The organism is Micromonospora sp. NPDC020750 (assembly GCF_044334565.1).
In the GTDB taxonomy this organism is placed as follows: Bacteria; Actinomycetota; Actinomycetes; order Mycobacteriales; family Micromonosporaceae; genus Micromonospora.
The window spans coordinates 508503-564713 of sequence record NZ_JBIRTH010000002.1; the positions used below are offsets into that span (position 1 = coordinate 508503).

53 protein-coding genes, 2 pseudogenes and 1 riboswitch (2 of these 56 running past the window's edge) are annotated in these 56211 nt (G+C 74.7%); of the genes and pseudogenes, 35 read left to right on the forward strand and 20 right to left on the reverse strand.

Annotated elements, in window-relative coordinates; genetic code table 11:
- The 10 genes and pseudogenes from ACH4T9_RS07620 to ACH4T9_RS07665 form a co-directional block, all read left to right on the forward strand.
- Positions 1-924, forward strand: the 3' portion of a protein-coding gene (locus ACH4T9_RS07620) for an ABC-F family ATP-binding cassette domain-containing protein (protein ID WP_396670331.1). Its footprint begins 756 nt before the window's first position; the window shows 924 of its 1680 coding nt (coding positions 757-1680); the start codon falls outside the window, past its left edge; the stop codon is at positions 922-924.
- A complete protein-coding gene (locus ACH4T9_RS07625; protein WP_396670330.1) occupies positions 921-1718 on the forward strand; it encodes a nucleotidyltransferase domain-containing protein in 798 nt (265 codons plus the stop codon). The genes ACH4T9_RS07620 and ACH4T9_RS07625 overlap by 4 nt, the downstream gene beginning before the upstream one ends.
- A gap of 196 nt (positions 1719-1914) precedes the next feature.
- On the forward strand, positions 1915-2877 hold the full coding sequence (locus tag ACH4T9_RS07630; protein WP_396670329.1) for an aldo/keto reductase: 963 nt from the start codon (positions 1915-1917) through the stop codon (positions 2875-2877).
- Between the two features lie 72 nt (positions 2878-2949).
- Positions 2950-3059: riboswitch (TPP riboswitch) on the forward strand.
- Positions 3054-3680 (forward strand): thiamine phosphate synthase, encoded by a 627-nt coding sequence (locus ACH4T9_RS07635; protein WP_396670328.1) that lies wholly within the window; start codon positions 3054-3056, stop codon positions 3678-3680. (Overlaps the previous riboswitch by 6 nt.)
- Positions 3674-4777 (forward strand): glycine oxidase ThiO, encoded by a 1104-nt coding sequence (thiO, locus tag ACH4T9_RS07640; protein ID WP_396670327.1) that lies wholly within the window; start codon positions 3674-3676, stop codon positions 4775-4777. The genes ACH4T9_RS07635 and thiO overlap by 7 nt, the downstream gene beginning before the upstream one ends.
- A gap of 69 nt (positions 4778-4846) precedes the next feature.
- The gene (gene thiS / locus ACH4T9_RS07645) at positions 4847-5047 is read left to right on the forward strand and encodes a sulfur carrier protein ThiS (RefSeq protein ID WP_396670326.1); all 201 of its coding nucleotides are present in this window, start codon (positions 4847-4849) and stop codon (positions 5045-5047) included.
- A 5-nt stretch (positions 5048-5052) separates the two neighbouring features.
- Positions 5053-5868: a thiazole synthase gene (locus ACH4T9_RS07650; protein WP_396670325.1), complete on the forward strand. Its 816-nt coding sequence runs from the start codon at positions 5053-5055 to the stop codon at positions 5866-5868.
- Between the two features lie 62 nt (positions 5869-5930).
- A complete protein-coding gene (locus ACH4T9_RS07655) occupies positions 5931-6659 on the forward strand; it encodes a thiamine phosphate synthase (RefSeq protein ID WP_396670748.1) in 729 nt (242 codons plus the stop codon).
- A gap of 5 nt (positions 6660-6664) precedes the next feature.
- The gene (gene thiD / locus ACH4T9_RS07660) at positions 6665-7453 is read left to right on the forward strand and encodes a bifunctional hydroxymethylpyrimidine kinase/phosphomethylpyrimidine kinase (RefSeq protein WP_396670324.1); all 789 of its coding nucleotides are present in this window, start codon (positions 6665-6667) and stop codon (positions 7451-7453) included.
- Between the two features lie 67 nt (positions 7454-7520).
- A pseudogene (locus ACH4T9_RS07665) lies at positions 7521-7607 on the forward strand (hypothetical protein); the annotation flags it as partial.
- Between the two features lie 52 nt (positions 7608-7659).
- Here the strand turns inward: ACH4T9_RS07665 and ACH4T9_RS07670 are convergent.
- From ACH4T9_RS07670 to ACH4T9_RS07685, 4 genes and pseudogenes are all read right to left on the reverse strand, one after another.
- Complete coding sequence (locus ACH4T9_RS07670) at positions 7660-9942, reverse strand: hypothetical protein (RefSeq protein ID WP_396670323.1); 2283 nt, start codon at positions 9940-9942, stop codon at positions 7660-7662.
- A 76-nt stretch (positions 9943-10018) separates the two neighbouring features.
- Positions 10019-10126 (reverse strand): annotated as a pseudogene (locus ACH4T9_RS07675) (cupin); the annotation flags it as partial.
- Positions 10127-10166: 40 nt separating this feature from the next.
- Positions 10167-11105 carry an LLM class F420-dependent oxidoreductase gene (locus ACH4T9_RS07680; protein WP_396670322.1) on the reverse strand — a complete coding sequence of 313 codons (939 nt, stop codon included), beginning with the start codon at positions 11103-11105 and terminating at the stop codon, positions 10167-10169.
- Positions 11106-11107: 2 nt separating this feature from the next.
- Positions 11108-11944, reverse strand: a complete 837-nt coding sequence (locus tag ACH4T9_RS07685) for an ABC transporter ATP-binding protein (RefSeq protein ID WP_396670321.1) — start codon at positions 11942-11944, stop codon at positions 11108-11110.
- A 266-nt stretch (positions 11945-12210) separates the two neighbouring features.
- Here ACH4T9_RS07685 and ACH4T9_RS07690 point away from each other — a divergent pair, with 266 nt between their 5' ends.
- Both ACH4T9_RS07690 and ACH4T9_RS07695 read left to right on the forward strand, forming a co-directional pair.
- Complete coding sequence (locus ACH4T9_RS07690) at positions 12211-13239, forward strand: ABC transporter substrate-binding protein (RefSeq protein WP_396670320.1); 1029 nt, start codon at positions 12211-12213, stop codon at positions 13237-13239.
- A gap of 98 nt (positions 13240-13337) precedes the next feature.
- Positions 13338-14201 (forward strand): ABC transporter permease, encoded by an 864-nt coding sequence (locus ACH4T9_RS07695; protein ID WP_396670319.1) that lies wholly within the window; start codon positions 13338-13340, stop codon positions 14199-14201.
- Between the two features lie 94 nt (positions 14202-14295).
- Here ACH4T9_RS07695 and ACH4T9_RS07700 read toward each other — a convergent pair whose 3' ends face one another.
- Complete coding sequence (locus tag ACH4T9_RS07700; RefSeq protein WP_396670318.1) at positions 14296-15477, reverse strand: ABC transporter substrate-binding protein; 1182 nt, start codon at positions 15475-15477, stop codon at positions 14296-14298.
- A 448-nt stretch (positions 15478-15925) separates the two neighbouring features.
- Here ACH4T9_RS07700 and ACH4T9_RS07705 point away from each other — a divergent pair, with 448 nt between their 5' ends.
- The 4 genes from ACH4T9_RS07705 (at position 15926) to ACH4T9_RS07720 (ending at position 20476) form a co-directional block, all read left to right on the forward strand.
- Positions 15926-19033 (forward strand): nitrate- and nitrite sensing domain-containing protein, encoded by a 3108-nt coding sequence (locus ACH4T9_RS07705; protein ID WP_396670317.1) that lies wholly within the window; start codon positions 15926-15928, stop codon positions 19031-19033.
- Positions 19030-19437 carry a roadblock/LC7 domain-containing protein gene (locus tag ACH4T9_RS07710; RefSeq protein WP_161685846.1) on the forward strand — a complete coding sequence of 136 codons (408 nt, stop codon included), beginning with the start codon at positions 19030-19032 and terminating at the stop codon, positions 19435-19437. Before ACH4T9_RS07705 ends, ACH4T9_RS07710 begins: the two co-directional genes overlap by 4 nt.
- Positions 19438-19506: 69 nt before the next feature.
- A complete protein-coding gene (locus ACH4T9_RS07715; protein ID WP_387015071.1) occupies positions 19507-19872 on the forward strand; it encodes a DUF742 domain-containing protein in 366 nt (121 codons plus the stop codon).
- Complete coding sequence (locus ACH4T9_RS07720; RefSeq protein WP_387015073.1) at positions 19853-20476, forward strand: ATP/GTP-binding protein; 624 nt, start codon at positions 19853-19855, stop codon at positions 20474-20476. The genes ACH4T9_RS07715 and ACH4T9_RS07720 overlap by 20 nt, the downstream gene beginning before the upstream one ends.
- Before the next feature lie 223 nt (positions 20477-20699).
- On the opposite strand, the gene ACH4T9_RS07725 is transcribed toward ACH4T9_RS07720, so the two are convergent.
- A complete protein-coding gene (locus ACH4T9_RS07725; protein WP_396670316.1) occupies positions 20700-21788 on the reverse strand; it encodes a uroporphyrinogen-III synthase in 1089 nt (362 codons plus the stop codon).
- Positions 21789-22164: 376 nt separating this feature from the next.
- Between ACH4T9_RS07725 and ACH4T9_RS07730 the strand changes: the two genes are divergently transcribed.
- The 5 genes from ACH4T9_RS07730 to glmM all read left to right on the forward strand — a co-directional run bounded on the left by ACH4T9_RS07730 (position 22165) and on the right by glmM (position 25368).
- A complete protein-coding gene (locus tag ACH4T9_RS07730) occupies positions 22165-22422 on the forward strand; it encodes a DUF6364 family protein (RefSeq protein WP_387015078.1) in 258 nt (85 codons plus the stop codon).
- Positions 22412-22705 carry a hypothetical protein gene (locus ACH4T9_RS07735; protein ID WP_396670315.1) on the forward strand — a complete coding sequence of 98 codons (294 nt, stop codon included), beginning with the start codon at positions 22412-22414 and terminating at the stop codon, positions 22703-22705. The genes ACH4T9_RS07730 and ACH4T9_RS07735 overlap by 11 nt, the downstream gene beginning before the upstream one ends.
- 245 nt (positions 22706-22950) lie before the next feature.
- Positions 22951-23394: a 50S ribosomal protein L13 gene (gene rplM, locus ACH4T9_RS07740; protein WP_396670314.1), complete on the forward strand. Its 444-nt coding sequence runs from the start codon at positions 22951-22953 to the stop codon at positions 23392-23394.
- Between the two features lie 20 nt (positions 23395-23414).
- Complete coding sequence (rpsI, locus tag ACH4T9_RS07745; protein ID WP_396670313.1) at positions 23415-23897, forward strand: 30S ribosomal protein S9; 483 nt, start codon at positions 23415-23417, stop codon at positions 23895-23897.
- Between the two features lie 115 nt (positions 23898-24012).
- Positions 24013-25368: a phosphoglucosamine mutase gene (gene glmM / locus ACH4T9_RS07750; RefSeq protein ID WP_396670312.1), complete on the forward strand. Its 1356-nt coding sequence runs from the start codon at positions 24013-24015 to the stop codon at positions 25366-25368.
- 30 nt (positions 25369-25398) lie between these two features.
- On the opposite strand, the gene ACH4T9_RS07755 is transcribed toward glmM, so the two are convergent.
- Positions 25399-26145 (reverse strand): ABC transporter ATP-binding protein, encoded by a 747-nt coding sequence (locus ACH4T9_RS07755; protein ID WP_396670311.1) that lies wholly within the window; start codon positions 26143-26145, stop codon positions 25399-25401.
- Positions 26146-26147: 2 nt separating this feature from the next.
- Entirely contained in the window at positions 26148-28979 is a 2832-nt protein-coding gene (locus ACH4T9_RS07760) for an FtsX-like permease family protein (protein ID WP_396670310.1), read from the reverse strand.
- A 104-nt stretch (positions 28980-29083) separates the two neighbouring features.
- Between ACH4T9_RS07760 and ACH4T9_RS07765 the strand changes: the two genes are divergently transcribed.
- Positions 29084-29710: a PadR family transcriptional regulator gene (locus tag ACH4T9_RS07765; RefSeq protein WP_396670309.1), complete on the forward strand. Its 627-nt coding sequence runs from the start codon at positions 29084-29086 to the stop codon at positions 29708-29710.
- A 120-nt stretch (positions 29711-29830) separates the two neighbouring features.
- Here the strand turns inward: ACH4T9_RS07765 and ACH4T9_RS07770 are convergent, their stop codons facing one another.
- From ACH4T9_RS07770 to ACH4T9_RS07780, 3 genes are read right to left on the reverse strand one after another with little or no spacing between them, the layout of a single operon-like run.
- Positions 29831-30940 (reverse strand): threonine aldolase family protein, encoded by a 1110-nt coding sequence (locus ACH4T9_RS07770; protein ID WP_396670308.1) that lies wholly within the window; start codon positions 30938-30940, stop codon positions 29831-29833.
- A complete protein-coding gene (locus tag ACH4T9_RS07775) occupies positions 30937-32133 on the reverse strand; it encodes a pyridoxal phosphate-dependent aminotransferase (RefSeq protein ID WP_396670307.1) in 1197 nt (398 codons plus the stop codon). The genes ACH4T9_RS07770 and ACH4T9_RS07775 overlap by 4 nt, the downstream gene beginning before the upstream one ends.
- A gap of 39 nt (positions 32134-32172) precedes the next feature.
- Complete coding sequence (locus ACH4T9_RS07780) at positions 32173-32694, reverse strand: MmpS family transport accessory protein (protein WP_396670306.1); 522 nt, start codon at positions 32692-32694, stop codon at positions 32173-32175.
- Positions 32695-33435: 741 nt separating this feature from the next.
- Here ACH4T9_RS07780 and glmS point away from each other — a divergent pair.
- The gene (gene glmS, locus ACH4T9_RS07785; protein WP_396670305.1) at positions 33436-35349 is read left to right on the forward strand and encodes a glutamine--fructose-6-phosphate transaminase (isomerizing); all 1914 of its coding nucleotides are present in this window, start codon (positions 33436-33438) and stop codon (positions 35347-35349) included.
- A gap of 76 nt (positions 35350-35425) precedes the next feature.
- On the opposite strand, the gene ACH4T9_RS07790 is transcribed toward glmS, so the two are convergent.
- Positions 35426-37051, reverse strand: coding sequence for an alpha/beta hydrolase (locus tag ACH4T9_RS07790; protein WP_396670304.1), 1626 nt, complete (start codon positions 37049-37051; stop codon positions 35426-35428).
- Positions 37048-37344 (reverse strand): hypothetical protein, encoded by a 297-nt coding sequence (locus ACH4T9_RS07795; RefSeq protein WP_396670303.1) that lies wholly within the window; start codon positions 37342-37344, stop codon positions 37048-37050. The genes ACH4T9_RS07790 and ACH4T9_RS07795 overlap by 4 nt, the downstream gene beginning before the upstream one ends.
- Before the next feature lie 330 nt (positions 37345-37674).
- On the opposite strand from ACH4T9_RS07795, the gene ACH4T9_RS07800 reads away from it, so the two are divergent.
- The 12 genes from ACH4T9_RS07800 to ACH4T9_RS07855 all read left to right on the forward strand — a co-directional run bounded on the left by ACH4T9_RS07800 (position 37675) and on the right by ACH4T9_RS07855 (position 50180).
- Positions 37675-39144, forward strand: a complete 1470-nt coding sequence (locus tag ACH4T9_RS07800; protein ID WP_396670302.1) for an NAD(P)H-hydrate dehydratase — start codon at positions 37675-37677, stop codon at positions 39142-39144.
- 72 nt (positions 39145-39216) lie between these two features.
- Entirely contained in the window at positions 39217-40335 is a 1119-nt protein-coding gene (gene alr, locus ACH4T9_RS07805; RefSeq protein WP_396670301.1) for an alanine racemase, read from the forward strand.
- Positions 40336-40348: 13 nt separating this feature from the next.
- Complete coding sequence (locus ACH4T9_RS07810) at positions 40349-41437, forward strand: alpha/beta fold hydrolase (protein WP_396670300.1); 1089 nt, start codon at positions 40349-40351, stop codon at positions 41435-41437.
- An 88-nt stretch (positions 41438-41525) separates the two neighbouring features.
- The gene (gene tsaE, locus ACH4T9_RS07815; RefSeq protein WP_396670299.1) at positions 41526-42008 is read left to right on the forward strand and encodes a tRNA (adenosine(37)-N6)-threonylcarbamoyltransferase complex ATPase subunit type 1 TsaE; all 483 of its coding nucleotides are present in this window, start codon (positions 41526-41528) and stop codon (positions 42006-42008) included.
- A gap of 260 nt (positions 42009-42268) precedes the next feature.
- On the forward strand, positions 42269-42970 hold the full coding sequence (gene ung, locus ACH4T9_RS07820; RefSeq protein ID WP_396670298.1) for a uracil-DNA glycosylase: 702 nt from the start codon (positions 42269-42271) through the stop codon (positions 42968-42970).
- Between the two features lie 149 nt (positions 42971-43119).
- The gene (locus tag ACH4T9_RS07825) at positions 43120-43980 is read left to right on the forward strand and encodes a maleylpyruvate isomerase family mycothiol-dependent enzyme (protein ID WP_396670297.1); all 861 of its coding nucleotides are present in this window, start codon (positions 43120-43122) and stop codon (positions 43978-43980) included.
- A gap of 78 nt (positions 43981-44058) precedes the next feature.
- Positions 44059-44736 carry a tRNA (adenosine(37)-N6)-threonylcarbamoyltransferase complex dimerization subunit type 1 TsaB gene (tsaB, locus tag ACH4T9_RS07830; protein WP_396670296.1) on the forward strand — a complete coding sequence of 226 codons (678 nt, stop codon included), beginning with the start codon at positions 44059-44061 and terminating at the stop codon, positions 44734-44736.
- A gap of 55 nt (positions 44737-44791) precedes the next feature.
- On the forward strand, positions 44792-45232 hold the full coding sequence (gene rimI, locus ACH4T9_RS07835) for a ribosomal protein S18-alanine N-acetyltransferase (RefSeq protein ID WP_396670747.1): 441 nt from the start codon (positions 44792-44794) through the stop codon (positions 45230-45232).
- Positions 45233-45238: 6 nt separating this feature from the next.
- A complete protein-coding gene (gene tsaD / locus ACH4T9_RS07840; RefSeq protein ID WP_396670295.1) occupies positions 45239-46285 on the forward strand; it encodes a tRNA (adenosine(37)-N6)-threonylcarbamoyltransferase complex transferase subunit TsaD in 1047 nt (348 codons plus the stop codon).
- A 32-nt stretch (positions 46286-46317) separates the two neighbouring features.
- Positions 46318-46572 carry a hypothetical protein gene (locus tag ACH4T9_RS07845; protein WP_117665155.1) on the forward strand — a complete coding sequence of 85 codons (255 nt, stop codon included), beginning with the start codon at positions 46318-46320 and terminating at the stop codon, positions 46570-46572.
- Between the two features lie 141 nt (positions 46573-46713).
- Complete coding sequence (locus ACH4T9_RS07850; protein ID WP_396670294.1) at positions 46714-48417, forward strand: ABC transporter ATP-binding protein; 1704 nt, start codon at positions 46714-46716, stop codon at positions 48415-48417.
- A complete protein-coding gene (locus ACH4T9_RS07855) occupies positions 48417-50180 on the forward strand; it encodes an ABC transporter ATP-binding protein (RefSeq protein WP_396670293.1) in 1764 nt (587 codons plus the stop codon). The genes ACH4T9_RS07850 and ACH4T9_RS07855 overlap by 1 nt, the downstream gene beginning before the upstream one ends.
- Positions 50181-50201: 21 nt before the next feature.
- Here ACH4T9_RS07855 and ACH4T9_RS07860 read toward each other — a convergent pair whose 3' ends face one another.
- From ACH4T9_RS07860 to ACH4T9_RS07890, 7 genes are all read right to left on the reverse strand, one after another.
- On the reverse strand, positions 50202-50492 hold the full coding sequence (locus ACH4T9_RS07860) for a DUF1707 domain-containing protein (RefSeq protein WP_396670292.1): 291 nt from the start codon (positions 50490-50492) through the stop codon (positions 50202-50204).
- A gap of 58 nt (positions 50493-50550) precedes the next feature.
- Positions 50551-51732 carry an ROK family protein gene (locus tag ACH4T9_RS07865; RefSeq protein WP_396670291.1) on the reverse strand — a complete coding sequence of 394 codons (1182 nt, stop codon included), beginning with the start codon at positions 51730-51732 and terminating at the stop codon, positions 50551-50553.
- Between the two features lie 28 nt (positions 51733-51760).
- The gene (locus ACH4T9_RS07870; RefSeq protein ID WP_396670290.1) at positions 51761-53020 is read right to left on the reverse strand and encodes a sugar ABC transporter permease; all 1260 of its coding nucleotides are present in this window, start codon (positions 53018-53020) and stop codon (positions 51761-51763) included.
- Positions 53017-53826, reverse strand: a complete 810-nt coding sequence (locus tag ACH4T9_RS07875) for an ATP-binding cassette domain-containing protein (RefSeq protein ID WP_396670289.1) — start codon at positions 53824-53826, stop codon at positions 53017-53019. Before ACH4T9_RS07875 ends, ACH4T9_RS07870 begins: the two co-directional genes overlap by 4 nt.
- 33 nt (positions 53827-53859) lie before the next feature.
- Positions 53860-54948, reverse strand: a complete 1089-nt coding sequence (locus ACH4T9_RS07880; protein ID WP_396670288.1) for a sugar ABC transporter substrate-binding protein — start codon at positions 54946-54948, stop codon at positions 53860-53862.
- Positions 54949-55213: 265 nt separating this feature from the next.
- Positions 55214-55693, reverse strand: coding sequence for a Cys-tRNA(Pro) deacylase (gene ybaK, locus ACH4T9_RS07885; RefSeq protein WP_396670287.1), 480 nt, complete (start codon positions 55691-55693; stop codon positions 55214-55216).
- Between the two features lie 163 nt (positions 55694-55856).
- A protein-coding gene (locus ACH4T9_RS07890; RefSeq protein WP_396670286.1) for a methyltransferase domain-containing protein crosses the window boundary here: on the reverse strand, positions 55857-56211 show its 3' end. The gene runs 845 nt beyond the window's last position; only the last 355 of its 1200 coding nucleotides appear in the window; its start codon lies off the right edge, out of view; the stop codon is at positions 55857-55859.

Consider the following 56211-nt stretch of genomic DNA (forward strand, 5'->3'; position numbering starts at 1 on the left):
GCGAGCTGGCACGAGGCCAGGGTGGCCCGGCACGCCCGCCTCGACGAGCTGCGCCGCCGCTGGGACGAGGAACACCAGAAGCTGCGCGAGCTGATGCTGATGTACAAGCAGAAGGCGGCGTACAACGACGGGCTGGCCTCGCGTTACCAGGCCGCGCAGACCCGGCTGCGCAAGTTCGAGGAGGCCGGGCCGCCGCCCGTACCCCCGAAGGACCAGGACATCCGGATGAAGCTGACCGGCGGGCGGACCGGCAAGCGCGCGGTGGTCGCCGAGCAGCTCGAGCTGGACGGCCTGACCTACCCCTTCGACCTGGAGATCTGGTACGGCGACCGGGTCGCGGTCCTCGGCGCGAACGGCACCGGCAAGTCGCACTTCCTGCGGCTGCTGGCGCGGGGCGGCACCGACCCGGAGCCGGCCAACGGCCCGGTCGACGGGGCCGCCGCGCTCGCCCCGGTGGCGCACGGCGGGACGGTCCGGCTCGGCGCCCGGGTCCGCCCCGGCCACTTCTCGCAGACCCACGACCGCCCCGAGCTGGTGGACCGCACGCTCGTCGACATCCTCTGGCGCGGCGACGAGCACCGGGCCGGGATGGACCGGCACGCCGCGATGGCGGCGCTGAGCCGGTACGAGCTGGCCGGGCAGGGCGACCAACGGTTCGGCACCCTCTCCGGCGGCCAGCAGGCCCGCTTCCTGGTGCTGCTGCTGGAGCTGTCCGGGGCGACGCTGCTGCTGCTCGACGAGCCCACCGACAACCTGGACCTGGCCAGCGCGGAGGCGCTGGAGGCGGGCCTGAGCGCGTTCGCCGGGACGGTGGTCGCGGTGACCCACGACAGGTGGTTCACCCGGTCCTTCGACAGGTTCGTGCTGTTCCGGGGCGACGGCGAGGTGGTGCAGACGTCCGAGCCGGTCTGGGACGTCGGGTGATCGGCGACGAGCTGGTCGACCGGCTCTGCGGGGTGGACGGGGTGGTCGCGGTGGCCCTCGGCGGCAGCCGGGCCCGGGGCGAACACCGGCCCGACTCCGACTGGGACGTGGGCCTCTACTACCGGGGTGGCCTGGACGTGCCGGCGCTGCGCGCCATCGCCACCTCGGTGGCCGGGGCGGAGGTGGAACTGACCGCGCCGGGCGGCTGGGGGCCGTGGGTGGACGGCGGCGGCTGGCTGCGCGTCGGCGGGGTGGCGGTGGACTGGATCTACCGCGACCTCGACCGGGTGGGCCGGGTCTGGGCCGAGTGCCGGGCCGGCCGGTACACCGTCGAGGTGCAGGCCGGTCATCCGCTGGGCTTCTACTCGCACGCCTACGCCGGCGAGGTGGCGCTGTGCCGGGTGCTCGGCGACCCGACCGGGGAGCTGACCGCGCTGCGGGCGGAGACCGGGTGCTACCCGTCGGCGCTGGCCACGGCCCTGCTGGCCGGTGGCTGGGAGGCCGGGTTCCTGCTCGACGCAGCCGCCAAGGGCGCGGCGGCGGGGGACGGGGGCTACGTGGCCGGCTGCCTGTTCCGGGCGGTCGGCGTGGTCGTCCAGGCGCTGCACGGCCGGGCCGGGCGGTGGCTGGTGAACGAGAAGGGCATGATCGCCTCGGCCGGCCGGCTGCCGGACGTCCCGGTGGACTTCGCACGCCGGGCACAGGGGCTGCTCGGCGCGGTCGGCCGCACCCCCGCCGAGCTGGCCGCCACCGTCGCCGACGGGCACCGGCTGGTCGCCGAGGCGCTCCGCTGACCCGCCGCTCGGCGGGCCGTGCCCGGGTCGCCTCCGACATGCGCGTTCTTCGGCAGCTCCTCTCTGGTGAGCCCCGTTGAGCCGCCGGGCGGCCGTCTCGGGGCGGTGCCCGCAGCGGGCCGCCGTTGCCGGGGCGGGTGGGCTACGCCGGGGCCGTGGGGCGTCCGGCCGGTGACCGCGTCGGGGCGGGCATAGGGTGGATCTCGTGACTGAGATGACCTATCGACGGCTGGGCGACTCCGGGCTCGTGGTGTCCGTGGTCGGCGTCGGCTGCAACAACTTCGGCCGTAAGCTCGACCTCGACGGCACCCGGGCGGTGGTCGACGCCGCCCTCGGCGCCGGCATCAACCTCTTCGACACCGCCGACATCTACGGCGACGAGCCGGGCGGCTCCGAGGAGCTGCTCGGCCAAGTGCTCAAGGGCCGCCGGGACGACGTGGTGGTGGCCACCAAGTTCGGCATGGACATGCAGGGGCGCAACGGCCCGGACCACGGCGCCCGGGGTGCCCGGCGGTACATCGCCCGGGCGGTGGAGGCGTCGCTGCGCCGGCTCGACACCGACCACATCGACCTGTACCAGATGCACGAGCCGGACCCGGGCACCCCGATCGACGAGACCCTCGCCGCCCTGGACGACCTGGTCCGCGCCGGCAAGGTGCGCTACCTCGGCAACTCCAACTTCGCCGGCTGGCAGATCGCCGACGCCGACTGGGTCGCCTCGTCCAACGGGCGGGCCCGGTTCATCAGCGCGCAGAACCACTACTCGCTGCTGGAGCGGGGCGTCGAGGCCGAGGTCATCGGAGCCTGCGAGCGGTTCGGCCTGGGCATGCTGCCGTTCTTCCCGCTGGCCAACGGGCTGCTCACCGGCAAGTACAAGCGCGGCGAGGCGGCACCCGCAGGCAGCCGGCTCTCCGGGGGCGGCCGGTACGCCGCGCGCCTGGCCGCCGCACGGTGGGACGTCATCGAGGCGCTGGAGGCGTACGCCGCCGAGCGAGGGCTGTCCCTGCTCCAGGTGGCCATCGGCGGGCTGGCCGCCCGGCCGGCGGTGACCTCGGTGATCGCCGGCGCCACCACGCCCGAGCAGGTACGGGCCAACGCGGAGGCCGGCGTCTGGCAGCCCACCGACGACGACCTCGACGCGCTCGACGCCATCCTCTGAGCCGGGCGGCCGTGGTCCAGCCCACTGGCCCACCCCCTTGGCGGTGCAGCCCATCCGTCGTACGGTGACACGCAAGTAACCCACGGGAGCCCGGTGTACCGGGCTGAGAGGGGGGCTCAGAGCCCCCGACCGTCGAACCTGATCCGGGTAATGCCGGCGCAGGGAGGAGAATTGCCGTGCCGTCCCTCGGGCGACTGCATCTGATCACCGACACCCGGCCGGGCCGGGACCCGCTCGCCGTGCTGCACGCCGCCCTCGCGGTGGCCCGCGCCGAGCTGGTCGTCCAGGTCCGCGTCACCGACGACGCCACCGACCGCGCGGCGTACGACCTGGCCCGGCGGGTGGTCGCGGCGTGCGCGCCGTACGGGGCGACGTGCCTGGTCAACGACCGGCTGCACGTGGCGCTCGCGGTCGGCGCGGCCGGTGGGCACGTCGGCGCGGACGACCTGCCCGTGGCGGCGGCCCGCCGGGTCCTCGGCCCGGCCGCGACGCTCGGCGCGACCGCCCGGTCCCCGGACGCCGCCGCCGACGCGGTGGCCGCCGGGGCCAGCTACCTGGGCGTCGGCCCGTGCCACGCCACCGGCACCAAGGCCGGCCTGCCGGACCCGATCGGCCCCGCCGGGGTGCGTGCGGTCGCCACCGCCGTGGCCGTGCCGGTGATCGCCATCGGCGGGGTGACCGCCGCGACGGTCCCGGCGTTGCGCGCCGCCGGGGCGTACGGGGTGGCGGTGGTCGGGGCGCTCTCCGCCGCCGCCGACCCGGGCCGGACCACCGCCGAGCTGCTCGGGGCGCTGACGTGCTGACGCCCACCGGGCAGGGGCCCGTCGACGTGGCGGTGGTGGGCGCCGGGCCGGTCGGGCTGGCGGTCGCCTGGCGGTGCGCGGCGCGCGGGCTGCGGGTCGTGGTGCACGACCCGGCCCCCGGGTCGGGCGCGTCGTACGTCGCGGCCGGGATGCTGTCGCCGGTCGCCGAGGCGTACTTCGGCGAGCACGAGCTGACCGGGCTGCTCGCCGCCTCCGCCGCCCGCTGGCCCGGGTTCGCCACCGAGCTGGCCGAGGCCGCCGGGACCGGATTCGGGTACCGCACCGAGGGCACCCTCGTCGTCGGGTTGACCAGCGACGACCTGGCCGAGGCGCGGCGGTTGTGGTCGTACCAGCGAGGGCTGGGGTTGCCGATCACCCCACTGCGGCCCTCGGAGCTGCGCGACCGCGAGCCGGCGCTCGCCCTGCGGGTGCGAGGCGGCGCGGTCGCCCCCGGCGATCACCAGGTCGACCCCCGGCGGCTGGTCGCCGCGTTGCGGGTCGCGGCCGAGCGGGCCGGCGCGAGCCTGGTCGCCGGCCCGGTGCGGGAGCTGTCCGAGCTGGACGCCCGGGTGACCGTCGTCGCCGCCGGCTGCGGCGCCGCCGCCCTCACCGGGCTGCCGGTCCGGCCGGTGAAGGGGCAGATCCTGCGGCTCCGCGCGCCCGGCGGCGGCCCGCCGGGCTTCCGGCACGTGATCCGGGGGTACGCCGACGGCGAGTCCGTCTACCTGGTGCCCCGGGACGGCGGCGAGGTGGTGGTCGGCGCGACCGTCGAGGAGCGCGCCGACACCCAGGTCACCGCCGGGGCGGCGCTGCGGCTGCTGCGCGCCGCCGTCGACCTGGTTCCCGAACTGACCGAGTACGACCTGGCGGAGGCGTGCGCCGGGCTGCGCCCCGGTACCCCGGACAACGCGCCGATCATCGGGCCCGTGCCCGGCCGGCCCGGGGTGCTCGCCGCCACCGGGCATTACCGGCACGGCATCGTGCTCACCCCGGTCACCGCCGACCTCGTCGCCGAGCTGGTCGTCACCGGGGAGGCGGACCCACTGCTCGCCCCCTTCACCCCCGAGCGGTTCGCCGGCCACCGCCGGCACGGCTGACCGCGTCCGGCACCACTGACCACTTCGGCACGACCGATCGCTGTCGGGCCTTCGAGGAGGAGCACGCACATGGAACTGACGGTGAACGGCGCCGGGCGGACGCTGTCCCCCGGTGCGACCGTGGCGGACCTGATCGGCCTGGTCACCGAGCAGCGCGGCGGCCTCGCCGTCGCCGTCAACGGCGAGGTGGTGCCGCGCGTCGGCTGGCCGACGACCGCGCTGCGCGACGGCGACCGGGTCGAGGTGCTCAGCGCCGCACAGGGCGGGTGAGCGGGGTGCCCGTCGCACCGGCGTACCCCGGCCGGACCGCCCCCGAGCCGGCGCCCTTCGCCCTGGGCGGCGAGACGTTCGGGTCGCGGCTGATCCTCGGCACCGGCGGCGCAGCCAGCCTGCACGCGCTGGAGCAGGCGATCCGGGCCTCCGGCACCGAGCTGGTCACCCTCGCCCTGCGCCGCGTCGACACCGCCCCCGGCACCGCCGGCGGGCTGCTCGACCTGCTGGAGCGGTGCGGGGTGAAGCTGCTGCCGAACACGGCCGGCTGCCGCACGGCCGGCGAGGCGGTCAAGGTCGCCCACCTGGCCCGCGAGGCGTTCGGCACCGACTGGGTGAAGCTGGAGGTGATCGGCGACGAGCGCACCCTGCTGCCCGACGGGGTGGAACTGCTGCGCGCCGCCGAGGAGTTGGTGTCCGACGGGTTCACCGTGCTGCCGTACACGTCGGACGACCCGATCATGGCCCGGCGGCTGGCCGACGTCGGCTGCGCGGCGGTGATGCCGGCCGGCGCGCCGATCGGCTCCGGCCTGGGCATCAACAACCCGCACCACATCCGGCTGATCCGGCAGGGCGTCGACGTGCCGGTGATCCTCGACGCCGGGATCGGCACCGCCTCCGACGCGGCGCTGGCCATGGAGTTGGGCTGCGACGCGGTGCTGCTGGCCAGTGCCGTCACCCGGGCCGCCGACCCGGCGGCGATGGCCACCGCCATGCGGTACGCGGTCCGCGCCGGCCGCCTCGCCGCCGGTGCGGGCCGCATCCCACGCCGCTTCCACGCCCTGGCCTCCACCCCCGACGAGGGAAGGCCGGACCTGTGACCCCCACCGGTACCGCCGATCCTGGTCGCAGCCGCCCCCCGGCGGGTCCACCCTCCACCAGAATCACCCGGGTCCCGGCGGGCGTTGTCGTGCTCACCGATCGGTGGCAGGCGCGGCGGGGACTGGTCGACGTCGTGGGCGCTGCCGTGGCCGGGGGAGTGCGGTGGGTCGTGCTGCGGGAGAAAGACCTGCCCCGCGCCGAGCGGGCCGCCCTCGCCGCCGACCTGCGCCCGATCCTCGCCGGGGCGGGCGGCACCCTGGTCGTCGCCGGCCCCGACCCCCTCGGTGGGGACGCCGCCCACCTGCCGGCCGCCGGCCCGTACCCGCCGCCGCGCCTCGGCCTCGTAGGCCGCTCCTGCCACGACACGGCCGATCTGGCGAGACTGACCACGGAGGACTACGCCACCGTCTCGCCTGTGTATCCGAGCAGGTCGAAGCCGGGGTACGGCCCACCGCTGCGCCCCGCCCGGCTCGGCGAGCTGATCCGGCTCAGCCCCGTGCCGGTCCTCGCCCTCGGCGGCATCGAGACACCGGGCCAGGTCCGCGCCTGCGTCGAGGCGGGCGCTGTCGGGGTGGCGGTCCTCGGCGCGATCATGCGGGCCGACGACCCCGGCGAGGCAGCCGCCGCGCTGGCCGTTCCTTTCGGGACGCCGGGCACCCGGCACGACCACGCGGCGGTCTCCCGCACGGAGCAGCGGCCGACCGCCCCCACGGAGGGGCCAAGCCTGACCGCCCGGAGCAGGCGCGGTCGGCCGAAGCCCCCGACGCCGACCACCAGAAGGCGCGGGTGACCGGCGTGACGCCGACGACCGTGCTGACCATCGCCGGCTCCGACTCCGGCGGGGGTGCCGGCATCCAGGCCGACCTCAAGGTCTTCGCTGCCCTCCGCGCGTACGGCACCAGCGTGCTCACCGCCGTCACCGCGCAGAACACCCGGGGGGTGGACGCCGTCCTGCCGCTGCCGCCGCGCACGGTCACCGAGCAGCTCGACAGCGTGCTCGGCGACTTCCGCGTCCGGGCGGTGAAGACCGGGATGCTCGGCACCCAGGCCGTCGCCGACGCGGTCGCCGGAGCGGCGCGGGCGGGTCGGCTGCCGCACCTCGTCGTCGACCCGGTGCTGGTCGCCACCAGCGGGCACCGGCTCGGCGTGGTCGGGGCGGTCGAGCGGCTGCTGCCGTACGCGGAGGTGGCGACGCCGAACCGCGCGGAGGCCGCGGCCCTCACCGGACGTCCGGTGACCACGGTCGAGGAGATGATCGCCGCCGCCCGGGCGCTCGTCGCCGGCGGCCCGGCGCACGTGGTGGTCACCGGCGGCGACGTGGACGCCGGCGACGACGCGGTCGACGTGCTGCACGGGGGCGGGGCGACCGTCCTGCTGCGCGCGCCCCGGGTGCCGACCCGGCACAGCCACGGCACCGGCTGCTCGTTCTCGGCGGCGATCGCCGTCCGGCTGGCGCTGGGCGATCCGGTGCCGGTGGCCGTCGCGACCGCCAAGGAGTACGTGACCCGCGCGCTGACCGGCGCGCGGGACTGGGAACTGGGCGCGGGACACGGCCCGCTGGACCACTTCGGCTGGTCCGGATGACCACCGGGGAGGCTGTCATGCAGGCAGACGCAAGGTCTACGTCGAGGGGGCCAGGCCGGACGTCCGGGTGCCGTTCGCCGAGGTCGAGCTGACCGGCGACAACCCGCCGGTCCGGCTCTACGACACCTCCGGTTCCGGCTCGGAACCGGAGGTGCTGCCGCTCAACGTCAACCACCGCGCCGGAGGTCCGTCGTCGATCCTCGCCGTCAGTCCCGGTGGTGGCGGCCGGAGGAACGCAGCGACCGCTGGCCGGTGCCCTCCGGCCCGCCGTCCTGGTCCGGCACGGGGCGGGCCAGGCCGGTGACCCAGTCGACGTATTCCTCGTCCTGCGCCGGCAGCGGCTGCTGTTCCCGGCGGTCGTCCTGTTCGGCCGTGGGTGCCGCGTCCTCGGCGGTCCGGGCCCGGTTGCGCCGGAACAGGGCGCGCCGGAGGCGGGACCGGCTGGTGGCCGGGTCCTCGGGCACCGCACCGGCCGCCACCGGGCCCGCGCTGGCCGACCCGGCGTCGGCCGACTCGGACTCGTCCGGTCCGGGGTGGGCGGTCTGTCCGGCGCCGGTCCGGTCGCCGCCGTCTCGTCCGTCGTCGGACCGGCCCGGTTCGCTCGGTCCGGGCCCGGCCGGCCGGGGGTCCGTGGGCTGCTGCCCGGCCGCGCCACGGTTGTCGGTCGCCGTGGGGCCGGCCCGCCGGACGGCGTTGCCGAACGCGTCCCAGCTCGTCACCCGGCCCAGATCGGGAAGGGGCCGCCGAGGCCGGGGACGCGGGTCGGGGTCGACGGGGTCCGGCCGGCTGTCCGGCGCGGCCGGAGGCGACGGGTCGCGCGGGCCGTCGTCGCCCGCCCCGGTCGGCTCCGGCGGAGCGGGGTGCACCACGTCGTCGAACGTGGGTGCCTCGAAGAACGTGGGTTCGGCTCGCCGCCGGGCCGGGGTGGCCGCCGGCGTGGCGGTGACGCCCGTGTCGGGGCGGCTCGCGCCCGCGGCGTCGGCGGCGCTTTGATCCGTCACGGCGGCCGGTTCGGTGTCGGTCGGGCCGGGGACGTCGGCCGGCGGGGGCGTCTCGGCGGCCGGCACCCGCAGCCCGACACCGGCCCTCGGCCTGCGGACCCGCTTCGGCCGGGGCGTCTCGGCGGCCGGCACCCCGGCGCCCTCGTCGGCTGGCCGGGAGGCGTCGGCGGCGGGGGGTGTGGCGTCGGCGGGCCGGGAGGCTTCGGCGGGGCGGGGGGCGGCGGCGGGGGGTGTGGCGTCGGCGGGGCGGGAGGCTTCGGCGGGGGCGTGCGGGTCGGTGGGGCGGGGCGGGGCGCCCTGCGCGGCAGGCGTCGCGCGGGCGGCCTCGGTGGCCATCGGCCACTCCCAGTGCGCCGGGGTGCTTCCGGCCGGCGTGCCCGTCGCGGCACGGTCCCGGGTGCCGCCGGAGCGGTCTTCCGGCAGCGGATCGCCGACGGTCGCGGGGACCCGACGGGCCGAGGCGGTGTCCGAGGTGGGCGGGCCGACGGGGTCGGCGCCGTCCGCGTCACCGGTCACCGGCACGGTCGGGCCGATCGGCAGCGGCCGGAGGATGTCCGTGGGCTCGATCGCCGGGTCGCCGACGGCCTCGCCCGGCGTCGCGGGCCGGTCGGCCCGCTGGTCGGCGGGGCGGCCGGAGGTGACGAGCGGCCAGCGGGCCAGGGTCGCGGCGGCGGAGCCGAGCGCGCCGGTGGCGACCGCGATCAGAGCGCCGTGGTAAGGCGCGAGCTGGTACCGGTCGACGGGGTTCCCCGGGCCGGCGGCCAGGTAGGCGAAGGCGACCAGCACGGGGCCCGCCGCGCCGGACGCGCCGCCGATCAGCGGCGGGTGGCCCCGCCAGCGGGCCAGCGCGCCCGAGGCCGCGCCGGCGAGCAGGGCCACCAGCGGCAGCAGCAGCATGGCCAGCCGCTGTGCCGCGGCGTCGTCGAGCCAGCCCGGCTCGAACACCCCCAGCCGCACGGTCGGCAGCGGGCCGGTGCCGACCAGGGCCGGCAGGGACGACAACAGGGCGACCAGCCACACCGCGCCGGCCATCATCGCCAGGTTCCAGCCCAGCGGCGGGCGGAGCAGCACGGCGAACGCCGCCCCGGCGCCGGCCACCGCGCCGAGGACGGCGCAGATGCCGACCGCCCAGACCGGGTCGACGCCGCTCAGTTCGGTGGCGCGGGCCGGCTGCATGCACAGCAGGGCGACGACGGTCGCGCCCAGCGCCGCCACGCCGGCCACCCCGAGCTGCCCCGTCGTGGTGGCCATGAGGGGTTCGGCACGGGCGATACGCTCGACCACCACGGCCCCGACCACGGCGGCGACCGTCGCGAACCAGCTCACCCAGACCAGCTGGGCAGGCCACCGGTTGACGGTGGCGTCGGTGAAGTCGCCGACGAGCCGGACGATGCCGAACCCGTACGCGACGCCGAGCTGACCGGCCCCGGCCAGCACGCTCACCCCGAGCGCGGTGAGCAGTAGCTTGCCCCACGTCCGAAAGGCCATGTCGGGCACGTTACGGCCCGGTGCCCCCGATCGCCACCTTGGCGCAGCGCGGCGCGGCGACGCGCCCGACCTGCGGCTACTTCAGCTCGGCCGGCCGGGCCAGGTACGTCGTGTCTCCGACAGCGGTGAGCGGTGGACGGGCCCCGGGGTCGTGGTGGACCACCTCACCGGCCGGCTCGTCGGCGCCGGGCGTCGTCCACCCGGCTCGATCCCGCCGGCGCGTCCTAGAGCTGCGGGAGCACCTCGGCGGCGATGAGTTCCAGGTGGTCCAGGTCGGCCAGGTCGGTCAGTCGCAGATGCACCCGGGTGGCCCCGACCGCGGCGAACTCGCCGATCCGGTCGACGAGTTGGGCGGGGGAGCCGATCACCGGGTCCTCCGGCGGCAGGGCGCTCATGCGGCGCAGTGGCGCGGCCCGCTCCCGCACCTCGGCGTCGGTGCCCCCGACGGCCACGACGATCCCGGCGGAGAGCACCAGCGGCGCCCGCCCCGAGTCCGTACGGCCGTGGCGGTCGCACGCCTCGACCACCCGGTCGTACGAGGCGGCCGTCTCGGCGACGCTCTTGAACGGCATGTTGAACTCGTCGGCGTACCGGGCGGCCAGCTCCGGGGTGCGCTTGGGGCCGCGTCCGCCGATGATCACCGGCGGGCCGGGCTGTTGCACCGGCTTGGGCAGGGCGGGCGCGTCGACCAGCCGGTAGTGGTCGCCGTGGAAGCTGTAGGCCTCGCCGACCGGGGTACGCCACAGGCCAGTGATCACTTCGAGCTGCTCGGCGAGCCGGTCGAAACGCTCCCCGACGGCGGGGAACGGGATGCCGTACGAGGTGTGCTCCCGCTCGTACCAGCCGGCGCCGATGCCCAGTTCCACCCGGCCGCCGCTCATCTGGTCGACCTGGGCGACCATCACCGCGAGCGGCCCGGGCAGCCGGAAGGTGGCCGAGGTGACCAGGGTGCCGAGCCGGATCCGGGAGGTCTCCCGGGCCAGCGCGGCGAGGGTGAGCCAGGCGTCGGTGGGGCCCGGTAGCCCGGGGTCGGCCCCCATGGCCTGGTAGTGGTCGGCCCGCAGGAAGCCCTCGAAGCCGCCCGCCTCGAGCGCCCGGGCGAAGCGGAGCTGGTCGTCGTAGCTGGCGCCCCGGTGCGGCTCGGTGAAGACGACCACCCGCACGGTCAGCGTGCCTCCGCGCCGGCCCGTACCGGGGGCTGCCGGTGGGTGCCGGGGCCGAGCGGGGCCGGGCCAGGCCCGGCTGGTGCGTCACGTTCCATCAGCAGTTCGTGCAGCTCGGCGCTGACCCGGGCCACGTCGGCCAGGTGGGCGTTGCGGCCGAGGGTGCGGGGACGCGGGATGTCCACCTCGACCACCGAGCGGATCCGGCCGGGGCGAGGGCTCAGCACGACCACCCGGTCGGCGAGCAGCACCGCCTCGTCGATCGAGTGGGTGACGAAGACGATGGTGGCTCCGCTGGTCATGTGCACCCGCTGGAGCTCGCCGGAGAGCTCCTCGCGGGTGAGCGCGTCGAGGGCGGAGAACGGCTCGTCCATCAGCATCACCCGGGGGTCGCCGATGAGCGACCGGCACAGCGACACCCGCTGCTGCATGCCGCCGGACAGCTCGTGCGGCAGCCGCTTCTCGAACCCGGCCAGCCCGGCGAGTTCGAGCAGCTCCCGGGCGCGGGCGCGGTGTCCGGCCCGCTTCCAGCCGAAGATCTCCACCGGCAGCAGGACGTTGTCCAGCACCGAGCGCCACGGCAGCAGGGCGGGCCGCTGGAACAGCATCGCGATGTCCCGGCGGGGACGGGTGATCGGTGTGCCGGCGACGGTGATCTGCCCGGCGGTGACCGGCAGCAGCCCGGCGATCATGCGCAGCAGGGTGGACTTGCCGCAGCCCGAGCGGCCGAGCACGGCGACGAACTCGCCCTCGGTCACGTCGAGGTCGATGCCCCGCAACGCCTCGACCCGGCCGGAGCGGCCGTCGAAGGTGCGGGACACCCCGGACAGTCGAATCATCGCCGGTGTCCTCCCTGAGTAAGCGGTCAGGAGCGCAGCCAGGGTAGCCCGCCGCGGCGCAGCCCGGGGGGTCCGGGGTGGACGTCAGTTCGTTTCCGTTCCGCAACCGACACTCCTTGCTACACCGGCAGGTCCCTTGCGTAGTCTGTGCCGGCGAGAAGTCCCCTCACGACGGTGGCGTCGGCTCCCCCCTCTGTCGACGCCGTCCCTCTCGACAACCCCTCCGGAGGCGCATCGCCCCTGGTCGGAAAGGACATGGTGCACAGATGAAAAGGCTGACCCGCACGGTCGCCGCGGCCGCTCTGGCCACCGCACTCACCCTGGTGTCCGCGTGCAGCAGTGACGCGGACTCGTCCGGCGCCAAGGGCGGCGACGGCAAGGCGCTGGAAAAGGTGACGTACCTCACTTCTTTCGGCAACTTCGGCCGTGACTCCTACGCCTGGGTGGCGAAGGAGAAGGGCTTCTTCAAGGAAGCCGGCTTCGACGTCGAGATCAAGCCCGGTCAGGGCACCGGTACCGTCATCCAGACCATCGTCGGCGGACAGGCCGACTTCGGTCCCATCGACCTCACCGGTGGTCTGCTCCAGCTCGGCAACGGCCAGGCCAAGGACTTCGTCGCCGTGGCCGCCATCCAGCAGCGCACGATGGCGGGCATCGCGACCGTCGAGGGCACCGGCATCGCCTCTCCGAAGGACCTGGAGGGCAAGAAGCTCGCCGACACCCCCGGCTCCGTGGTCCGCAACCTCTTCCCGACGTACGCCCGGCTGGCCGGCGTGGACGCCAGCAAGGTGAATTGGGTCAACGGCGAGGCGCAACTCCTGATGGGCACGCTCGCCGCCGGCCAGGTCGACGGCATCGGCCAGTTCGTCGTCGGCCAGCCGACCATCGAGGCGGTGACCAAGAAGAAGGCCGTCATGCTGCCGTACAGCAACGTGATGCAGGACCTCTACGGCAACGTGCTGATCACCTCCAGCAAGATCGCCAAGGAGAAGCCGGACATGGTCAAGCGGTTCTCCGCCGCCCTGATGAAGGGCCTGGAGTACGCGCTGACCAACCCGGAGGAGGCGGGCGACATCCTGAAGAAGAACGTCGACGCCAGCAACCCCGCAGCCGCCGCCGCGGAGCTCCGGCTCATGGCCGGGTACGTCCGGTCCAGCAACTCGGGCACCCAGATCGGCACGTTGGACAGCGGGCGGGTCGCCAAGAGCATCGCGATCCTCCAGGGCGCGGGCTCGCTCAAGCAGAACCTCACCCCCGACCAGATCATCGACTTCGACCTCGCGCCGAAGGCCTGACCGGTCCGACCGTCCTCGGGGGTACGCCCCGCCGGCCTCCGGCGGGGCGTACCCCCGTTCCATCCCCGGCCACCGCGCCGGTAGGAGAGGAAGAGAAGATGACCGACCTCCGGTCACCGGAGCCGGCGGTCGCGCACCGGCCCGCCGCCCCCGCCCGCACACCCACACCCGGTCGCTCCGGCCTCAACGCCGGGGTGCGGTTCGGACTCAACGGGGCCCTGCTGCCCGCCTCGGGCCTGCTGATCGCGTTCACGGTGTGGTGGGTCACCGCCCGGCTGGAGTTGGTGCACCCCGCCGCGCTGCCCACCCCCAACTCGGTGCTGTCGGCGTTCACCGACAAGCCGGACAAGATGCTCGAACACGCCGGCGCCACCCTGCTGGAGATCCTGATCGGCTTCGCGCTCTCCGCCGTGGCCGGGGTCCTGCTGGGGCTCTCGCTGGCCGCCTCGCGCACGGTCGAGCGGATGTTCACCCCGCTGCTCGTCGCGGTCAACGCGGTCCCGAAGATCACCCTCGGGCCGCTGCTGGTGGTGGCGCTCGGCTGGGGTCAGAAGCCGATCCTGACCATGGTCTTCCTGCTGTGCTTCTTCCCGATCGTGCTGTCCACGGCGACCGGCCTGACCACCACCCCGGCGGACCTCGCCGAGCTGGTCCGCTCCTGGAACGCCTCCTGGTGGCAGGCGTTCCGCAAGGTGCGGTTCCCGGCCGCGTTGCCGCAGATCTTCGTCGGCCTGAAAGTGGCCATGCCGCTGGCCGCGATCGGCGCGGTGATCGGCGAGTTCCAGGCCGGGGAGGGCGGGCTCGGATACGTCATCACCCAGTATGCCGGTATGGGCGACACCGCCACCGCGTGGGCGGCCATCATGCTGGTGGCGCTGATCAGCATCCTGCTCTACTCGGCACTGGTCTTCCTGGAGCGGCTGGCCCTGCCGTGGGTTCGGGAGACCACCTCGACCAGGTGAGCACGGTCGGCCGGCCGGTTCGTCCGGTCGGCCGGCCGGATGCCGCCGTGACCGGCGTGGGCCTGGACCCGCGCCGGTCACGGCGAACACCTCGTCAGCCGGCGAGCCGCCAGCGGCCACCCCGGGCGACCAGGGTGGTCAGGGCCTGCGGCATCAGCCCGGAGTGGTTGTCCGGGGTCATCCGGATCGGGCCCGACAGGCCGTCCATCTGGGACGTCTCGAGCACGTCGCGCAGGCCGTCCCGCCCGTCCCGGCCGGGCTTGCCGCCGGCCCGCAGCTCGGCGTCGGCGATGAGCTGCACGGCGTCCGCGGCGAACGAGGAGAAACCGTTGTAGCCGCCGAACCGCGCCGTGTAGTTCTGGAACCACTGGCGGCGGGCCGCCTTGGCGGGGGTGGTGGCGATGACGTCGTCGATCACCATGGTCTGGGTGAAGATCAGGGTTGCCTGCTCGGTCGACCCGGCCGACGCGCCGAGGAAGAGATCCCCGGCCGCCACCGCGTCGAAGAAGAGCGAACCCTTGAACTTGGCCTCCTGAGCGGCGGCGGCGGCGAGCATCGCCTGCCCCGGCGGGGTCCAGACGACCAGCGCCTCCGGCTTGCGGTCGACCAGCGTACGGACCGGCTGGTTGACGTCGGTTTCGGTGGCCTTGACCCCCTGCTCGCGGACCAGCCGGATGCCGGCCTTGGTGAACTCGCTGCGCAGGGCGGCGAGCCCTTCCTGGCCGTAGCTGTCCTCGCTGCTGAGCACCGCGGCCTTCTTGATGCCGCGTCGGTGCAGCTCATTGGTGAGGGCGGCGGCGCTGTCCACCGCGTTCGGGGCCAGCTTGAACACGTGCCGGCGTTCGGCCACCGGGCTGGCGACGGCGCTGGCCGGGGCGAGCGCGACGGTCGGGAGCTTCTTCTCGTTGATCGTGCGGACGGCGCCGACGGCGCACTCGTTGCAGCCGCCCATGATGAGCGCGCTGACCCGAGAATCGTTGCTGAAGTCGTCCACGTTGCGTAGCGACTCGCTCGCGTCGGAGCGGTTGTCCTTCACCTTGAGTTCGATCTTCCGGGCGCCCAGGGCGCCCGAGGCGTTCAGCTGCTCGACCTTCAGGTCCAGAGCGCGCTGGTACGCCTTGCCGACAGGGGCCGCCGAGCCGGACAGCTCCAGGTCCACGGCGATCACGATGGGGCTCGTGTCCTGTTCCGCCGTGCCGAACTGGCAGCCGGTGAGCGTGGTGGCCAGGACGGCCGAGGCGAGCGCCGTGATGGTCACGGAGCGGATGGTGATCAACTCAGTCCTCCAGGTGCGGCACGGGCGGCTGCCCGGTCACCGCCGCTTGTTCCGTCCTCAGTGGAGAAACGGGATTGGTCTGCCGTACGGTGTGCGCGAAGCCTGCAAAACCTTGCCAATGCCGGGCCCTGTGGTCAAGCGAGGATGCGTCGAAGCGTTTCGGGACGAGCGTCCCACATGCTGGGGTAACCCAATCTTTGCAAACGCTTACTTTGCATAAGCGCGTGACCACCTTGGAGTTACATGCCCTGATCAGGGGCTTGAGAAAATGAAGGTATTAGTTGACCGGATCACGCGATGAGTGCCGTGCGACCGTTTCCAACCTCACCGCGGCTTCCCAAACACGATCATCTCTGATGAAATCGCGGCCGTGCCGCGCGCGGCGCTGTCCGCTGCACCGGCCAAGGGTCGGCGGTTCAGGCGTGGAAGAAACGACGGAGGCGATGTCGTGAGCACCGGACCTACGACCCTGCCCGAGAGTGGCGAGTCGGACGAGCGGAGTCGGCGTCGTCGGCTGCCGCGCCTGCGCGACGCCCGGATCCGCTCGAAGCTGGCGCTGATCCTGGTGGTGCCGGTCGCGGCGGTGATCGCGCTCGCCACCGTCCGGCTGATCTCAACCGGTGAGGGCGCGCTCGAGGCGACCCGGCTGCGGTCGCTGACCGAGCTGTCGATCGACATCTCCGCGCTCACCCAGGACCTGCACAAGGAACGGATGGCCGCGGCCCGCTACCTGGCGACGCCGGGGCAGGGGCCCGACACGTACAACCTGCGGGTGCGCGGCACGGACGCCCGGATCGAGGAGTACAAGGCCGAGCGCGGGCGGATCGGCGACGTCCCGGCCGCAGTGCGGGACCGGCTCAAGGTCATCGAGGATCACCTGACGACGCTGAACAGCACCCGGCAGGAGGTCCTCGACCGCAAGCAGATGGTGGTGGCCGAGGCCGCGCTGCGCTACGGGGTCATCCTCACCGACCTGGTCTCCTACGGGGACACGCTGGCCCAGCTCCCCGGTCAGGAGAGTCTGGCGGACACCCGTCGGGCGGTGGCCGCGTTCGCCCACGCCAAGGCGGCGGTCGCCGAGGAGGAGGCGGTCGCCTTCACCGCGCTCTCCGCCGGCCGCCTCGACGAGGAGCAGTTCTCCTCGTTCGTGGCCACCCTGACCAGCCAGCAGGAGGCCCTGCTCTCCTTCTCGCTGGCTGCGGACCCGACCCAGCGGGCCCTCGTCGACAGCACGGTCTCCGGCGACGCGGTGACGCTCGCCGACCGGGTGGCTGCCGACCTGACCCGGTCGGTCGGGCAGACCCCGCTGGTCACCGCCGCTGCCGCCACCGCCTCCATCGGCGCGGTCAACGACCTGATGCGGTGGGCCGAGATCCGGCTCCAGGACCGCCTGCTCGCCCAGACCGAGGAGGCCCGCTCCAACGTCATCCAGCAGGCGATCATCGAGTCGCTGCTGGTGCTGCTGACCCTGATCGTCGCCGTCACGCTCGCCGTGGTGCTGGCCCGGTCGCTCAACCACTCGCTGCGCCGGCTGCGCGAGGGCGCCCTGGCGGTGGCCAACCACGACCTGCCCGACGCGGTCGCCCGGCTGCAGAACATCGGCAGCGTCGGCGACGGCGGCGTGGAAGAGATCGTCCGGCAGGTCCGCGACCCGATCAAGCTCAACAACCGTGACGAGGTCGGCCAGGTCGCGCTGGCGTTCAACGTCGTCCACCGGGAGGCGGTCCGGGTCGCCGCCGAGCAGGCCGCGCTGCGGACCAGCGTCTCGGCGATGTTCCTCAACCTGGCCCGACGCAGTCAGACCCTGGTCGACCGGATGATCGGCGAGCTGGACGCGATCGAGCGCGGCGAGGAGGACCCGAAGCGCCTCGCCCAGCTCTTCGAACTCGACCACCTGGCCACCCGAATGCGCCGCAACGACGAGAACCTGCTGGTGCTCGCCGGCGCGGACTCGGCGGTGCCGCGCCGCGACGACGCCCTGCTGATCGACGTCCTGCGGGCCTCCCAGTCCGAGGTCGAGCAGTACAACCGCATCGAGTTCGGCACCGTCGACACCGACATCTCGGTGGCCGCGCACGCCGTCAACGACGTCGTCCGGCTGGTCGCCGAGCTGCTCGACAACGCGACCCGCTTCTCGCCACCGAACACGGTGGTGGTCGCCGACGGCCGGCGGATCCGCGACTACGTGCTGATCCAGGTCGAGGACCGGGGCCTCGGGCTCACCGACGAGCAGCTCGACTCGCTCAACCACCGGCTCGCCGGCCCGTCCACGGTCGACGTGGCCGCGTTCCGGCTGATGGGTCTGGCCGTGGTGAGCCGCCTCGCGTCCCGGTACGGCATCCGGGTGGAGCTGCGGCGCAACGTGGAGGGCGGCACCGTCGCCCAGGTGACGCTGCCCAGCTCGACCGTGGTGCTGCCGTCGCTGCGCGGTCGCGAGCCGGCCCCGGCGCCGTTGACCCCGTCGCGCCAGCCCGCCCCGATCGAGCAGACGCCGCTCACCCCGATGGGCCTCGACTCGCCGTTCACCGGCGCCGGTCGCGCCGCCACGCTGACCGACCAGTGGCGGACCTCCGCCCCGACGCCGGCCCGCTGGCAGGTTCCCGGCGACTCCCGGGAGTCCGCGCCGGCCAGTCCGTTCGGTGCGCCGGCCAGTCCGTTCGGCGCTCCGGCCCCTTCGTTCGGCGCTCCGGCCGCCCAGCCGGCGACTCCGGCCGCCGCGCCGGCGCCCCTGGGGCAGCCACCCGCCCCGACCCAGCCGGCGTTCACGCCCGGCGGCGGGTTCTCGGTGGGCAGCCCGACCGTGGCGATCCCGACGATCGATCCGCTGCCCCGGCGGACACCCGGCGGGGAGGCCGCCCAGCCGGCCACCCCCGCCACCTCGGCCCCCGCCACGCCGGCGCTGCCCGGCGGTCCGGTCGCCGGGATGACGCCGACCGCTCCCGCCGCGCCGGCAGCCCCGGCCACCCCGGTGGTCGCCCGTCCGGGCCTGCCGGCCGAGGCGCCGATCTTCCGGGAGATGGAGGCGGTCTGGTTCCGGTCGCACGGCGACGACGTGACCGCGATCTTCCAGCGGCCCAAGTTCGACGACGAGCCGCCCCCGGCCAAGGTCCCCGCCGCGCCCCGGCCACCGCTGCCCACCCGTACGCCGGGGGCCACCCCGGCGGACGGTACGCCGGCGACCCCGCCGCCGGCGTACACCCCGCCGGTGGCCCCGCCCGCGGCACCGGCCGCGACCGGACCGGGCGGGTCGGCGGCAGCCACCCCGCCGGCGACCGACCCCGAGGCCTGGCGGACGGCCGCGGACGACGGCTGGTCACGGGCCAGCCGGGCGGCCGAACCGACCGCGTCCGGGACCACCCGCTCCGGTCTGCCGAAGCGGGTCCCGCAGGCACAGCTCGTTCCCGGCGGGATCGAACAGAAGAGCGGCAAGGACCGCAGCCGGCGCACCCCGGACGAAGTACGCGGCCTGCTGTCGGCATACCACCGCGGCGTGCAGCGCGGACGGACGGTCGGCGCGGACCAGAACAGCACCTCGACCAAGGAGACGACCCGATGAACAGGCCAGCGGCCATGCAGGACATGGGTTGGCTGCTCACCAACTTCGCCGACAGCGTGGCGGGCATCGCTCACGTGGTGGCGGTTTCCGCGGACGGGCTGCTTCTTGCCTCGTCGCGGGACCTCCCCACGGACCGGGCCGACCAGCTCGCGGCGATCACCTCCGGTGTGGTGAGCCTGACCGAGGGCGCGGCCCGCATGTTCAGCGCCGGCGGGGTGCTCCAGACAGTCATCGAGATGGACAGCGGCTACCTGTTCCTCATGTCGATCAGTGACGGCTCGTCGATGGCGGTGCTCGCCGCCCGCAGCTGCGACGTCGGCCAGGTCGGGTACGAGATGGCGCTGCTGGTCGAACGGGTGGGCGCCGCACTGGTGCCGCTGCGCCGGGACGCGGTGCGCTCCTAGCGCGCCTGGCCACGCGGACGGACTGACCGGGTGTCGAGGGACGGCACCCACCGGAGGAGGTGATCGCGGATGGACCAACGACGGGAAGACCCGCGCGGCGCGTTGGTGCGTCCGTACGCGGTCACCCGTGGCCGTACCGAGCCGCGGCAGGCCATCGCGCTGGAGGCGGTGCTGACGGCCAGCCCCACGGCGGTCGCCGAGTCCCGGTTCGCCGGCCACGACAAGCACCGGATCGCCACGATCTGCGAGGGCCGGCCCCAGTCGCTGGCCGAGGTCGCCGCGTACACCCGGATGCCGCTGGGCGTCGCCCGGGTGATCATCGCCGACATGGTGGCCGAGGGCCTGTTGACGCTACACGCTGCCGCTCCGCCCGAAGGGTACGAGGAGCGGATGGAAATTCTTGGAAGGGTGCTAAGTGGACTTCGCAGGCTATGACCCCGCCGGGGCACGCCGCAACCGCGGGATCACCTCCGCGAAGATCGTGGTTGCGGGCGGCTTCGGCGTGGGCAAGACGACCCTGGTCGGCGCGGTCTCGGAGATCACTCCGCTGACCACCGAGGCGGTGATGACCGCGGCCGGTGTCGGGATCGACGACCCGTCGAAGGTGCCGGGGAAGCAGACCACCACGGTCGCCATGGACTTCGGCCGAATCACCATGGCCGAGGACCTGATCCTCTATCTCTTCGGCACACCCGGCCAGACCCGGTTCTGGTTCATGTGGGACGAGATCATCAAAGGCGCGGTGGGCGCGGCGGTGCTGGTCGACACCCGCCGGATCGCCGACGCGTTCGCCCCGCTGGACTACTTCGAGAACCGCCGCCTGCCTTACGTGGTGGCGTTGAACCGGTTCGACAACGCGCCCCAGTACGAGCTGGAGGAGGTCCGCGAGGCCCTCGCCATCTCGCCCCACGTGCCGTTGATAATGACCGATGCCCGGCACCGGGATTCGGTGAAGCAGGTACTGGTCACGGTTGTCGAGCACGCGATGCTGCGACTCCAGGCCGAGCACGGCCGCGGCTACCCGACCCCGGTCGGCTGACGTACGGCGGCGGTGGCCCGGGGTCGTCAGGGCCGCCGCCGACGCGGTCGTCCACGGCCCGGCTGCCGACCACGCGCCGTGGGCGCGCTGGGCTCCGCACGATCGCGCCCGATCCCGGAAGCAGCGGCCGTCCTGGGAACAGGAGGCCACTGTTACCGGAGGCTTGTGCGGGGGGCGGGCGTTCCGCCCCTCAACGCATCCCGGTCACCGGCGGCGGCAGGGGTCAGTCCACCCGGAGCCGGTAGCCGCGCTTGATCACCGTCTGCACCACCCGGGGGGCGCGCAGGCCGGCCCGGAGGCGGGCCACCGCCATCTCCACCGCGTGCTCGTCCGCGCCGCGCGGCAGCGTCCGCAGCAGGGCGGTACGGGAGAGCACCCGCCCGGGTGACGTGGCGAGCGCCCGCAGCACCGCCATCGGGGCGGGGGCCAGCGGACGCAGCTCCCCGTCGATCACCGCCGCGTGCCCCCGCAGGGTCAGCAGGTGCTCGGCCGCCCTGATGGTGACCGTGCGCCGGGGCAACTCGTCCACGATCGTCCGCACCAGCGCGCCGAGTCGCGCCTGGCTCGGCGCGCTGACCGGCACCCCGCGGCGGACCAGCGGCTCGGCGGTGACCGGGCCGACGCAACTGGCCAGCACGTGGCCCCGCAGCGCCTCCAGCACCGTCTCGGTGCGGTCCCCGGCGGCGTGCAGCAGCGCCTCGGCGGCCGGGGCGGAGGTGAAGGTGACCGCGTCGACCAGCCGCCCGGCGACCAGGTCGATCAGCCGGTGCAGCGGCGCCGGGTCGGTCGGCGGCGCCCATCGGTAGACCGGCACCTCGATGACCGCGGCACCGGCCTCCTCCAGCGCGGTGGTGTACTGGGGCTGCCGGTCACCGTGCAACTGCATGGCGACCACCTGCCCGGCCACCCCGCGCCGGACCAGGTGCTCGACGACCTCCTCACAACTCTCCGAGTCCGGTGACCACCGGTCGCGCAGGCCGGCGGCGCGGATCGCGCCCCGCGCCTCCGGCCCCTGGGCCACCACGTACGCCCGCGACAGCACGCCACGCAGCGGCCCGTTCAGCCCCCAGCCCTCGGCCGCCTCCAGCCAGCCGCGCATCCCGATGCCGGTGTCGGCCATCAGCACGTCCGGCGGTCGGTTCAGGCAGGCGTGGGTGGCCTCGCGTAGTTCGGTGTCGTCGGACAGCGGCACGATCCGCAGGGCCGGCGCGACCACCACCCGGGCCCCGCGCCGTTGCAGCAGCGCGGCCAGCTCGTCGCGCCGGCGGTCGGCGGTCACCCCGATGGTGAAGCCGGCCAGTTCGTGGGGCATCACCCCTCCCGTCTCAGCCGTGCCTCGGTCGAGTCGCCGTCCGCGCACCGTCTGTCATGTCGGAAAAGCGTGCCGCCGGGCAGTTTCGGCCCCGGGTCCCACGTGTTTCGGCCCTGTCAAGAGCGCCTCACACGGCCCGCGCCGCCCGCGCCGCCCGCGCCGCCCGGGCCGCCAGCGCCGCCCGCGCAGTTTCTGGGAAAGAGTGGCCTGGGAGCGGGAGAAGGCCACTCTTTCCCAGAAACTGTGGGCGGGTTTGGGTCTTGCGGGGGTGCGGTGGGGGACTGACGGGTGGTGGAGCTCGTGGGTGGTATGGGTGGTTCGGCGGTGGACGCCAGGTGGGATGACCGGTGGTCATACCGCAGGTAGTTTGGGTGGCATGACTGCCAAGGTGACGCTGTCGTTCTCCGACGAGACGATCGAGGAGGCGCGCCGGTTCGCCAAGCGGGAGGGGCTGTCGCTCTCCGCCTGGATGGACCAGGCCGCCCGGGAAAAGGCGCTGCGCGAGGTCTTCACCGCGCACGCCGTCGCCGTCGGCCGCGCCGGGCTGGACCTGGAGACGGCCGCCCTGGCCGACGCCCGCGAGGTGGAGATGGTCGACGACGCGATGTTCGGCGGGCGTCCGCGTGCTGCGTAGGGGAGAGGTCTGGCGCATCGAGGGCGCCCGGGAGCGGCTCGGTCTGGTGATCAGTTCCGACGTCTACAACTCCACCGACGTGCCGATCGTGATCGTGGCCGAGGTGGTCGAGACCGTACTGCTGCGCGACTCCCCGCTGGCCGTGCCGATGGGCGGGTACGTGGTGATGCCCGACCGGCTCTCCTCGCCGATGAAGAAGTGGTTCACCGAGTGCGTGGAGGTGGCCGACGCCGACACGATGCTCCGGGTCGGGCGCGCGCTGCGCATCCTCCAGGAACTCTGACCGGAACTCCGCAGCCGCCAGGAACTCCGCCGGTGGGGGCCCGCCGACGTGTGACCTAGATCATGATAGCGGTGCGGGGTGGGCGGGAAAGCCCCCCGTTTTGACCAGCGGAGGTGCCCCCGGGTATCGTTGCCTGCTGTTGTACGACAGCCAGAGGCGTGCCGCATCAGGTACGCTTGGTCGTTCGTGCGCGCCTGGTCACCTCGGCGCGCGACCCCAGACCGACGACGAGACAAGGTAGACCTGTGCGTACGTACAGCCCGAAGCCGGGTGAGATCGAGCGTCAGTGGCACGTCATCGACGCCTCTGATGTCGTGCTGGGCCGCCTGGCGACCCACGCCGCCACGCTTCTGCGTGGTAAGCACAAGCCGACTTTCGCGCCGCACGTCGACACGGGCGACTTTGTCGTCATCGTGAACGCGGGCAAGGTCGCGCTGACCGGCAACAAGCGCCAGACCAAGGTCGCCTATCGCCACTCGGGTTACCCGGGCGGCCTGAAGCAGATCGGCTACGAGGAGCTGCTCAGCAAGCGTCCCGAGCGGGCCGTCGAGCTGGCCGTGAAGGGGATGCTCCCGCACAACAAGCTTGGCCGTCAGCTGATCCACAAGCTGAAGGTCTACGCCGGTGCCGAGCACCCGCACGGCGCGCAGCAGCCGGTGCCGTTCGAGATCAAGCAGATCGCGCAGTGAGCGCGGGCGAAGGAAGCAGCATGACCGACATCACCGAGACCGAGGTTGCCCCCGAGGCCACCGAGGCCATCGAGGCCACCGAGGCACCGGCGCCCGTCGCCCGCGCGCCTCGCGGCGACCGGCCGATCCAGACCGTCGGCCGCCGCAAGGAGGCCATCGTCCGGGTGCGCATCGTGCCGGGCAGCGGCAAGATCACCTGTAACGGCCGCGACCTTGAGGCGTACTTCCCGAGCAAGGTGCACCAGCAGCTCATCAAGGACCCGCTGGTCACCGCCGAGAAGCCCGAGGCGTTCGACGTCATCGCCAACCTGCGCGGCGGCGGCACCACCGGCCAGGCCGGTGCGCTGCGGCTCGCCATCGCCCGGGCGCTGATCATCAACGAGCCGGACGACCGCCCGGCCCTGAAGAAGGCCGGCTTCCTGACCCGTGACGCCCGGGTCAAGGAGAGCAAGAAGTACGGCCTCAAGAAGGCCCGTAAGGCTCCCCAGTACTCGAAGCGCTGATCATCAGCGGCACGTTGTACTTCTGACGGACGGCCGGGTCCGCCTCCCCCCGACGGGAGGTGGCCCGGCCGTTTCGCTTTCCTGTTGTGCACCATTTCCTCGGAGGTTGGCGGGTATGGGCCGGTTGTTCGGCACGGACGGCATACGCGGGCGGGCGAACGCGGATCTCACTCCCGAGCTGGCGCTCGCGGTGGCGGTCGCCGCTGCCCACACACTCGCCGAGACGGACCGGAGCCATCCGCCGTTGGCGGTGGTCGGCCGGGACACCCGCGCCAGCGGCGAGATGCTGGAGGCCGCTGTGGTGGCCGGGCTCACCAGTGCCGGCGCCAACGTGGTCCGGGTCGGCGTGCTGCCCACCCCGGCCGTGGCGTTCCTCACCGCCGAGACCAAGGCCGACCTGGGCGTGATGCTCTCGGCGTCGCACAATCCGATGCCGGACAACGGCATCAAGCTGTTCGCCGCAGGCGGGCACAAGCTGCCCGACGAGATCGAGGGGCGGATCGAGGCGGCGGTCGAGGCGAACGCGGCCACCGCGTGGGACCGGCCGACGGGTGCCGGGGTGGGGCGGGTGCACGACCTGCTCGACGGCGCCGACCACTACGTCCAGCACCTGACCGGCACCGTGCCGCACCCCCTCGACGGGATCAAGGTCGTGGTCGACTGCGCCAACGGCGCCGCGGCCGACGTCGCGCCCGTGGCGTACCGGGAGGCCGGCGCCGAGGTGATCGCCATCCACGCGGAGCCGGACGGCCTGAACATCAACGACGACTGCGGCTCCAACCACATCGACGCCCTGCGCGAGGCCGTGGTCGAGCACGGCGCGCACCTGGGCATCGCCCACGACGGCGACGCCGACCGGTGCCTCGCGGTCACCGCCGACGGGGTCGAGGTCGACGGCGACCAGGTGATGGCGATCCTCGCCCTGGCCATGCGGGACGCCGGCACGCTCACCGGGGACACCCTGGTGGCCACCGTGATGAGCAACCTCGGCCTGCGGCTGGCCATGTCCGCTCAGGGCATCCGGCTGGTCGAGACCAAGGTCGGCGACCGGTACGTCCTGGAGGAGCTGCGCGCCTCCGACCTCGCCCTCGGCGGCGAGCAGAGCGGGCACATCGTCATGCCGGCCCACGCCACCACCGGCGACGGCGTGCTCACCGGGCTGCACCTGATGGCCCGGATGGCGGCCACCGGCAAGTCCCTCGCGGAGTTGGCCGCCGTGGTGACCAAGCTGCCGCAGGTGCTGATCAACGTGCCGGTCGGGGACCGTTCGGTGGGTGCCGCCGCGCCGGCCGTCCGGGCCGAGGTGGAGCGGGCCGAGGCGGAGCTGGGCGAGACCGGGCGGGTGCTGCTGCGTCCCTCGGGCACCGAGCCCCTGGTACGGGTCATGGTCGAGGCCGCCACCGAGCAGACTGCCCGCGAGGTCGCCGAGCGCATCGCCGAGCGGGTCCGCACCGCCAGCCCGACCGTCTGACCCGGGCCGGCCCTTGGGGGCTGGCGAACCTCACAGGCGCAGGCGGGCGACCCGGTCGTAGGTTTCGGCCGGGTCCTCGCCGTCGGTGAGGTCCACGTCCTCGACGACCCGTCCGTCGCCGAGCCGGATCAGCCGGTCGCACCGGGCGGCGATGGCGCGCTCGTGGGTGGCCAGCAGGATCGTCATCCCGTGCCGGTCGCGCAGGTTCAGCAGCAGGTCGAGGATCTGCCCGCCGGTGGTCGAGTCGAGGTTGCCGGTCGGCTCGTCGGCGAGCAGCAGCCGGGGTTCGCCCATCAACGCCCGGGCGATGGCGACCCGCTGCTGCTGGCCGCCGGAGAGCTGCGCCGGCAGCGACCGCTCCCGGCCGGTCAGGCCGACCGCGTCGAGCAGTTCCCGGGCGCGGGTCACCTGGTCGGACCGGCCCCGCCGGGGTAGCACCGGGGCGATCACGTTGTCCAGCACGGTCAGCGCCGGCAGCAGGTGGTAGCGCTGGAAGACGAAGCCGACCCGCTGCCGGTACCGGGCGAGGGCCGCCCGCCGCAGACCGGTGATCTCCACGTCGTCGACCGTCACGGTGCCGCTGTCGGCCTGCTCGATCGCCCCGACCAGATGCAGCAGCGTCGACTTGCCGGAGCCACTCGGCCCGGTCAGCGCCACCACCGACCCGGCGGCGATCTCCAGCGACACCCCGTCGACGGCGGTGAGTCGCTCGGTGCCGGCGCGGAACTGCCGGACCAGCCCGGCCGTCCGGACGGTGCTGCCCGTGGTCGCGTCCATCGTCACTCCTCTGCGAGTAGTCGTGCGGTCGGGAGGCGGCGCAGCAGCGCGGCGGGGACCAGCGCCGCCGCGCAGGTGATCAGCACCCCGGCGGCGGCGACCACGGCGGCCACCAACACCAGCGCCGCCGGCAGGTCGCCCACCAGCCAGGCCGCCCCGCCCAGGCCGAGTGCCGCCCCGGCGAGGGCGCCGAGCGCGCCGAGGAGGAACCCCTCGTACCCGATCAGGCGGGTCAGCGCGGCGTCGGTCCAGCCGACGGCCCGCAGCGTGGCCAGCTCGGCGGCCCGGTCCCGGATGTTCAGGTAGAGCACGTCGGCGACCGCGGCGGCGCCGAGCAGCACCGTCGCGACGGCAGCCAACCTGTCCGCGTCGCGCACGCTCAACGACACCGCGTCGCCCAGCAGGTTGCCGACGATGGCGCCGCGGAACGCGTACCCGGCGGCGGCGACCAGGGTCAGCGCGGCCACCCCGATGGCCAGCGCGCCGGAGCCGAGCAGGGTGCGCCCGGGGGTGCGGGCCAGGTTGGCCAGGGCCAGGCCGGCCAGGGTGCGCGGCCGGCGCACCCAGCGGGCCGTCGCCACCGGCGGTCGCAGCGCGGCGGCCGGGTGGGCGCGCGCGGCCCGTAGCGCCGGCGTCAGGCCCGCGACCAGCGCCAGCAGCAGGGCCACCGGTACGGCCAGCAGCGCCCGTCGCCATCCCACGTCGATGCCGAGCGCGGCCCCGAGCGGGACCGCCAGCCCCAGCGCGAGCAGCCCGGCGGCCAGCCCGAGCGCGCCGACCTCACCGAGGATCAGCGCGCCGATCCGCCGGGCCGGCCAGCCCAGGCAGGCGAGCACCGCCAGCTCGGACCGGCGGTCCCGGACGGCGGCGGCGACCGCGTTGCCGAGGAAGAGCGCGCAGACCACCAGCACCAGCACGAAGAGCGCGACGCTCTTGCGGTCCACCGCCTTCGTGATCACCGAGGCGACCCCGAGGGCCGACCACTCCTCGGTCAGCCGCAGCGCCGGCCGGCCGAACGACCCGGCGGGCAGCTCCACGGCCTGCGGGGCGGGGGACGAGCCGAGCGTGATGTCGACGTCGAGCCCGGTGGCCTGGGCGATCCGCTCGGCGACCAGCCGGACCTGTTCGGCGGCGCGCTCGCTGTAGCCGCCCACGTCGGCGACCCGGACCCGGATCGCGCTGATCGGGGCGGTGAGCTGCGGACTGCCGCCGCCGGCCAGCAGCTTCGGCACGCTGGCCAGGCTGGTCAGCAGCAGCGGCGGGGCGGAGAGGTGGCCGGCCGGGTTGCCGCCCGGCTCCAGCGGACGGCCGCCCAGGGCGTCCCGGCTGCGGGCGTCCGCGCCCTGCGCCGACGGTGGCTCGTACGTCTCCAGCGGCACCCGCCCGAGGTCGCTGAAGCCGGTCAGCTTCTCCGGGTCGAAGACCCCCACGGCCCGCCAGCTCCGGTACACCAGGTTGCGTGGATCCCCCTTCTTCAGCGGGAGCTTGCGCAGCGACCGCGCCCCGGTGTCGTCGGTCAGCCAGGGACGCGGGTAGGGGTTGAACGTCAACTGATCGCCGTACACCGTCGGATCGGCCGCCGGGAGCGCGCCGACCCGCAGCGTGCCGTCGGGCAGCCGGTCGTACCGCGTGGGCCCGGCCTGGACCATCGTCTGGAGCTGGCCGAAGCAGCAGCCGTCCGGGGAGAGGCCCGCGGAGATCCGGGTGCGCCAGCCGGCGGACACGTCGTGGCGGGCGTCGCCGGCGGGGAGCTCGGGGCCGCGCCGCAGGGCCCGCTCCAACTCGGCGAGGTCGACGCCGGCCGGGCGGGCCGCAGGCAGCCGGGTGAAGCTGGCGCGCAGCTCCTCGTCGACGAAGGGGCTGCTGGTCGCGAGCACCGGGACGGAGAGCATCTCGTCCGAGTCGATGTGCTTGACGGTCGTCGTGTCGTCCGGGCCCAGCGCCCGCCCGTCGACCACCGCCCCGCCGAGGCCCACGAGGCGGTCCTCGGCGGCCGGGTCCACGGCGGCGAGCAGGAGCGGCACCGTCAGGCTGACCGCGATCCGCAGCCGGTCCGAGGTGGACGAGGGGCCCGACCCCCCGTCGGCGAAGACGCCCGTGCCGGCCTCGAACCGGCCGTCGGGGAGCATCCGCACGGCCACCAGCGACCACTCCTCGCGCTCGGAGTACGCGCCCGGGCTGCCCCGGGCGTGCCGGGGGTCGCAGACGGCCCGGGTGCGGCCGTCGGGCAGTACCTCCCGCGGCGCGGGCCCGCACGCGTCGGCCCACGGATAGCTGCGCCCGTCGGTGTACGGGGTGGCGTCGCTGGAGTAGGGCACGTCGGTGCGGGGGTAGATCAACGGGTGGGTGGTGACGTACACGTAGCGGGGCCGGCCCGGCGCGCCGGAGAGCCCGCGCTCGGCGACGAACCGGGGGTCGACGCGGATGACCTGCCGGTCGAGCGACCGGTCCACCGCCCCGGTCAGGTCCAACGGGGTCGGCACCGGGGCGGTGGAGTAGCCGAGCATGGCGATGGGGGCGGCGACGTCCACCCCGGCGACCGCCTTCACCTGGTCGTACTGCGCGGTGGTGATGCCGCCGAAGAGGCCGGAGAGGTAGTTGGGCTGGACCAGCCGGCGTTCGGCCTCCAGTGGGGTGCGCGTGCCCTTCGGGCGGACCAGGATGTCGTAGGCGACGTCGGTGCCCCGCTCGACGGTGCCGGTGACGTCGAGCCGGGAGGTGGTGGTGGCACCGGTCAGGACGACGAAGCCGGTGGTCGCCACCAGCACGCCGGCCAACAGTGCCACCGACCGTCCCGCACGGCCGCGTAGCTGACTCCAGATGAAGTTGAACATTCGCGCCTCCCCGTGTGCTGCTGCACACTCTGCGGGATACATTGTGACAATGCAAGGCCGGGTCCGGAACGGTACCGACCGGGCGGAACGGAACGGAGGAGACGGTGGCGATCCAGCACGCGGTCCTGGCCCTGCTCGCCCGGGGGCCCAGCTACGGCTACCAACTGAAGGGCGCGTTCGAGGAGGCGGTGGGCCCGCAGTGGGGGCCGCTGAACATCGGGCACCTCTACCAGATCCTCGATCGGCTCTCCCGCGACGGCCTGGTCGTCGCCGAGCGGCAGGCTCAGCCGGTCAAACCCGACCGGGTGGTCTACGAGATCAGCCCCGACGGCCGCGCCGCGCTGCGGGGATGGCTCAACGAGCCCAGCCCGCGCAGCGGCGGATTCCGGGACGACTTCTTCCTCAAGGTCACCGCGGCGGCCCGCTCCGGCGCGCCGGACACGGTACGGACGGTGCTCGGTAACCAGCGTGGGCACCTCATGCGCGAGCTGCGCAACCTCGACGGGCTCCGCCGCCGGACCGCCGACCCGGTGGTGGCCCTGCTGCTCTCCGCCGCCAGCCGGCACGTCGAGGCCGATCTCGCGTTCGTCGACGACGCCGAGGCGGCGCTGCTGGCCGACGGTGGCGCGCTGCTCACCACGCTCGCGGGAAGCCCTCCGGGGCTCGACGGGAGCGGTTCAGGGACGGCGCCGCCCGTGTCGGGTCCCACCTCGACCCGCGCGGCCGGCTGACGCCGCGCCGCCGGTCGGCCACAGCGCCTCGGGACCCCGGCGCGCTGAGACCTGGAAGGGAAACGGCCTCTCCGGAGGCCGCCATCTTCCAAGCTCTCGCGCCCGGCTGGTGGAGGGGCGTCAGGTCGGCGGCAGCCGGCGCAGGAAGCGGGCGCCCAGGTCGGCGACCTGAGCGGCGTCGAGGTCGAGGGCCGGGGCCGCCACGGTGACCTCGGCCATCGCCAGGTCCGGGACCTCGGTGTCCTGCCAGCCGCCGACGAACCACGCCCCCTCCTCCTCGGCGAGGGCGAGGTTGGCCGCGTTGAGCCGGTCCGCCGAATGCGGCAGCCAGAGCCGAAACTGGTGGGTGTGCGGAGGCGTCGGATACACCCGGGCGCCGGGCAACCCGGCCAGGGCGGCGGCCACCGCTGTCGCGTGTGCCACGCACCTGGGTAGGCGGGGGAGCTCCCGGTCCAGCCCGACCAGCGCGGCCGCCGCCGCAGGCCACTGCTGGAACAGGGCGCCCCCGTACCGGTGCCGCCAGTCCCGGGCGTACCGGACCAGCCCGGCGTCCCCGGCGAGAGCCGCCCCGGAGATGCCTTCGATGGACTTGTAGAACGAGACGTACGTGCTGTCGGCGAGGGCGGCGATCGCGGCGGTCGGGCGCCCCAGGTGCGGGGTCGACTCCCACAGTCGGGCACCGTCGAGGTGCACCCGGGCTCCGGCATCCCGAGCCGCGGCGACCACGTCGACCAGCTCGTCCCAGGTGGGCAGCACGAAACCCGCGTCGCGCAGCGGCAGCTCCAGCAGCAGGGTGCCGATCGGCTCGGCGAGCTCCGCCACCTCCTCGGCGGTCGGGTTGCGCGGCGCGGTCGTGGTGCGCACCGCCCGCAGCCCGCCGAGCACCGCGTACGCGTCCCCCTCGTGCAGCATGAGGTGGCTGAGCGGGTGCAGGCCGACGGCGGTGCTGCCGGTCAGCTCCGCGCCGTACCGGACGGCGACCTGCTGGGCCATCGTGCCGGTGGGGAAGAAGACGGCGGCCTCCGTGCCGAGCAGCTCGGCGACCCGCAGCTCCAGGGCCTCGACCGGGCCGCCCTCGCCGTAGAAGTCGGGCAGGGCGTCCGGGGCGAGCGTGGCCCGTACGGCGTCGAGATGCTCGGCCATCGACACCGGCCGGACGCCGGAGAGCACCCGGTCACAGCCGCGCATGGCCGCCATCCGGCGGGCCCGGTCGGCGTACGCGTCGGTCATCCGGCGGCCCCCATCCGACGTAGCCGGGCCACCGCCTCGGTGAGCACCTCGGGCCGCTTGCAGAAGGCGAACCGGACCAGCCGCCGGCCAGCCTCGGCGTCGTCGTAGAACACCTGGGTCGGCACGGCGACCACCCCGCAGCGCTCCGGCAGCGACCGGCAGAACTCCACCCCGTCCCGCCCGCCGAGCCCGGTGACGTCGGCGGTGACGAAGTACGTCCCCTCCGGGGTGAGCACGTCGAAGCCTGCGTCGGTCAGCCCGGCGACGAGCTGGTCCCGCCGGGCCCGCATACCGGCCGCGAAGGCGGCGAAGTACCCGTCCGGCAGGGCGAGGGCCACCGCCACCGCCGGCTGCAACGGGGCGGCGTTGACGAAGGTGAGGAACTGCTTGACCCGCAGCACCGCCGACACCAGCGGGGCGGGGCCGCTGACCCAGCCGACCTTCCAGCCGGTGCAGGAGAACGTCTTGCCGGCCGAGGAGATCCGCAGGGTGCGCTCCCGCATGCCGGGCAGGGTGGCCAGCGGCACGTGGGGCGCGGCGGCGTCGGCGAAGACCAGGTGCTCGTACACCTCGTCGGTCACCGCGTACGCGTCGTGTTCGCGGCACAGCGCGGCCACCAGGGCCAGCTCGTCGGGGGTGAAGACCTTGCCGGTCGGGTTGTGCGGCGAGTTCAGCAGCACCAGCCGGGTCCGGGGCCCGAACGCGGCGCGCAGGGCGTCCGGGTCGAAGGCGTACCGGCCGTCCGGTCCCGGGCGCAGGGTCACCGGCCGCCGGACCGCGCCGGCGAGGGCGATCGAGGCCGCGTACGAGTCGTAGTACGGCTCGAAGCAGACCACCTCGTCGCCCGGCTCGCAGAGGGCGAGGATGCTCGCGGCGATCGCCTCGGTGGCCCCGGCGGTGATCACGATCTCGCCGTCCGGGTCGTACTCCAGGCCCCAGAACCGGCGCTGGTGGTCGGCTACGGCGGCGCGCAGCGCGGGGATGCCCGGACCGGGCGGATACTGGTTCTGCCCGCCGCGCAGCGCATCGGCGGCGGCGGCGAGCATCTCCGGCGGGCCGTCGGTGTCCGGGAAGCCCTGGCCCAGGTTGACCGCGCGGGTGCGCACGGCCAGGGCGGACATCTCGGCGAAGATGGTCGTCCCGAACGGCCGCATCCGGGCCACCAGCGGGTCGACATCGGTGGGCGTCGTCACCCGCGTCAGCCTACGGGCCAGGCCCGGCCACGCCCACCCTCAGCCGGTCGAGCAGGTGGTACGCCAGACTGCCGTGGTCCTGTCGGTCACCGGTGGGCCCGCCCCGGTGACCGACAGCCGGCAGGTGAGCGGTTCGGTCTCGTCGTAGGGCCGGGTGGCCTCCACCATGACCCGGCTCTGCCCGTTGGTCCTGATGGTGGTTCGCCAGGGCAGCTTCGCGCTGTCGACGTGGATCAGGTCGCTGTCGGCGTCGAAGTACGCGACGTCGGCCCGGCCGCCCCCGGTGACCTCGTAGACCACCGTCACCGGAGCCGGGCCGGCGGTCGGCCGGGTCACCGGCTTCTTCGACGGGTCGGCGGGGAAGGTGGGCGGGTCGACCGGCTCGGTCTCGTCCTCGTCGTACCAGGGCGGGTCGACCGGCCCGGTCTCGTCCTCGTCGTACCAGGGGCCGCCCGCTGTCGTCCCGTCCTCCACTGCGGCGGTGACGAACCCGCCCAGGCCGGCGCAGCAGCACAGCCCGAGCACCAGGACGACCACCAGCCCGATCACGAGCGCGATCACCTTCGCGTCGCCACCCGAGCGGGTGGGCGGCTGCCCCGGGTACGCGAACGGCGGTGGATAGCCGGCCGGAGGCCAACCGCCCTGCGCGGGGTTTCCCCCGGCGGGCCAGCCGGGCTGGGCGGGGCCGGGCTGTCCGGGAGGCCACCCCGCCGGGACGTACCCCGACCGGGGCTGCCCGCCGGGGAGGGATCCGCCCGCCGCCGACGCCTCCGCGGTGGCGGCGGGCGGGAGACCCGCTTGGTTCGCCGACAGGTCCCACGGCTCCGGCGCCGCCCACGGCTCCGGTGGGGCGAGCGGGCCGAGGGGCGCCCACGGTGCGGCGCCCGGTGTCGAGGGCGCCGGGGCCGGGGGGAGGCCCGGGACGGACGAGGGCGCCTGGTCCGGCGCGGACGTCGGAGGGCCGGCGGGGTCGGTGCCGGGGGACTGGCTCGGCTCGGGGGTCGACGACGCCTCGGACATCGGAGGGCTCCGGGAAAGGGGGGCGCGGCCGTGGCCGCGGAGGGAGCGGGTACACCGGGGACCGTTACCGAGACCGGCTCCCCGCGAGGAGGCCCTCAATGTACGCGTCCGGTCCGCCCGGCGGGCCCCTGCTGGTGGGCGCCGTCCGGCCGGAACTGGGGGCCCAGGGGCGGGAAGTTCGTCCCCGAGACCGCCACGCCTCACCCGTTCGCTCAAATCCAGTGCTTGTTTACCCGGCTTCCGCGCACGCGCGATGAGCGAAGCTGGGTTAGGCTGCGGGTCATGTGTGGAATCGTGGGTTACGCCGGCGCGCGCCCGGCGCTCGGTATCGTGCTCGACGGCTTGCGCCGCCTGGAGTACCGCGGCTACGACTCGGCCGGCGTGGCCGTCGTGTGCGATGGCGAGCTGCTGACCGAGAAAAAGGCGGGCAAGCTGGCCAACCTCGAGAAGGTGTTGGCCGAGCGCGCCGCCGTCGACCCCGAGGGCTGCGCCTCCAGCCCGATCGGCATCGGTGACGGCACCACCGGCATCGGCCACACCCGCTGGGCCACCCACGGCGGCCCCACCGACCGCAACGCCCACCCGCACGTCGCCCCCGACGGCCGGGTCGCCGTGATCCACAACGGCATCATCGAGAACTTCGCCAAGCTCCGCACCGAGCTGGAGGGCGCCGGCGTCCAGTTCAGCAGCGACACCGACACCGAGTGTGCCGCACACCTGCTCTCCGCCGCGCTGGCCGAGCTGCGCGCCGCCGGCGAGCCGGACGGGCCGGGACTGCTCGCCGCCGCGATGCGCGCGGTCTGCCAGCGGCTCGAAGGGGCGTTCACGCTGCTGGCCGTCGATGCCGCCGTGCCCGGCGCGGTGGTCGGCGCCCGGCGCAACTCCCCCCTGGTGGTGGGCCGGGGCGACGGGGAGAACTACCTCGCCAGCGACGTCGCCGCGTTCATCGAGCACACCCGCGACGCGATCGAGCTGGGCCAGGACCAGATCGTCCTGATCACTGCCGACGCCGTCGAGATCACCGACTTCGCCGGCCGTCCGGCGACCGGCAAGGACTTCCATGTCGACTGGGACTCCTCGGCCGCCGAGAAGGGCGGCTACGACTGGTTCATGCTCAAGGAGATCGAGGAGCAGCCGCAGGCAGTCGCCGACACCCTGCTCGGCCGGCTCACCGGGAGCGGCGAGATCATGCTCGACGAGGTCCGCCTCAGCGACCAGGACCTGCGCGACGTGGACAAGATCTTCATCGTCGCCTGCGGGACCGCCTACCACTCCGGCATGGTCGCCAAGTACGCCATCGAGCACTGGACCCGGATTCCCTGCGAGGTGGAACTCGCCAGCGAGTTCCGCTACCGCGACCCGGTCCTCGACCGGTCCACGCTGATCGTGGTGATCTCGCAGTCCGGCGAGACCATGGACACCCTGATGGCGCTGCGGCACGCCAAGGAGCAGAAGGCCCGGGTGCTGGCCATCTGCAACACCAACGGCTCGACCATCCCGCGCGAGTCCGACGCCGTCCTCTACACCCACGGCGGGCCGGAGATCGCCGTCGCCTCCACCAAGGCGTTCCTCACCCAGCTCGTGGCCTGCTACCTGATCGGGCTGCACCTGGCCCAGGTGCGCGGGATCAAGTTCGCCGACGAGGTGGCCGCCGTGGTGGACCAGCTCCACCAGATGCCCGCCAAGCTGCGCGAGCTGCTGGACCGGATCGCCCCGGTGCGCGAGCTGGCCCGGGAGATCCGCAACGAGCCCACGGTGCTCTTCATCGGCCGGCACGTCGGCTACCCGGTGGCCCTGGAGGGCGCGCTCAAGCTCAAGGAGTTGGCGTACATGCACGCCGAGGGGTTCGCCGCCGGGGAGCTCAAGCACGGCCCGATCGCCCTGATCGACGAGGGCACCCCGGTGATCTGCATCGTGCCGTCGCCGGTCGGCCGGGGCATGTTGCACGACAAGGTCGTCTCCAACATCCAGGAGGTCCGGGCCCGGGGCGCCCGGACGATCGTGATCGCCGAGGAGGGCGACGAGGCCGTGGTGCGCTACGCCGACCACCTGATCCGCGTGCCGCGCACGCCGACGCTGCTCGCCCCGTTGGTGACCACTGTGCCGTTGCAGGTGCTCGCGGCGGAGATCGCCGCAGCCCGGGGCCACGACGTCGACCAGCCCCGCAACCTGGCCAAGTCCGTCACCGTCGAGTAGCCGCCCGCCGGAACCGGCCCCCTCCGCCCGTCGGCGGCAGGGGGCCGCTGCGGCTTCCGGGGCACACGTCGGCACGTCACCGGCCCAGGACGACGCGGGCCATGCCGTCAAGGGCGGGATTGCCCGGGTCCCAGTAGCCGGTGTGGCCGTACCGGCCGCTGGGGAAGGTGCGGCCGCCGAACCCCGGGTCGGCCGGGTCGTGCCCGAACCACAGCGCGTGGTCCTCCCGGGCGGTCAGCACCGCCGCCAGCGGGCTGAGCCCGCGCAGCACGCGGCGGGGCAGCTCGTCGGGGGCAGGGGCCAGCCGGATCGCGTCGTCCGGCGCGGTGCTCGCCCAGACCTCGCCCGAGGGCAGGCGCAGCCCGTCGGCCCGGTCCACGCCCACCCCGGGGGAGCCCACGAACACCAGCGCGTCGGCGGCGAGTCCGTGGTCCCGGGCGGCGGTGCCCACGACCAGCGAGCCGTAGCTGTGCCCGAGCACCGTCTGCCGGGCCGGCGGGCCGTCGTGGGTGGCCCGCAGGCCCTCCTGGAACCGGTGCAGCGCCGGGCCGGCGTCCCGCGCCTGGCCGGGCAGGACCGCTTCGTGCAGGAAGTCCGGCGCGTCGTAGTCCAGCCAGAGCACCGCCGCCGTCGCCCCCGTCGGGTCCAGCGCCGCGCACCGGGCCTGCACCCGGCCCGCCCGGCCCAGCTCCCCGGCGGCGTCCGCGAGGCCGGCGGTCATTCCCGGGACGTACGTCAGCACCCGGTCGGCCCGGTCCGGGTCGCCCAGCGCCACGATCGCCCGGCCCTCGCCGCCCGGGGCGAGCCCCAGCAGATACGCGCGCGGCTGCCCGCCGCCGGTCAGTCGGGCGGCCAGCGCGTCCAGGCCGGTCAGGGCCGCCCCCACCCGGGCCAGCCCGGCAGTCTCCAACGGCCCGTGCGGCCACCGGGCCAGCAGCCGCCGCCGCTCGGCCAGCAGCACCTCCCGCCACCGGCCGACCAGCAGCCGGTTCGCCTGGTCCCGCGCCGCCGCCGGCACCCCGTCGAGCCGGCCGACCAGCTCCGGCTCCCGGGCCACCAGCCAGCGGCGCTGCGCCAGGGTGAGCCCGGCCCACCAGGCCCGGACGGTCGACGGGTCGGCGCCGGGCGTCGGCCGCCAGGGCGGGGGCGGGGCGACCCAGCCCGCCCGGGCCGCCGCAGCCAGCTCGTCGAGCCTGCCGGCCGTCTCCCGGTCGGCCGCGTCGGCCAGCGCGAGGGCGGCGGTCACGGCGGCGGCCACCCGCGCCACCGGCGGGTCGGGCGCGCTCGACCGGGTGCCCGAAGGGCCCGCACTCACCCGCCCCCGCCGGTCGATGCGCACCCCACCGGCCTCGGCCAGGGCGACCGCCTCGGCCATCCCGGCCCTGGCCCGGCGCAGCCTCCCGGCCAGCTCGGCGAGCACCTGGTCGGTCTCGATCAGTGCCGGCACGAGGGCGGCCAGGTCGGCCCGGAAGGCGGCGATCCGCCCGCCGGCCGCCCCGGCGGCGGCGCCCGTCCACCCGGCGCGCAGCGTCCCGGCAGCCCCGGCCAGCTCCGCCGACCGCCGGTCGACCAGCCCGGTCAGCCCTCGCCAGGCAGTCCCGGCCGCCGCCCAGCCGACCGGGTCGGCCGCCCACAGCCGGGCGTAGCCGCCGTCCCCGGCGGGGCCGCCCACCGTGCGGCCGTGCCCCGCCGACGTGCTCATCGGGGCAGGACCGTCAGCCGGCGGGCCGCCCGCTCGTCGGCCGTCTCGTAGCCTTCGGCGGCGGTGGACAACGCATGTCCGGCGGCGGCCACCCGTGCGCCGAGCCCGCCGCACCACGCGTGCACCGCCGACTCCAGGGCGGCCAGGGCGGGCGCCGACCGCCACCCGGGCGCCCGCACCACCAGGCCGGGCACCCCGGCCAGCCCGTGCCCCAGCCGGTACGCGTCGGCGTCGAGCGCCCGGGCCACTTCCCGCAGCAGTTCGGGACGGACGGTGAACGGCTCCTCGCGCATCGGCGCACTCCTCCGGCTCGGTGCCGCCGACAGGCGACGGGGGACTCCTCGACCGCGAAGGACGGCGGGTGAGGCCGCCACCACGACGGACGATGGCGACGACGTTAGGTGGCTCCGGTGCGGGCCGGCACGCCCTGTGGACAACGGGCGCCGGCCCGTACCCCCGGTTGTCCACAGGCGTTGCCCACAGCCGACCCGGTAGCTAATCTGCGGCCTCCTCCGCCGGTAGGGTGAGGCGGTGATCGTCGCTGTCGGCATCGTCCTGGTCGAGCGGTTCGCCAAGTCGTCACCCGGGTACGGACGCGACCGGCACGGACGGGACGGGGTGGCATGAAACCGGTGTGGCGGGTCGCGGACGTACGGGCGGCGGAGGCCGGGCTGATGGCCACCCTCCCCGCCGGGACGCTGATGCAGCGGGCCGCCGCGGGGCTGGCCCGCCGCTGCGCGCTGCTGCTCGCCGACCGGGGCGGGGTGTACGGCTCCCGGGTGCTGCTGCTGGTCGGCACCGGTGACAACGGCGGCGACGCCCTGTACGCCGGGCAGCGGCTGGCTCGCCGGGGTGCCGCCGTGTCGGTCCTGCTGCTCACCCCCGGGCGGGCGCACGCCGAGGGGCTGGCCGCGCTGCGCGCCGCCGGGGGCCGGCTGGTGGACCGCCCGCCCGCGCAGGTGGACCTGGTGCTGGACGGGATCGTCGGGATCGGCGGCACCGGCGGGCTGCGCGAGGCGGCCGAGCGGCTCGTCGCCGAGCTGCCCGGGCTGCGCGGCCGGGACGGCGTGCGGGCCGCCGTGGTCGCCGTGGACGTACCGAGCGGGGTCGCCGTCGACACCGGTCATGTGCCCCCGACCGCCTCCGGCCGGCCGAACGCGGTCCGCGCCGACGTGACGGTGGCGTTCGGCGCGCTGAAGCCGGCGCTGGTGGTCGGCCCGGCCGTGGCGCTGGCCGGCCAGGTCGAGTTGGTCGACATCGGGCTGGGGCCCTGGCTGCGCGGCACCCCCGCGCTACGGGTCACCGAGTGGTCCGACGTCGAGCAGTGGTGGCCGGAGCTGGGCCCGGCGTCGGAGAAGTACACCCGGGGCGTGGTCGGCCTGGCGACCGGCTCGGCGGCGTACCCGGGGGCGGCGGTGCTCTCCGTCGGTGGCGCGCTCGCCGGGCCGACCGGCCTGGTCCGGTACGCCGGGAGCGCCCGCGACGACGTGCTGCGCCAGCATCCCTCGGTGATCGCCAGCGGGCGGGTCGCCGACGCCGGCCGGGTGCAGGCGTGGGTCTGCGGCTCCGGCCTCGGCACCGGCGAGGACGCGGTGGCCGAGCTGCGCGCGGTGCTCGCCGCCCCGGTGCCGGTGGTGCTCGACGCCGACGCGTTGACCCTGCTGGTCGACGGGTCGATGGCGGACCGGCTGCGCAGCCGGGACGCCCCGATCGTGGTCACGCCGCACGACCGGGAGTTCGGCCGGCTCTGCGGCGAGGATCCCGGAGCCGACCGGGCCGCGGCGGCGCTGCGGCTGGCCGCCTGGATGAACGCGGTGGTGCTGCTCAAGGGGGACCGGACGATCGTCGCCACCCCCGACGGCCGGGCGTACGTCAACCCGACCGGAACTCCCGCGCTGGCCACCGGCGGCACGGGCGACGTGCTCGCCGGGCTGCTCGGCTCGCTGCTGGCCGCCGGGCTGGCCCCGGAGCGGGCGGCCGCCGCGGCGGCGTACCTGCACGGGCTGGCCGGCCGGGAGGCGGCCCTCGGCGGGCCGGTGACCGCGCCCGACGTGGCCGCCGCCCTCCGCCCGGTCGTCGCCCGGCTGCCCTGACCCCGGGCCGCCGCCGCGCCGTCCGGTGCGGCTCCGGCCCGGGTTGATCACCGTGGTCAGTAGGCTGGGGGCATGTGGCAGTCCGAGGTGCGGGTCGATCTTGACGCGATCCGGGAGAACGTGACGCGGCTCCGGGCCGGAACCAGCGGCGAGCTGATGGCGGTGGTCAAGGCCGACGGGTACGGCCACGGCATGCTCCCCTCGGCCCGCGCGGCGCTCGATGCGGGGGCCGACTGGCTCGGCGTCTGCACCCTGGACGAGGCGCTGACCCTGCGCCGGGCCGGCGTGACCGCGCCCGTGCTGGCCTGGCTGCTCGCCCCGGGGCTGCCGCTACACGAGGGCGTCGCGGTCGGGGTGGACCTGGCCGCCGCCAGCCTGACCCAGCTCGACGAGATGATCGAGGCGAGCCGGCAGGCCGGCAGCCCGGCTCGGCTGCACCTGAAGATCGACACCGGTCTGGCACGCGGCGGGGCCACCGTCGCCGACTGGCCGGCGCTGCTGGAGGCCGCCGCGAAGGCCCAGGCCGACGGTCTGGTCGAGGTGGTCGGCGTGTGGAGCCACTTCGTGTACGCGGACCTGCCCGGCCACCCCACCACCGACCGCCAGCTCGCCGTCTTCCACGAGGGGCTGGACATGGTCGAACGGGCCGGGCTGCGCCCGCGCTACCGGCACCTGGCCAACTCCGCCGCCACCCTGACCCGCCCCGACACCCACTTCGACCTGGTCCGGCCGGGGATCGCGACCTACGGGCTCTCCCCGGTGGCCGGCGAGCGGTTCGGGCTGCGCCCGGCGATGACCGCCCGAGCCCGGGTCATGCTCACCAAGCGGGTCCCGGCCGGCAGCGGCGTGTCGTACGGCCACACCTACCTCACCGAGGCCGACGCCAACCTGGCCGTGGTGCCGCTCGGCTACGCCGACGGGGTGCCCCGGCACGCCTCGAACACCGGCCCGGTGCAGCTCGCGGGCCGGCGGCGGACCGTCTCCGGCCGGATCTGCATGGACCAGTTCGTGGTCGACTGCGGCGACGACCCGGTGGCCGCCGGCGACGTGGTGACCCTGTTCGGCCCCGGCACCGACGGCGAGCCCACCGCCGACGACTGGGCCGCCGCGGCCGGCACCATCAACTTTGAGATCGTCACCCGGTTCGGCGGGATCCGGGTGCCCCGCGTCTACGACGGCGAGCGGCCGTGACCGGGGTGGCGGCGTGACCAGGTTCCGCATCCCCCGGCCGCGCACCGCCGCCGGCCGGGTCGCCGGTGTGCTCGGGGCCGCGGTCGGCGTGGCCGCCGCCGGGCTCGCGGCGGGCGTGGTGAGCGAACGCGCCCTGGTCCGCCGGCTCAAGACCGACCCCACCGATCCGTACGCCGACGAGGTCTTCGGCGCGCAGCCGTACGACGAGGCGTTGCGGCTGGAGTTGGCCGACGGCACCGACATCCACGTCGAGGTGGTCGAGCCGACCCGACCCGTCGCCGGGCACCCGACGGTGGTGCTGGTGCACGGCTTCTGCCTGGACATGGGCACCTTCCACTTCCAGCGCAAGATGCTCGCCGAGCGCGGCGAGCACCGCATCGTCGCGTACGACCAGCCGGGCCACGGCCGGTCGGGGCGGCTGGAGACCGGCGAGTACGACCTCGCCACGCTCGGCCGCACGCTGCGCCGGGTGATCGACCGGACCACCCCGGAGGGGCCACTGGTGCTGGTCGGCCACTCGATGGGCGGGATGACCATCATGGCGTTCGCCGAGCTGTACCCGGAGCTGTTCGGCGACCGGGTGGTCGGCACGGTGCTGATGGCCACCTCCGGCGGGCTGCTGGCCGAGACGAAGCTGGTGGCCCCGGCCCTGCTCGGGCGGGTCAGCTCGCCGGTGCTCTACATGATGAACAACGCCACCCGGTACGGCGGCACGGCCATCGACAAGGCCCGCAGGTCGGCCTCGAACATCGCCTGGCTGCTCACCCGCCAGTACGGCTTCGGCACCCCGAAGCCGAGCCCGGCCCTGGTGTCGTACGTAGAGCAGATGAACTCCCGGACCTCCGCCGACACGGTCACCCGCTACCTGCGCACCCTGGCCACCCACTCCCGGTACCCGGCGCTGGCGGCGTTGGCCGGCACCCCGGTGCTGGTGGTGGTCGGCGACAAGGACATGATCACGCCCGTGACGCACTCGGAGGAGATCGTCCGGCGGCTTCCGCACGCCGAGTTTCTCAAGATCCACGACAGCGGGCACGTGGTGATGCTGGAGCACGCCGACGAGGTCGACGCGGCCCTGGAACACTTCCTGGCGGCGCTGTGAGCGCCGCCGGGGACGGCCGTGCCGTCGGGCGTCCATCGCGCCCTCGGGGTGGCGCGGTGAGCGTCGTCGTGCCGTCGGTGGTGGCGCGGTGAGCGTCGTCGTCACGTTGTCGACGGTCGAGGACACCCACGCGTTCGGCCGGCGGCTGGCCGGGGTGCTGCGCGCCGGCGACCTGCTGCTGCTCACCGGCCCGCTCGGCGCCGGCAAGACCGCGCTGACCCAGGGCATCGGGGCGGGCCTCGGGGTACGGGGCGACATCACCTCACCGACCTTCGTGATCGCCCGGGTGCACCGCCCCGACCCGGCGCGCGGTGGCACGGTGGCGCTGGTGCACGCGGACGCGTACCGGCTCGGGGACGCCGCAGATCCGCGCGCGGAGATCGACGACCTCGACCTGGACGCCTCGGTCGACGACTCGGTCACCGTGGTCGAGTGGGGGGAGGGTCTGGTCGAGCAGCTCGTCGACGCCCACCTGCGGGTCCGCATCGACCGGCGCGACGACGACAGCCGGGTGATCGAGCTGGAGCCGGTCGGCGGCGACTGGCCCGCCCGGCTCGCCACCCTGCCCTGACCCACCCCGCCCCCGCCCCCGCCCCGCCCCGCCCCGCCCCGAGATCGTGCAGTTTCCCCGAAAGAGTGGCTATCGTCCGTCGTGAGGCCACTCTTTCCGGGAAACTGCGCTCGCCGCTCGCCGCTCGCCGGCCGCCGGCCGCCGGCCGCCGGCCGTCGGCCGTCGACCGTCGATGGGCAGCGACGGGAGGCCGTACTCCCGTGCCGGGGTGTCGGACGGGGCTGGTAGGAAAGGGGCCGACCGACTGCGAAAGGTTGCCGATGCCCAACGACGCCCCCGCCCTCGACCTGCTCGCGCTGCTGCCCGACGAGTGGCGCGCCGCGCTCACCCCCCACCTCGACCCGGCCCGCACCGCTGCGCTGGCCGAGTTCGTCGCCGGGGAGTACGCCACCCAGACCGTGTTCCCGCCGGTCGAGGACCTGTTCTCCGCCTACCGCCTGTGCGGGCCGCAGGGGTGTCGGGTGCTGATCCTGGGGCAGGACCCGTACCACAAGGCCGGGCAGGCGCACGGGCTGAGCTTCAGCGTCCGTGAGGGGGTGTCGGTCCCACCGTCGCTGCGCAACGTCTTCAAGGAGTTGGGCGAGGACCTGGGCGTGGCGAAGCCGCGCAGCGGCAACCTCGACGGCTGGGCGGCGCAGGGCGTGCTGTTGCTGAACTCGGTGCTGACCGTTCGGCAGGCCACCCCCGGATCGCACGCCAACAAGGGGTGGGAGGAGTTCACCGACGCCACGATCCGCGCCCTCGACGCCCTCGACGAGCGAGTCGTCTTCCTGCTCTGGGGCGGGTACGCCCGCAAGAAGGCCGCACTGGTCACCAACCCGCAGCACGTGGTGCTGGAGGCCGGCCACCCCAGCCCGATGAACCCGCGCGGCTTTCTCGGCAGCCGCCCGTTCAGCGCGACCAACAAGGCCCTCGCCGACGTCGGCCTGCCGACCATCGACTGGGAGCGGTCCGCCGGCTGAACCGCCCCGCACCGGATCGTTCGTCAGCCTTCGTGCGGGCTCGGCCGGTCGGTCGGCCGGCCGCCAACGAGGGCACGTGTGAAGTGACGTGGCGATCACTGTCCGCTGTAGACTTCCCGGGACCCGGTGCCTGCGATCGGAGGCGTCCCATGGCGACGACGGCGACCATCAGCCCCCGGCAGTGGCAGACGGCCAGGGAGGCGCTGGAGCAGGCCACCGCCCGGTTCGTCCGGCTGGTCGAGACGGTCGACCGGCCGGACACCATGGTGACCGCGCACTGGTCCGTGGCGGACACTGTCGTCCACCTGGTCTCGGTCGCCTGGTGGTACGCGACCAAACTCGACCCCGATCACCCGCCGCTGCCGATCCCTGGCCTCAGCGCCCAGCTCCCGACCGTCACCGTGGACACCATCGCCGACGTCAACGACCTGATACTGCGGCACCTGACCGACCGGTCGCCCCAGCCGCTGCTGGACCGGTTCCAGGCCGACGTGGACAAGATCCTCCGAATCACCGCCGACCGCCGACCGGACGAGCTGCTCAGCTGGTTCGGCGACGCCCGCGCGCCCCTCGCCGGTCTCTTCGGCCACCTGGTCAACGAGCTGCTCGTGCATGGCTGGGACATCGCCCGCGCGACCGGCCGGCCGTGGAAGATGCCCGGCTCGGAGGCCGTGCTCTTCTTCGAGGTCTTCCTGGTCAACGTGCTCCGCGCCGGCTACGGACACCTGCTCGACAACGATGAGCCGCCCCGGGAGCGCCCGATCACCGTCGAGTTCCGGTCCGCGTACTGCGCCGACATCACCCTCGTCCTGCACCGGGGGGTGGTGACGGTCGCCGCCCCGGGCACCCCGCCGGACGTCCGGGTCCGGTTCGACCCGGCGGCGCTCAACCTGATGCTGTTCGGCCGGGTCAGCCGGGTCCGCACGGTGCTCGCCGGCAAGCTCGCCCTCCGGGGCCCCCGCCCCTGGCTCCTCTTTCCTTTCCTCCGAGTCCTACGAGCACCAAACTGACCCACCCACCCCACCCCGGCGAGGGGCGGGCGGCGGGGGGTCGCTGGGGGAAGTGGCTGGGCGGTTAGGGTGGCGTTCGTGCTCGTACTGGTGCTGGACTCCTCGACCCCCGCGGTGACCGCGGCGCTGGTGGAGGTCACCGCCGAGGGTGTGACGGCCCGGGCGCAGCGCCGCACCGTCGACGCCCGCGCGCATGGCGAACTGCTCGCGCCGCAGGTCGACGCGGTCCTCGCCGAGGTCGACGCCCGCCCGGCCGACCTGGCCGCGATCGTGGCAGGGCTGGGCCCCGGCCCGTTCACCGGGCTGCGGGTGGGGCTGGTCACCGCCGCCACCATGGCCCAGGTGCTCGGCGTTCCCGCGTACGGCGTCTGCTCGCTCGACGGGATCGGCTACCCGGCGGCGGCCGGCGAGCCGGTCCTGGCGGCCAGCGACGCCCGCCGCCGGGAGGTCTACTGGGCGGTGTACGACGGCGCGGGCCAGCGGATCGCCGGCCCGGACGTGGACACCCCGGTGGTGGCCGCGCGGCGCGCTCGCGACCTCGGTGTCACCGCCGCCGTCGGCGACGGCGCGCACCGGTACGCCGAGGTGTTCGACCTGCCGCTGCGGGCCGAGCCCCGCTACCCGGACCCGATCGTGCTGGCCGCGCTGGCGGCCGAGCGGATCCGCTCCGGCGCCCCCGGTGATCCGCTCACCCCGCTGTACCTGCGCCGCCCCGACGCCGTGGCGGCCACCGCCCGCAAACCGGTCCTGCCGTGAGCGCGAGGAGTGAGTGGGGTTTGCGAGCCGAGGTAACGCCGTGAGCCCCGCCGGGGTGCGGCTGGAACCGTTCCGCTGGTGGCACATCGACGACGTGCTGCCGATCGAGGCGGACCTGTTCGGCGCCGAGCAGTGGTCGCCGGCGATGTTCTGGAACGAACTGGCCAACGGCCACTTCTACCTCGTCGCCACCGACGACGGCTCCCTGCTCGGCTACGCCGGGTTGGCCGTGGCGGCTCCGGACGAGGCGTGGGTGCAGAACATCGCCGTCCGCCGGGGAGCCCAGCGGCGCGGCGTGGGCCGGGCCCTGCTGGACGCGCTGCTCGCCGAGGCGGCCCGCCGGGGTGCGCGCAGCACGCTGCTGGAGGTCGCGGCGGACAACGCCCCCGCCCAGCGGCTCTACGCGACGTACGGCTTCGAGCCGATCGGGGTGCGCCGCGGCTACTACCAACCGAGCAACACCGATGCGCTGATAATGCGGCGCGAGCAGGACTGAGGAGACATGGCTGACGAACCGCTGATCCTCGGCATCGAGACGTCCTGCGACGAGACCGGGGTCGGCATCGTACGCGGGCACACCCTGCTCGCCGACGCGCTGGCCTCCAGCGTCGAGGAGCACGCCCGGTTCGGCGGCGTGGTGCCCGAGGTGGCCAGCCGGGCCCACCTGGAGGCCATCGTGCCGACCATGGACCGGGCGCTCAGGGAGGCGGGGGTGACCATCGCCGACATCGACGCCATCGCGGTGACCTCCGGCCCGGGGCTGGCCGGTGCGCTGCTGGTCGGCGTCGCCGCCGCCAAGGGGTACGCGCTGGCGGCCGAGAAGCCCGTGTACGGAGTCAATCACCTCGCCGCGCACGTCGCCGTGGACACCCTCGAACATGGGCCGCTGCCCGAGCCGGCGATCGCCCTGCTGGTCTCCGGCGGGCACTCGTCCCTGCTGCTCGTCGACGACCTGGCCCGGGGGGTGACTCCGCTCGGGGCGACGATCGACGACGCCGCCGGGGAGGCGTTCGACAAGGTGGCCCGGCTGCTCGGCCTGCCGTTCCCCGGCGGGCCGTACATCGACCGGGAGGCCCGGGCGGGCGACGCCGCCGCCATCGGCTTCCCGCGCGGGCTCACCGCCGCGAAGGACCTCGCCGCGCACCGGTACGACTTCTCGTTCTCCGGGTTGAAGACGGCGGTGGCCCGCTGGGTGGAGGCCCGGCAGCGGGCCGGCGAGCCGGTGCCGGTGGCCGACGTGGCCGCGTCGTTCCAGGAGGCGGTCTGCGACGTGCTCACCACGAAGGCGCTGGCCGCCTGCCGGGCCCACGGGATCGACACGCTGGTGATCGGCGGGGGCGTGGCGGCGAACTCCCGGCTGCGGGTGCTCGCGGAGGACCGGGCGGCCAAGCTGGGCATCCGGGTGCGGGTGCCCCGGCCGCAACTGTGCACCGACAACGGGGCGATGGTGGCCGCGCTCGGCTCCCACCTGGTCGCCGCCGGGGTCGCGCCGAGCCGGCTCGACCTGCCGGCCGACTCGGCCCTGCCGCTGACCACGGTGAGCGTGTGACGGCTCGACGTGACGGCGAGGGGAACGACGACGTGATCGTACGGATGTGGGAGGCGCGGGCGGAGGCCTACGGCTTCGCCGACCTGATCACCTGGGTCTGCGACACCGCCCTGCCCGAGTTCGAGCACGACCCGCTGCACCTGTCCAGCGAGGTGTTCAGCTCGACCGACCACCGGGTGGTGGTGATCTCGAAGTGGCGCAGCAGCCCCCGGCCGCTGCCCGACCCGCCCGCGACGCTGGTCGCCCGCCCGCCGCACTCGTGGGACTTCACCCAGGTCGACCGCTGAACCCGGCCGGCTGCCGCCGGTCAGGACAGGCCCAGAACGCAACCCCGGTCGCCCTGGCCGGCCCATCCCGTGCCCGGACGGACCTGAGCAGCGGCAATGCGGTGGCGCAACCGGTTCTCCACCGCCTAGCGTCGGCGGGTCATGCGATTCGAACCGGCCGGCGATCCCGGCGTACCCGACGACCGCTCGGCGACCCGTTACCTGGTTTGGCTGGCCGGTCGGCAACCGTTGCTCTTCTCCGCCGCCATCGGCCTCGGCGTGGTCTGGATGGTCGCCCAGGCCCTGATGCCGGCCACCGTCGGCCGGGCCGTGGACGCCGGCCTCACCCACCGTGACCAGGGCGCCCTGGTCACCTGGGGGCTGGCCCTGCTCGGGCTGGGCGTGCTCCAGGCCGGCGCGGGTTTGCTGCGGCACCGGTGCGCAATGCACAACTGGCTGGGCGGCGCGTACCGGACGGTGCAGGTCACCGTCGGCGCGGCGAACCGGCTGGGGGCCGCGCTGTCCCGCCGGGTCGCGGGGGGCGAGTTGGTCAGCATCGGCACGGCCGACATCGACCAGATTGGCCATGCGATCGACACCACCGCCCGGGGCGCCGGATCGCTGGTCGCCATCGCCACGGTGGCGGTGATCCTGCTCTCCACGTCGGTGCCGCTCGGCCTCGTCGTGGTGCTCGGGGTGCCGCTGCTGATGGCCGTGGTGGGGCTGCTCATCCGGCCGCTGCACCACCGGCAGCAGGCGTACCGGGACTCGGAGGGGGAGCTGACCGCCCGGGCCGGCGACATCGTCTCCGGGCTGCGGGTGGTGCGCGGCGTCGGCGGCGAGCCGGTGCTGTCAGCCCGGTACCGGGCCCGGTCCCAGGCGTTGCGCGCCGACGGGCTGCGGGTGGCCCGGGTGGAGTCGCTGATGGAGGCGACCCAGATCCTGCTGCCCGGCGCGTTTCTGGTGCTGGTCACCTGGCTGGGCGCCCGGTTCGCGCTGCGCGGCGAGATCACCGCCGGCCAGCTCGTCGCCTTTTACGGCTACACCGCGTTCCTGGTCAGCCCGCTGCGTAACCTCACCGAGTCGGTGGACCGGCTGATCCGGGGGCACGTGGCGGCCCGCCGGGTGGTCCGGCTGCTCCGGCTCGCCCCCGAGCTGGTCGACCCGGCCCGCCCGGTGACCCTGCCGGCCGGCCCCGGCGAACTGGTGGACGCCGAGTCGGGGCTGGTCGTGCCGGCCGGCCGGCTCACCGCGCTGGTTGCCGCCGCGCCCGAGGACGCCACCGCGATCGCCGACCGGCTCGGCCGGTACGTCGACGCGGAGGTGACGCTGCACGGCGTACCGCTGCGGGAGGTGGCGCTGGCGGCGGTGCGCGGGCGGATCCTGGTGGCCGACAACGACGCGTACCTGTTCACCGGCCCGCTGCGGGCGGAGCTGGACCCGCACGACGCGGCCGGGCCGGCGACGATCCTCGCGGCGCTGGACGCGGCGAGCGCGACCGACATCGTCGACGCCCTGTCCGACGGGCTGGACGGCCGGGTCGCCGAGCAGGGCCGGGAGTTCTCCGGCGGCCAGCAGCAGCGACTGCGGCTGGCCCGGGCGCTGGTCGCCGACCCGGAGACGCTGGTGCTGGTCGAGCCGACGAGCGCGGTGGACGCGCACACCGAGGCGCGGATCGCCGCGCGGCTCGGCCCGGCCCGGCGGGGCCGGACCACCCTGGTCTGCACCACCAGCCCGCTGGTGCTGGGCCGCGCCGAGCACGTGGTCTTCGTGGAGGACGGCAAGGTGGTGGCCGAGGGGCCGCACGAGGAACTGCTGCGCACCGAGCCGCGCTACGCGGCCACGGTGAGCCGGGGGGAGAGCTGATGACCACCGCGCTGCCGATTGCCGACGCCGGCCAGGTCCGCCGGTACGCCCGCGCCCTGGTCCGCCGTCACCCCCGCGCCCTGGCCGTCGCGCTCGGCCTGCACGCGCTGGCCGCGGCGGCCGGGCTGGTCGCGCCGCGGCTGCTCGGGGACCTGGTGGAGGGCATCTCCCAGGGCACCTCGACCGTCTCGGTGGACCGGATCGCGCTGGCCATCGGCGGTTTCGTGGTGGCACAGTCGGTGCTGGTGCGGTTCGCCCACCTGGCGTCGGCCCGGCTCGGCGAGGGGGTGCTCGCCGAACTGCGCGAGGAGTTCGTCGATCGGCTGCTCGCCCTGCCGTTGTCCACGGTGGAGCGGGCCGGCACCGGCGACCTGCTCACCCGGGCGTCCCGGGACGTCTCCGCGCTGTCCAGGACGGTTCGGTTCGCGGTGCCGGAGACCCTGATCGCGCTGGTCACCGTCGTGTTCGTCGTCGTCGCGCTGTTGCTCACCGGGCCGCTGCTCGTGCTGCCGAGCCTGCTCGCGGTGCCGATCCTGTGGGCCGGCACCCGGTGGTACCTGCGTCGCGCCCCGGACGGCTACCTGCGGGAGAACGCCGCGTACTCCGACATCACCGACGGGATCAGCGAGACCGTCGAGGGGGCGCGGACCACGGAGGCGCTGCGCCAGCAGGCCCGCCGCCAGGCCCGCAGCGCCGCCGACATCCGCCGGTCGTACGCGGCCGAGCGGTACACCCTCGGGCTGCGCACCGTCTTCTTCCCGGTCGCCGAACTCGGATACGTGGTGCCGGTCGTCGCCACCCTGGTCGCCGGCGGCTGGTTCTACCTGGAGGGCTGGGTCAGCCTCGGTCAGGTCACCGCGGCCACCCTCTACGCCCAGCAGCTCGTGGACCCGGTCAACCGGCTGCTCTCCTGGCTGGACGAGTTGCAGGTGGGTGGCGCATCGATGGCCCGGCTGCTCGGGGTGGCCGCCGCCGACGACGCGGGCCCTGCCCCGGCCGTCGGGTCCCCGCGGCCTTCGGCGGGCGGCGGCCCGGCCGCTCCCCGGCTCGCCGCCCGCGACGTCCGGTACGCCTACCGCGAGGGCCGGGACGTGCTGCACGGCGTGACCCTGGTGCCCGAGCTGGGGGAGAAGCTGGCCATGGTCGGGCCGTCCGGGGCGGGCAAGTCCACCCTGGGCCGGCTGCTGGCCGGGGTGCACTCCCCGCGCACCGGGTCGGTGACCGTCGACGGCCGGCCGCTGGCCGGGCTGCCCCTGGCGGAGCTGCGCACCCACGTCGCGTTGGTCACCCAGGAGCACCACGTCTTCATCGGCACGCTCGCCGACAACGTGGCGATGGTCCGGCCCGACGCCGACCCGGCCCGGGTCCGGTCGGCGCTGGGGGCGGTGGACGCCCTGGACTGGGCGGACGCGCTGCCGCAGGGCCTCGACACGGTGGTCGGCGCGGACGGGCACGCGCTCTCCCCGGCGCAGGCCCAGCAGCTCGCGTTGGCCCGGCTGGTGCTGGCCGACCCGCACACCCTGGTCCTGGACGAGGCGACCTCGCTGATCGACCCCCGGGCAGCCCGGCACATGGAGCGCTCGCTGGCCGCCGTGCTGGCGGGCCGGACGGTGATCGCCATCGCGCACCGGCTCTTCTCCGCGCACGACGCCGACCGGGTGGCCGTGGTGGAGGACGGCCGGATCACCGAGCTGGGCTCGCACGACGAGCTGGTCGCGGCCGGCGGCCCCTACGCCGCACTGTGGCGTTCCTGGCACGGCTGAGCCCGGGGGCCGGCGGCCGGGTCAGCGGGTGAGGGCCATCAGCAGGCCGAGCAGGACCAGGGTGGCGACGGCGACGGCGAAGACGACCAGCAGGTCCCGCCGGCCGTGGTCGGCGGCCGGCCCGGCGGGGGTCGGTTCGACCGGCAGGTCCCGGGTCACTGCGGCCAGGTCGTTGAGGGTACGGGCGGACCAGACCACCCCGACCCGCTCGGAGAACTCGTCCAGGCTGAGCCGGCCCGCCGAGGTGTGCCGTTGCAGCTCGGCGACCACCCGGTGCCGGTCGTCGTCGGAGGCGCGCAGCTCGACGTCCACGAAGGACAGGGTACGCAGCCGCGCCGCCAGGGGCGGGCCGCACCGGGCGGAAAGCCGGTCAGCCGGCGTCGAGTGGGTCGGCGAGCAGCCGCTCGAAGGCCAGCTCGGCCGCGCCGACCAGGGCCGCGTCGGCGCCCAGCTTCGGGGTGCGCAGCCGGACGTGTTCCAGGCAGGCCGACAACCCGATCGAGTTGAGCCGGCTGCGCACCTGGGCCGCCGAGGCCAGGTACAGGTCACGCATGGTGCCGCCGAAGATGACCATCTCCGGGTTGAAGATGTTGACCAGATTGGCCACGCCGAAGCCGAGCCAGTCGCCGGCCTGGCGGACCGCCGTCTGGGCCCGGGCGTCGCCCCGACCTGCGGCGTCGAAGACGGCCAGCAGCGCGTCGCGGCCCCGGGCGTCGTGCCGGCCGGCGGCCCGCAGCAGGGCGTGCTCGCCGATCTCGGTCTCCCAACAGCCCCGGGAGCCGCACTCGCAGGGGGCCCCCTCCCGGACCACCACCATGTGGCCGACCTCGCCGCCGTACCCGCCGTGCCCGGTGAGCCGCCGGCCGCCGGCGATGATGCCGGCGCCGACGCCGACGTCCCCGTACAGATAGATGATGTTGTCGCAGCCGGCGGCGACGCCCCGGGCGTGCTCCGCGAAGGCCGCCACGTCGGCCACGTTGCCGACCGTGATCGGCACGTCGATGCCCAGCTCGGCGGCCAGCGCCGCGCCGATCGGCTCGTCCACCCAGCCGGTGGGCGGGCTCAGCCGGACCAGGCCGTCGTCGCGGCGGACCATGCCGCAGACCGCCACCCCGACCCCGACGCAGACCGCGCCGGCCGGCACCGCCGGGAGCATCTCCTTGACCGCCCCGGCCAGCAGCGGCGCGGCCTCCCCGGCCAGCAGGTTGCGGGGCCGGTCCAGCTCCCGGCGGTCGAGCACCGCGCCGCCCAGGCCGACCCGCGCGGCCCGCAGCCGGTCCACCTCCACGCTGTACGCGTACGCGTACACCCGCTCCGACTCGGGCCGGACGACCAGCGACGGCCGGCCGGCCCGGCCGGTCTCCCGCGGCGTCCCTTCGCTGACCAGGCCGGCGCCGGTCAGGTCGGCGGTCAGCGCGCCGATGGTGCTGCGGTTGAGCCCGAGCACGGTGGTCAGCTCGGCGCGGGTCGTCGCGCCGTGGACGTGCACGTAGCGCAGCAGGGCACCGAGGTTCTGCCGACGGATCTCGTCCTGGCTGGGTCCTGCGCGCATCGCCACCGGCACTCCGTGTCGCACGTCGTCAGCGGGCGCCGGTGGTGGCGGACCGCCGGCGGGACAGCGCGTCCACCCCGGCGGCCAGCATCAGCACCAGCCCGGTGAAGAGGTACTTGAGGCCGGAGCTCAGGTCGAGCAGGCCCATCCCGTTGATGATCACCGCTACCACCGCCCCACCCAGCACCGCGTTGATCATGCGACCCTTGCCGCCGAAGAGGCTGGTGCCGCCGATCACGGCCGCTCCGACCGCGTAGAGCAGCACGTTACTGCCCCCGGTGTTCGGGTCCACCGACCTGTCCCGGCTGGCCGCGATGATGCCGCCGACCGCCGCCATCGCGGAGCAGACGACGAACGCGGAGATCCGGATCCGGTCCACGTTGATGCCGGCGCGGCGGGCGGCCTCCCGGTTGCCGCCCACGGCCAGCAGGTGCCGGCCGTACGCGGTGCGGTCGAGCACGAAGGTCCAGAAGACCAGCAGGACGGCGATGAGCGGCACCACGATCGGCATGCCCTTGTTGGAGCTGATCAGCGGGTTGATGCTGCGTTCCTGGTTGAACACGTACACGGCGGGACCGAGGAGCAGCGCCAGCGCCGCGACCCGGCCGGCGACCACGGCGACCGGCTCGGTGACCAGCCCCCGGGCCGTCCGCTCGCGGTGCCGCAGGAGTTGCGTGACGGCGTATCCGGCGACCGCGACCCCCGCCAGCAGCCAGCCGATCGGGGGCGGCACCCACCGGTTCTCGATCGAGATGATCACCTCGTCGTTGATCGCGATGTTGGTGCCCTCCCGCATCAGCAGCAGCACCACGCCCTGGAAGGCCAGGAAGCCGGCCAGGGTCACCACGAAGGACGGGATGCCCACCTTCGCCACCAGGAAGCCGAGCGTCAGGCCGATGAGGACGCCGGTGGCGACGGCGGCGAGCACCGCGACGTACCAGGGGTGGCCCAGGTCGCTGACCACCTTGGCCAGGACGGTGGCGCAGACCCCGCTGGCGACGCCGGCCGAGAGGTCGATCTCGCCGAGCAGCAGGACGAAGACCAGACCCATCGCGATCACGGTGACCGCGGCCCCCTGGGTGAACAGGTTGGCGAAGTTGGCGGCCGAGAAGAAGACCGGCCGGACGATCGCGAACGCCAGGCAGAGCACGACGAGGGCCGTCACGGCCGGCAGCAGGCGCAGGTCGCCGTCGCGCAGCCGGGCGAGGTAGTCCCGGACGTGGCTGCCGACGGAGGGCTCCGGGGCGACGTCCGAGGACCCTTCCCGCTTGACGACGGTGGCGGTCATCGGACGGCTCCCCAGGTGGTGGCGTCGGATCCCGTGCCGAGGGCGCTCGGTTCGGCGTGGCCGAGGGCGCCGGAGCGGCCGGAGGTGATCAGCTCGACCACCTGGGCGTGGGTGATGTCGGCGGTCCGCACCTGGGCGACCAGTTGGCCGAGGTAGAGCGCGGCGATCCGGTCGGAGATGGCGAAGACGTCGTTCATGTTGTGCGAGATGAGCACCACGGCCAGGCCGTTGTCGGCCAGCTGGCGGACCAGCTCCAGCACCTGGGCGGTCTGCGCGACGCCCAGCGCGGCGGTCGGCTCGTCGAGGATGACCAGCCGGCTGTTCCAGAGCACCGCCTTGGCGATGGCGACGGTCTGCCGCTGCCCGCCGGAGAGGCTGGCGACGTGCTGGCGCAGGAACCGCACCGTCCGGATGCCCAGGCTGACCAGGGTCTCGGCGGCCATCTGCTCCATGGCCGACTCGTCCAGGACCAGGCCGTTGCTCCGCTCCCGGCCGAGGAACATGTTCTGCACGATGTCGAGGTTGTCGCAGAGGGCGAGATCCTGGTAAACGACGTCGATGCCCAGGGCTGCGGCGTCCCGGGGGCTGTTGACGCTCACCGGGCGGCCCTCGAAGAGGAACTCGCCGGAGTCGGTGGGGTGGATGCCGCTGATGCACTTCACCAGGGTCGACTTGCCAGCGCCGTTGTCACCGACCAGCGCGGTCACCTCGCCCTCGTGGACGGACAGGGTGACGTCGCGCAGGACCTGGACGGGGCCGAAGCTCTTGTCGATCCCGCGCAGTTCCAGCAGGGGGGTTGCGGACACAGGGTCTCCTCCGTACGACGGTCGGCGGGCGGGTCAGCTGATCCCGGCGGCGGCGCACCGCTCGGCGTACGGGCCGGCGCAGAGCTTGTCCCGGGCGACGTAGCCGTCGGCCACGACGTCCCTGACGTTCTCCTGGTAGATCGCCTTCGGCTCCAGCAGCACGGCTGGTACGTCCCGGCCGCTCTCCGGGTCCCGGACCGTCTGGCCGGTGTCCCGGCGGACGCCGTTGGCCAGCGAGACGGCCAGCGCGGCGGCGGCGTCCGCCTCCTTCCGGATCGCCTTGTACACGGTCATGCACTGGTCGCCGGCGAGGATGTTGCGCAGGCCCTGCACGTCGGCGTCCTGCCCGGTCACCGGGACCTTGCCGTTGAGCTTGTTCTTCTTCAGCACCGAGACGGCGGCGTTGCCGAGGCCGTCGTTGGCGGCGAGCACCCCGTCGATCCGGCCCTCGGTCCGGGTGAGCATCTGCTCGAAGAGCACCCCGGCCTGCGCGTTGTCCCAGTCCGGCACGGGCTGGTCAGGGCCCCTGACGTACGTCCCGGAGGCGAACTTCGGGCCGAGCACCGAGTCGTAGCCGGCCTTCAGCTCGGTGGCGTTGTTGTCGGTCGGCGAGCCGTTGAGGAACGCCACCACCGGGTTCTCGACGCCCTGGTCGGCCAGGCACCGGCTCAGGCCCTCGCCCTGGAGCCTGCCGACGGCCTCGTTGTCGAAGCTGACGTAGTACTCGGCCGAGCCGCCCAGGGTGAGCCGGTCGTAGTCGATGGTGGCGACGCCCTGCGACCTCGCCCGGTCCAGCACGGCCCTGCCGGTGCCGGAGTCCAGGTTGACGATCATCAGCGCGGTGACGCCGGCGGTGAGCATGCCGTCGGCGATGGTGGAGAAGCTGGACTTGTCGCCCTGCGCGTTCTGGATGATGTAGTCGACCCCGGCGGCCCGGAACGCTTCCTCCAGGTACCTGCGGTCCGCGCCCTCCCATCGGGCGCTGGTCCTGCTGTCCGGCAGGATCACCCCGATCTTCGGCTTTCTGTCGCTGCCGACCGCCGCGCTGCTGGGGCCGCAGGCGGCCGTGCCGCCGGTGGCCAGCACGCCCACGACGGCGAGGGTGAGGAAGCCCTTGCGCATGTGCGGTCCTTTCGGGGGTGGAAGGCGGGACAGCAGTTTGTTGTGTCCGGCAACGTATTTCGTGCCGCAGGTCCGACACAAGGCCGTCGAGTTCTGAAGTCTCGTCGGCCGCAGTAACAATTCGGCAACGCCCACGACACCTGCCGCCGCCCGCCGGGAGCAGGCATCCCGGCCCTGTACTGCCCGGACGCGACCCGGACCGCCGGTCCGGCCGGGCCGCTTGCGGTGCGCGGGGGGAGCGGCGGCCAGCGGGTGGGCGGTGGGGTCAGTGGGCCGCGATCGGGGCCGTGGCGGCGTCGGTGAGGGCGATCAGGTCGGCCGGGGCAAGCTCAACCTGGAGGCCGCGCCGGCCGGCCGAGACGTAGACGGTGTCGTGGGTCAGGGCGGCGGCGTCCAGCACCGTGGGCAGGCGCTTGCGCTGGCCGATCGGGCTGATCCCGCCGCGTACGTAGCCGGTGGCCCGCTCGGCGACCGTCCGGTCCGCCATCGTCGCCCGCTTGCCGCCGAGCGCGGCGGCCAGCGCCTTGAGGTCCAACTCACCGGTCACCGGCACCACCGCCACGGTGAGCACGCCGTCGACCTCGGTGACCAGCGACTTGAACACCCGCTCCGGGGGTACGCCCAGGGCCGCCGCGACCAGCGCGCCGTAGTCCGGCGCGTCCGGCGAGACGTCGTACGGGTGGGTGCTGTGCCGGATCTTCCGCCTGTTCAGCAGCGCCGTCGCCGGAGTGCCCTGTCCCGCCATGTCCGACAAGCTAACCCGGCGTCGCCCGGCGGGCCACCGGAAACGGCGGATCGACGCTGCGGCAGGACCGGTCCGCACCGGGGGCCGCCCACCGACCGGTGCGGCGGTGGCCCAGCCCTCCGGCTGGCACGCCAGCACGGTGGGCGCGGCAGGCGACCCGGGGTCAGCCCACCGGCTGGCACAGCAGCACGGTGGGCGCGTCGGCGACCCGGGTCAGCACCAGGCTCGCCGCCTCCGGGCCGGCCAGCCGCAGGTCCCGCCGCAGCTTCTCCGGCTCCAGCGCCGAGCCGCGCTTGAGGATCTCGACCCGGCCCACCCGGCGCTCGCGCAGCAGGGCGCGCAGCCGCTTCAGCGAGAACGGCAGCACGTCGGTGATCTCCAGGCAGCGGGCGAACGGCGTCGCGCCCGGCGCGTCGGCGTACAGGTAGGCGATGCTCGGGTCGGCGAGCGTGGCGTCGATGGCGTCGGCCAGCTCCGCGACCAGGTGGGCGCGGACCACCGCCGGGTCGGGGTCGTGG

What these genes read in the sequence shown, in the direction of transcription:
- tsaD (WP_396670295.1), top strand. Translation starts at nt 45,239, where the DNA reads ATGGCTGACGAACCGCTGATCCTCGGCATCGAGACGTCCTGCGACGAG.
- ACH4T9_RS07695 (WP_396670319.1), top strand. Translation starts at nt 13,338, where the DNA reads ATGACCGACCTCCGGTCACCGGAGCCGGCGGTCGCGCACCGGCCCGCC.
- alr (WP_396670301.1), top strand. Translation starts at nt 39,217, where the DNA reads ATGTGGCAGTCCGAGGTGCGGGTCGATCTTGACGCGATCCGGGAGAAC.
- ACH4T9_RS07855 (WP_396670293.1), top strand. Translation starts at nt 48,417, where the DNA reads ATGACCACCGCGCTGCCGATTGCCGACGCCGGCCAGGTCCGCCGGTAC.
- ACH4T9_RS07790 (WP_396670304.1), bottom strand. Translation starts at nt 37,051, where the DNA reads ATGAGCACGTCGGCGGGGCACGGCCGCACGGTGGGCGGCCCCGCCGGG.
- ACH4T9_RS07870 (WP_396670290.1), bottom strand. Translation starts at nt 53,020, where the DNA reads ATGACCGCCACCGTCGTCAAGCGGGAAGGGTCCTCGGACGTCGCCCCG.
- ACH4T9_RS07685 (WP_396670321.1), bottom strand. Translation starts at nt 11,944, where the DNA reads ATGATTCGACTGTCCGGGGTGTCCCGCACCTTCGACGGCCGCTCCGGC.
- ung (WP_396670298.1), top strand. Translation starts at nt 42,269, where the DNA reads ATGCCCAACGACGCCCCCGCCCTCGACCTGCTCGCGCTGCTGCCCGAC.
- ACH4T9_RS07670 (WP_396670323.1), bottom strand. Translation starts at nt 9,942, where the DNA reads ATGGCCTTTCGGACGTGGGGCAAGCTACTGCTCACCGCGCTCGGGGTG.
- ACH4T9_RS07760 (WP_396670310.1), bottom strand. Translation starts at nt 28,979, where the DNA reads ATGTTCAACTTCATCTGGAGTCAGCTACGCGGCCGTGCGGGACGGTCG.
- ACH4T9_RS07865 (WP_396670291.1), bottom strand. Translation starts at nt 51,732, where the DNA reads ATGCGCGCAGGACCCAGCCAGGACGAGATCCGTCGGCAGAACCTCGGT.
- glmS (WP_396670305.1), top strand. Translation starts at nt 33,436, where the DNA reads ATGTGTGGAATCGTGGGTTACGCCGGCGCGCGCCCGGCGCTCGGTATC.
- ACH4T9_RS07725 (WP_396670316.1), bottom strand. Translation starts at nt 21,788, where the DNA reads ATGCCCCACGAACTGGCCGGCTTCACCATCGGGGTGACCGCCGACCGC.
- ACH4T9_RS07730 (WP_387015078.1), top strand. Translation starts at nt 22,165, where the DNA reads ATGACTGCCAAGGTGACGCTGTCGTTCTCCGACGAGACGATCGAGGAG.
- ACH4T9_RS07825 (WP_396670297.1), top strand. Translation starts at nt 43,120, where the DNA reads ATGGCGACGACGGCGACCATCAGCCCCCGGCAGTGGCAGACGGCCAGG.
- ACH4T9_RS07690 (WP_396670320.1), top strand. Translation starts at nt 12,211, where the DNA reads ATGAAAAGGCTGACCCGCACGGTCGCCGCGGCCGCTCTGGCCACCGCA.
- ACH4T9_RS07800 (WP_396670302.1), top strand. Translation starts at nt 37,675, where the DNA reads ATGAAACCGGTGTGGCGGGTCGCGGACGTACGGGCGGCGGAGGCCGGG.
- glmM (WP_396670312.1), top strand. Translation starts at nt 24,013, where the DNA reads ATGGGCCGGTTGTTCGGCACGGACGGCATACGCGGGCGGGCGAACGCG.
- ACH4T9_RS07850 (WP_396670294.1), top strand. Translation starts at nt 46,714, where the DNA reads ATGCGATTCGAACCGGCCGGCGATCCCGGCGTACCCGACGACCGCTCG.
- ACH4T9_RS07710 (WP_161685846.1), top strand. Translation starts at nt 19,030, where the DNA reads ATGAACAGGCCAGCGGCCATGCAGGACATGGGTTGGCTGCTCACCAAC.
- ACH4T9_RS07770 (WP_396670308.1), bottom strand. Translation starts at nt 30,940, where the DNA reads ATGACCGACGCGTACGCCGACCGGGCCCGCCGGATGGCGGCCATGCGC.
- ACH4T9_RS07755 (WP_396670311.1), bottom strand. Translation starts at nt 26,145, where the DNA reads ATGGACGCGACCACGGGCAGCACCGTCCGGACGGCCGGGCTGGTCCGG.
- rpsI (WP_396670313.1), top strand. Translation starts at nt 23,415, where the DNA reads ATGACCGACATCACCGAGACCGAGGTTGCCCCCGAGGCCACCGAGGCC.
- ACH4T9_RS07880 (WP_396670288.1), bottom strand. Translation starts at nt 54,948, where the DNA reads ATGCGCAAGGGCTTCCTCACCCTCGCCGTCGTGGGCGTGCTGGCCACC.
- ybaK (WP_396670287.1), bottom strand. Translation starts at nt 55,693, where the DNA reads ATGGCGGGACAGGGCACTCCGGCGACGGCGCTGCTGAACAGGCGGAAG.
- ACH4T9_RS07715 (WP_387015071.1), top strand. Translation starts at nt 19,507, where the DNA reads ATGGACCAACGACGGGAAGACCCGCGCGGCGCGTTGGTGCGTCCGTAC.
- thiS (WP_396670326.1), top strand. Translation starts at nt 4,847, where the DNA reads ATGGAACTGACGGTGAACGGCGCCGGGCGGACGCTGTCCCCCGGTGCG.
- ACH4T9_RS07795 (WP_396670303.1), bottom strand. Translation starts at nt 37,344, where the DNA reads ATGCGCGAGGAGCCGTTCACCGTCCGTCCCGAACTGCTGCGGGAAGTG.